Genomic DNA, 50,876 nt, shown 5'->3' with positions numbered 1-50,876 from the left:
ATGCCCTCCAGGGTATTTCGGTGCTCATATTTGTTATAGACTCTGCCACTCTCCTTTAGCAGTACTTTTAGGATTTCCCACGCATCATCTGTTAACATCGTTCTTGGCATAGCAACATTACGGTTAATTATTTTTGGCGAAACAATTATACCTCGTTGCTATGCCGGCTGCTTTTCATACAAAGATCAACAACCTCTAGGGGGATGAAAATTGAATGGCACTGCCCTGAGGTGATGGTGGGCCTCTCGGTGTCGGCGCTTGAATTGATCCTGGGAAACCTTTTATCAAATGCGGTGAAGTACGGCGAGGCGAAGAGCACTATTGACCTATCAGCTAAGACAACATGCCAGGATCAGTGCATTGTTACTGTGTTCAGCCAGGGCGTGCCTATTCCGGCATCGGCAGACGTGTTTGAACGATTTTACCGTTTACCTGAACACCGTACCGGAGTGGCTGGCAGCGGGCTGGGTTTAGCGCTGGTTAAACAAACGCTGGAAAATTATCAGGGGTCTGTGTGTTTTGCCGCTAGGGAGAATGGCAATGCGTTTACCGTGACACTGCCGGTGGTTAGTCCTCAGCAAACCTTAATTACCGAGCCTGGGCAGTCTGCAAAAGCCTACGACAGTGCGCTGGCACTGATGTCGGCCGACAAAGTGTTGCAGCTTGATAAAAACGAACAACAAGCCGCCAATGAACTGGTGATTGTCGAGGACGATCCGGACATGAGTTGGATCCTGGCGAATAAGCTTAGTGGTCACTTTTCGGTAAACACCGTTGATAGCGGTCAGGCGGCGATCGAACGGATAACCGAACATATCCCCGACATTGTTATCCTCGATTTTATGCTGCCGGATATTACCGGTTATCAGGTGCTCCAGGCTGTTCGTGGGAATGAACTTACCTGCCACATTCCGGTATTAATGCTAACGGCCAAACACGACCGCGATACCCGTTTACGTAGCAAGGAGGCGCTGGTCGATGCGTTTCTGACCAAGCCCTTTGACGACGAGGAGCTGGTATTAACCCTGTTTAACCTTCTGCAAATTCGCCAGCTTATCGGGCAAAAGGCGAATACGGCATTAACCGGTCAGCAACAAGAGCCGGTGTTTGATTCCCCTTCAGATCAACAGTTTTACAATAAACTTAATGCGGTACTTAATGAGTGTGCGGTTGACGCTGACTTTGGGCTGTCTCAGTTAGCCGATCAGTTATTTATCAGTGAGCGGCAGCTACAGCGCAAATGCAAATCGGTTTTTAACCTGACCCCCAACGCCTATATTCGCAATTACCGGCTGCAAAAGGCGCGTCAGTTACTGGAACAGGGCGAAAGGGTTTCCCTGGTTGTGGAACAATGCGGATTTTCATCCCATTCCTATTTTTCGCAGTGCTTTAAAGCGCTGTTTAATGTTACCCCCTCTGAGTTTATCGACCGACACCCGCGGCATTAGGTGTTATGGCTAAGTTGTCGCATTTCTGGCATTAAATGGCGGATCTTTGATAGCTCAGGCAACCTGTCTGGTTATAGGCTAACCATAGCGTATTTTATTGGTCAGTCTTTTGAGGTTTGTGATGGACGTTGTTGTGGTCGTCGTGTTCTTCATTCTCGCCCTTTTTGCCCTGGTTAAACGCTGGTCCGTGCCACCCCAGGAATTAGTTGATGACTACTATAAGGTAGCCAATGTGAAGGTCTGGCGACAGGAGCAGACTATCCAGTTTGGTGCACAAAAGATGCCAGTTGGTGACATTTCCCGATTGGCTATTGAAGGCCGCGGTAAGCCAAATAAATTCCCCACCCTGGTGCTGTATTTCGTGGATCCGAACGTAAAAGAGTGGGAAATCGCCCGCTTTCCGCCCACCCGGATAGATGAGGCAAATAGTGTACAAAGTCTGATTCGAGAGGCCGTTGAGAAGGCCGGTGGGCGCTCGTTAGTTTGCCTGGACTGCTTTAGTGATTAATTTGAGGACTGACCATAGATCTGTTCTGCACGGTTAAACAACACCCAGGACGTTAAAATGTATTTATGATCACTAACCGGTACCTGACCACGATGGGTGTGAGTAAAATAAGCTGGCGCTATTACCATACGGCCAGCCCTGGGTTGAATAGATTTATTTTGATAGTAAAAATCAGTACTGCCGCCTTCCTCAACGTCATTGAGGTAGAACATAAACAATAAAATACGATGCAGGGGCTCACAATGAGGGCCCTGAGGATATACTTCAGAGTGCCAGTAGGGATAACCCCCGTTGCCTTGCTCATACCGCTGGGCATTTATATCGCCGGTACGAAACAGATGGCGCATTAATCCCGGCAGCGCTGGGATACCAATGTCAGCAAAGTTATCGGCGGTAAGCTTAACCGGTTGACCGGTTTGCGGATCGGGCAGGGTAAGCCCCAGCGGACCAACAATCGCGAAATAGTATTTTTTCAGGTAATCGTGGATGGCATTGCCAACGGCTTGCATCACCTGAGCTCTCATCGGGGCAAACTCACTGGCCTGACTAAACGAGACATCCAGTGAACGCTTTTTATCGGTATCCACCCCTCCGCCAGTACGACCAGTTTGTAACTGCTTACTCTTATTGAAGGCATCTATTATCTGCTGGCATAGCGCCGGCGCTAACGCATCGTCGAGCACTTCAATAAAATCCGTCATGATTACTTTTCCTGATATAAGTGGCTGGCTAATTTGTCGCGTATGTCAGCAGGGATGGGTGACGCTTTGCCTGCCGCGTAATCAAAATGTACCATTGTGGTGGAGCCGGATGCACAGCACTGTTGATTTTGCCATGCCTCCTGGTAGGTTTCGAATGAACTATTACCAATGCGCTTTACCCAGGTTTTTATTGTTACCGGTTTGCCATAATAAAGTTGGGCGCGAAAATCGACCTGGTAACTGGCTAAAATCAAAGGCCAGCCGTCCACTTCCAGGGTTGGCATAAACATTTTAAATAACGGCGCACGGGCTTCTTCAAACCAGACCACCATAACCGTATTACCTACATGGCCTGCGCCATCGGTTTCGCTAAAGCGAACCGTTAAATCCGTTTCAAACATGCGTCACCTATTTCAGCATGGGTTTTAAGAATCGCCCGGTATGGGAAACATCGCTGTTGGCAATCTCTTCCGGCGTACCCTCAGCAATAATTTGTCCGCCTCCGGAGCCACCCTCCGGGCCAAGGTCAACAATATAGTCAGCGGTTTTAATCACATCAAGATTATGCTCAATCACCACCACGGTGTTACCGTGATCCCGCAGACGATGAAGTACTGCCAGTAACTGTTTGATGTCGTGGAAGTGCAGGCCGGTTGTCGGCTCATCCAGAATATACAGGGTTTGGCCAGTATCCCGTTTCGACAGTTCTTTGGCCAGTTTTACCCGCTGTGCCTCACCACCGGATAGCGTGGTAGCCGATTGGCCCAGACGCACATAGGATAACCCTACGTCCATTAGGGTTTGCAGTTTACGGGCGATGGCCGGAATAGCGTCGAAGAAATGCCGGGCATCCTCAATGGTCATTTCCAGCACTTCGTGGATATTTTTGTCTTTAAACTTAATTTCCAGGGTTTCGCGGTTATAGCGCTTGCCTTTACACACATCACAGGGCACGTATACGTCTGGCAGAAAGTGCATTTCTACCTTGATTACTCCGTCGCCCTGACAGGCTTCGCAACGTCCGCCTTTTACGTTAAAGCTAAAGCGGCCCGGCTTGTAACCCCGTGAGCGCGCTTCCTGGGTACCCGAGAAAATTTCCCGGATAGGTGTAAAAATACCGGCATAAGTGGCCGGATTAGAACGCGGCGTGCGGCCAATAGGGGACTGGTCGATATCAACCACTTTATCGAGCAGATCCAGACCTTTCATCGACTTATACGGCGCGGGTTCACTGGTTGTGGCTTTATTTAACTCACGTTGGGCAATCTTATAGAAAGTATCATTCACCAGAGTCGACTTGCCCGAACCGGATACCCCGGTTATGCAGGTCATAACGCCTGTTGGTACCCGCAGCGTGACGTCTTTAAGATTGTTGCCGGTAGCGCCAGCTAATTCCAGCCACTGCCCGTCCTTAGCTGGATTGCGCACGGCCGGAATCTCAATTTTCTCTTTGCCGGATAAATATTTACCGGTAAGCGACTGTTCGTTACTGACGATATCCTCAAGGCTGCCCTGGGCAATGATTTCACCACCATGGACGCCGGCGCCAGGGCCAATATCAATGATAAAGTCGGCATCACGAATGGCGTCCTCGTCGTGTTCAACTACCAGTACGGTATTGCCCAAATCGCGCAGGTGCGTAAGGGTTTTCAGCAGTCGCTCATTGTCGCGCTGATGCAGGCCAATTGACGGCTCATCTAACACGTACATCACGCCAACCAGGCCCGCCCCAATCTGGCTGGCCAAACGAATACGCTGCGCCTCGCCACCCGATAAGGTTTCTGCGCTGCGTGACAGACTCAGATAATTAAGTCCGACATTGACCAGAAAACGCAAACGGTCGAGAATTTCTTTCAGTATTTTATCGGCGATTTGTGCCCGCTGGCCGGAGAGTTCCAGGTTTTCGAAAAAATCAAACGCACCGGCAATCGACATATCGGCCACGGTCGGCAGGTTAGTCTGGCCGATAAATACATGACGGGCTTCGGTGCGTAAACGCGTTCCACCGCAGCTGTTACAGGGCTGTTGACTCAAAAATTTAGACAGCTCTTCGCGCACCGTATTTGACTCAGTTTCGCGATAACGGCGTTCCATGTTAGGGATAATCCCTTCAAAGGGGTGCTTACGCTCCATAATATCGCCGCGGTCGTTGATGTAGCGGAAATTTATCGACTTGCCTTTTGAGCCGTACAGCACAATGTCACGGAACTCTTTGCTCAGCTCGCCAAATGGCGCAGTGAGGCTGAATTCATAATGATCGGCAACGGCCTGGAGCATCTGAAAATAGTAATAGCTGCGTTTGTCCCATCCGCGAATGGCTCCCCCCGCCAGACTTAACTCATCATTAACCACCACTTTGAACGGGTCGAAGAATTGTTTAGTCCCTAAACCGTCGCAGGTACCACAGGCGCCCGCCGGGTTGTTGAACGAGAACATGCGAGGTTCCAGTTCACTGATACTGTAGCCACAGTGAGGGCAGGCGAAATTGGCCGAGAACACAATTTCCGGTTCGCTGGCGTCATCCATATAAGCCACTTTGGCGTTGCCGTTGGCCAGTTGTAAGGCGGTTTCAAACGACTCAGCCAGACGTAACTGCAAATCATCGCGCACTTTAAAACGGTCGATGACCACTTCGATGGTGTGTTTTTTATGTAAATCGAGCTCCGGCGGATCCGACAGATCACACACTTCACCATCAATCCGGGCGCGAATGTAACCCTGGGCAGCCAGTGACTGCAGAGTTTTTACGTGTTCGCCTTTACGATCCTGAACGATGGGCGCCAGCAGCATAAGCTTAGTGCCTTCCGGCATCGCCAATACCTTATCCACCATCTGGGAGATGGTCTGGGCATCCAGTGGCACATCGTGATCCGGGCAACGTGGGGTGCCCACCCGGGCAAACATTAAACGTAGGTAATCGTATATTTCGGTAATGGTCCCCACAGTTGAACGGGGGTTATGCGAGGTGGATTTCTGTTCGATCGAAATCGCCGGAGACAGGCCTTCAATATGATCCACATCGGGCTTTTCCATCATCGATAAAAACTGGCGGGCGTAGGCAGATAAGGATTCCACGTAACGACGCTGACCTTCAGCGTAGAGCGTGTCGAATGCCAGGGAAGACTTACCCGAACCCGATAAACCGGTGATAACTACCAGTTTGTCGCGGGGAATGGTGATATCGATGTTTTTGAGATTGTGCGTACGTGCACCGCGAACTTCTATTTTATCCATTCGAACCAGTTCAGAATACAAAAGAAACAGTATGCCATATACCCATGTCGCGGGTATAGGCTGTGGTGGTATGAATATGGTGCATCGGATGTTTAAGATCAGTTGCAAGCATACCATTCACCGTATTGGCTCAATTTCGTACAAAGACCAACAGGCTCTAGGGACAGGCATTTAAATTATGCTACAATTCGCGCCTTTTTTAACCCCCAGAACAGAGAAGAAAGTACCTTGAACGCCATTGAAGTCCGTGCCGCATTAACGCTTGCCGTTGTTTACGTACTGAGAATGCTAGGGTTATTTATGGTCATGCCGGTTTTGGCGGTGGCTGCAACTGAGTTTAAAGACTACTCGGTGATGCTGGTGGGCGTGGCTATTGGCGGGTATGGATTAACGCAGGCTGCGCTGCAAATTCCCATGGGCATGTTGTCGGATAAATGGGGGCGCAAACCGGTTATTTTGCTCGGGCTTTCGGTGTTCGCTCTGGGCAGTATTATCGCCGCCATGGCCGATTCAATGATGTGGCTTATTGTCGGGCGTATTCTGCAGGGCGCGGGCGCTATTGCCGGTGCTATTATGGCATTGGCTACCGACGTAACCCGCGAGCAGCAGCGGGCCAAAGTGATGGCCATTATTGGCATTGCTATTGGTTTTTCATTTTACATCGCGGTAGTGATCGGGCCGTTAATTGCCGAAGGCTGGGGTTTGGCCGGGGTATTCTGGGTCACCGGTATTCTGGCCTTGTGTTGTTTACCTTTGGTGAAGTGGGCGGTGCCTGACAGCCCCAAACAGCTTAATGCCGACACCCTGCCGCGCATGGATCAGGTATGGCAACTGTTTACTTCTCGTGATTTATGGCGTCTGAATGTGAGCGTTATGCTGCTGCACATGATGATCACACTGTTATTTGTGCAGATACCCGCCACCATGGTGAAGCTGGGTATGCCGCTGGATAATCACTGGACAATCTACCTACCGGTGTTACTGGTTTCGGTAATGTTGCTGGCTATGATGATGCGCAGCAGTCGCGGCCGTACGCCGCGTCCGATGTTACTGGCGGCGGTAATTATGCTTGGCAGTGCCTTTGTATTGTTGCCTTCGGCGGGGCAGAGTTGGTGGTTACTGGGCGCTGGCCTACTGATATTTTTTACCGGTTTTAACTATCTGGAAGCGAATTTTCCGGCGCTGCTGTCGACCATTGCACCGGCTGGTCAGAAGGGCACGGCCATGGGCATTTACGCCAGCTTTCAGTTTTTTGGTGCATTCCTGGGCGGCATTCTTTCCGGTGCCGTTACAGCGCAGGCTGGCCCCACTTCAGCCTATTACACCGGTGCCGTTATCGCCTTAGTTTGGTGTGTGATAGTGGCGGGTATTCGCGCCGGCGAAAAGCTCAAGCGCGTGGCCCTTACCGTGCCTAACAATACACAGCCTGAGGCTAGTCAGTTAGCCGAACTAAACGGCATAAAGGGCGTAGTGGAGTATGTTTTTGATGCCAGCCAGAATCAGTTATATCTGAAGGTTAACACTGAGTTTGACGAGCTCAACGCCCGGGCTGTCATCAGGCAGTGGGGTTAAACCACTGCCACGAAGATGGCCAGCTTGCTGCGACTATTTTGCGGCAGCCGGACGGACATGAAATATCCCCACCTCGGCATTGGTTACTTCTACCTCAGTACCGGCAGCGATTGGCTCATCACATTGGACTGACCAACTTATACCCGAGTATTTATGCGAACCAGGCGCTTCGGGTGCAATAGCCTCAGACAGGCGAAACCGTAAGCCGTTGAAATCACCTTTTACCGTTTTCTTTTCTACCTGTTGCTGCATTTGCTTAAGCGGCTTATACAGTACCAGTGCAATAATAGCAGTTAGTACAGCGCAACAGAAAAAGGCGTTGATGTAGGTGGCTTCAAGCACGCCGGTATAAAAAATGCCGGCGGTGATAAGCGCTGCCAAACCCACAAAAAACAGCACAAAGGTGGCAAAACCCAGTATCGCCACCTCAATGATTAACAATACTAAACCGGTAACTACCAGCACTGTGGTGACATTTGCGTATATCCAGTCCATAGGCGTTAGTCTTTGTTGTTCATTTTATTAATGATAGCCATGGCCTGCGTTACCAGGCTGGCCGCTTCAGTATTGCCGTCGGGTAGCAATACAATCGACGACTCTTTGGCAATCGCCTGTTTGGCTTCGATGGCTTTGGTAGCCAGGTCGAGCTGAATGGCTTTTTGACCTTCTTCGGTATCGGCCGCTTCACCCACCTTACGTAAAGCCTCAGCCTGGGCTTCGGCAACCGCCAGAATCGCCTTGGCTTCACCTTCGGCTTTGAGTACCTGTTCGGCTTTATCGGCCTCTGCAGCCAGTACCACTGATTGTTTAGCACCCTCAGCACGGTTAATTGCGGCCTGACGATCACCTTCTGACTCGAGGATTTGCGCGCGCTTGACTCGCTCGGCTTTCATCTGCGCTTCCATGGCTTCCATTACCGAGTTAGGCGGCACGATGTCTTTAATTTCGTAACGCAGTACCTGAATGCCCCAGGGGCCACTGGCATCGTTAATAGAAGTTACGATATTGGTATTGAGCTGGTCGCGCTCTTCAAAGGTTTTATCGAGTTCCATTTTGCCCAGCTCTGAACGCATGGTGGTTTGCGCCAGTTGGGTAACAGCAAACACGTAATCGTCGACGCCGTAGGTGGCTTTGTATGGATCAAGCACCCGGAAATACAGCACACCGTCGACATGCAGTGAAATATTGTCTTTGGTGATAGCGCTTTGTTCCGGTACGTCAACCGCCTGTTCTTTCAGTGAGCGGTCGGCGGCAATACGGTCGATAAAGGGCACAATAAAGTTCAGGCCAGCCTCTTTGGTTGACTGGTATTTACCAAAACGTTCAACTAAATAGGCCCGGTTTTGCGGCACAAACTTGATGGATGATTTAAGTAAAATCACCACAAATATCAGGATAAACAGTTGCGGAGTGAGAATATAGTCCAGTAATACTTCCATGATTTACAGCCTCTAACTATTTTGACTTATGGAGCTTAACCCAATCAGCGCATGGGGGATACTGGCTATTTGTATCAAGGCGTAACAACCGTGCTTTGGATCAGGCGTCTTTTACCTGCAGCAGGTCCCATTTGTTGCCGTACAAATCCTCAAAAATGGCTACGGTGCCGTAGTCTTCATCGCGTGGCGCTTCTATGAATTCCACGCCCTGGCTTTGCATATGTTGGTAGTCGCGCCAGAAGTCGTTGGTTTGCAAAACGAAGAGCACCTGATCGCCGGCCTGATTACCCACCGCAATCTTATCCATTTTCGAACGAGCCAGGTTGAGCATAATGCCGGTGGAGGATAATCCGGGAGGATGAAGCAATACCCAGCGTAAGCCGTTTTTATGTTTTTCGTTGGCGATGAGCGTAAAATGGAGCACCTCAGTAAAATATGTGATAGCTTCATCATAGTCGTCTACCAGAATGCCGACGGCATTCAGGCTTTGTATGCGATCTGTCATGGCAGTGTGCTCCGAAACGTTACATGCCTGATATAACGTGACAGATTTGCCGCAATATAACCAGACTTTGCCCTGAAAATGTGTTCATAAGCATGCATTTGTTAACGATTAGTGTATTGAGGCTTCTTTTTTTTAACTTATAGGTTGTGTTAGACCACCAGTTCAATTTATTATTTATAATATAATAGTAACAAAGGGTCTTTACACTCATGTCAGTATCAACTCAAGTCGCTGCTAACGCTATTCGTATGCTCGCAGTGGAAGCAATTCAAAAAGCCAAGTCGGGTCACCCTGGCGCACCCATGGGGATGGCAGACATTGCTACCGTATTGTGGCAGCAATTTTTACAGCACAATCCGGCCAATCCTAACTGGGCTAACCGTGACCGCTTCGTTTTGTCTAACGGCCATGCGTCTATGCTTCAGTATGCCTTGCTGCATCTGAGTGGCTACGACCTGCCAATTGAAGAACTTAAACAGTTCCGTCAGTTACATTCAAAAACCCCGGGTCACCCCGAGTACGGTTATACCGCGGGTGTTGAAACCACAACCGGGCCGTTGGGCGCTGGTATTGCCAATGCCGTAGGTATGGCGATCGCCGAGAAAACCCTGGCTGGTCAGTTTAACCGCGATGATTTCGATATTGTTGATCATTTCACCTATTGTTTCCTGGGTGACGGCTGTCTGATGGAAGGCATTTCTCATGAAGCCTGTTCACTGGCCGGTACGTTGAAGCTGGGCAAACTGATTGCATTCTGGGATGACAACGGCATTTCCATCGATGGTCATGTAGAAGGCTGGTTTACCGACAACACACCAATGCGTTTTGAATCTTACGGCTGGCACGTGATTAAAGGCGTGGACGGTCACGATGAAGCGGCCTTACAGGCAGCAATTAAAGAAGCGCAATCGGTTACTGACAAGCCTACCCTGATTTGCTGTAAAACCGTTATCGGTTTCGGCTCACCCAATAAATCGGGTAGTCACGACTGTCATGGCGCGCCGCTGGGCGACGATGAAATCGCTGAAGTGCGTAAACAACTTAACTGGTCGCACGGACCATTTGAAGTGCCAGAAGATATTTATGCAAAGTGGGATGCCAAAGAGAAAGGTAATAGCGCCGAGCAACAATGGGAAGCTAAGTTCGCTGAATATGCAGTAGCTTACCCACAACTGGCTGCCGAGTTTGAGCGTCGTGTGATCAAGCAGCAGATGCCTGCCGATCTGAACGAAAAGGCCGACACTTATATTCACCAGTGCCAGGCTGACATGAAAGACATGGCTACCCGTAAAGCCTCGCAAAACGCGATTGGTTTCTTTGCTGGTCAGCTACCTGAAATTATTGGCGGCAGTGCCGACCTGGCAGGTTCCAACCTTACCCTGTGGCCTGAAGCAAAAGGGATTCAGGACGATGCAGCCGGCAACTATGTGTTTTACGGGGTGCGTGAGTTTGGTATGAGCGCTATCATGAACGGTATTGCCCTGCACGGTGGTTTTGTGCCGTTTGGTGCTACTTTCCTGATGTTTATGGAATATGCTCGTAATGCTGTGCGCATGGCTTCACTGATGAAAGCGAAGTCGATTTTCGTTTATACCCACGACTCTATTGGTCAGGGTGAAGACGGCCCGACTCACCAGCCTATCGAACAGCTGGCTAACCTGCGTCTTACTCCGAATCTGACTACATGGCGCCCATGTGATGCAGTGGAAGCGGCCGAAGCCTGGCGTCAGGCGCTGGTCAAGGAAGCAGGCCCAAGTGCGCTGGTATTTACCCGTCAGGGCACCAGAACCATGGCGCGTAGTGAGAGTCAGTTAGCCGATATCGCCAAAGGCGGTTACGTGCTGAAAGACTGCGCAGGTACCCCGCAACTGGTACTGATTGGCACCGGTTCAGAAGTCGCTTTAGCTGTGGATGCAGCAGCTAAACTGGCCGATAACGGCGTAGCCGTACGCGTGGTGTCTATGCCAAGTACTGAGCAGTTTGATGCGCAGGATGCTGCTTACAAGCAGTCTCTGCTGCCAGCAGGAGTGCCAAAGCTGGCTATCGAAGCCGCTCATACTGACTTCTGGTACAAGTATGTGGGTATCGACGGCGATGTAGTAGGTATGCAAACCTTCGGTGAATCTGCACCGGGTGGCGTACTGCTAGAGCACTTCGGTTTCACAGTAGAAAACGTGGTAGCCAAAGCCACTGCATTGTTAAACTAACTATCCGCTGCTGCCAACAGGCCTGAGCCTGTTGGCATCCCGGTTTCGCTTCGCGAAGATCGGGACCTCCCAAACAGTCTTACTATTTTAAAAAAATCCAGTCATCCCGGCCTTCGAGCCGGGATCTCCCAGTAGCTCTGAATCAGCTTAGATAACCTTTTCAGGAGATCCCCGCTCAAAAGCTTGCGGGGATGACGGAAGAGTTGCCTGCGGGGATGACTGAGGAGGTGTGTGCGGGGGTGACGCAGGAGGTATGTGCGGGGGTGACGCAGGAGGTATGTGCGGGGGTGACGCAGGAGGTATGTGCGGGGGTGACGCAGGAGGTATGTGCGGGGGTGACGCAGGAGGTATGTGCGGGGGTGACGCAGGAGGTATGTGCGGGGGTGACGCAGGAGGTATGTGCGGGGATGACGGAGGAAGTGTGTACGGGGGTGACGCAGGAGGTATGTGCGAGGATGACATAGGACTTGTTTGCGGAGATGACGGGGGATGCGTATGCGAGGAAGACGAGCGAGGAAACTCCGGAATAACGGCCAATAGATAAGTCATACAAATGGGTGGTTATTTTTTAATCACATTCAACTGATGCATATCAATGTTAATTACCGTCAATGCCGCTACAGTTGTACCGCTGGCTTAACTTTGTTATACCTAAAAACGACCCTGCAACCAAAATAAAAACAATAAGTTCAGCGTTGCCTTTAGAAAAGTTTTCTAACTTAATTTTCAACCGTTCACGGAGGAAAAGGCAATGGCCATTTCTGTCGAAACCTTAGCGAAATACGGCATCAACGATGCCTCCGAAATTATATATAACCCCAGTTACGAGCAATTGTTTGCCGAGGAAACCCGTGATGATCTAACCGGTTATGAGCGTGGTGTGGTAACCGAGTCTGGTGCCGTGGCAGTGAGCACTGGTGTCTTTACCGGTCGTTCCCCCAAAGACAAATACATTGTTGAAGACGAAGTCAGTAAAGAACACATGTGGTGGGACAGCGATGCTGCCCGTAACGATAACAAACCCATAAGCCCCGAAGTCTGGGCCGACCTTAAGGCGTTGGTGGGAGAACAGTTATCCGGTAAACGTTTGTTTGTGGTTGATACTTTTTGTGGGGCCAATGAAAGCTCTCGTTTAAAAGTACGGTTTGTGATGGAAGTGGCCTGGCAGGCGCATTTCGTGAAAAACATGTTTATTCGCCCCACGGAAGAAGAGCTGGCCAATTTTGGCGAGCCGGACTTTGTTGTGCTTAATGGTTCTAAAACCAGCAACCCGAAATGGCAAGAGCACGGTATGAACTCAGAAGTGTTCACCGTATTTAACATGACCGAAAAAATGCAGGTCATTGGCGGCACCTGGTACGGCGGAGAAATGAAAAAAGGTATGTTCGCGATGATGAACTACTACCTGCCATTAAACAACATGGCTTCTATGCATTGCTCTGCCAATATGGGCGAGGATGGTGATGTGGCAATTTTCTTTGGTCTGTCTGGCACCGGTAAAACTACGCTGTCTACCGATCCTCATCGCCGTCTGATCGGTGACGATGAGCACGGCTGGGATGAAAACGGCGTGTTTAATTTTGAAGGTGGCTGTTACGCCAAAACCATTAACTTAGACCCGGCAAGCGAGCCAGATATTTATCATGCTATCCGCCGTGATGCATTGCTGGAAAACGTTACTGTTGATGACAATGGCGTAGTAGATTATGACGATAATTCGGTAACCGAAAACACCCGGGTGTCTTACCCTATTCAGCATATCGAAAATATCGTGAAGCCGGTCTCCAAAGGCGGCCATGCCAAGAAAGTGATTTTCTTAACCGCTGACGCGTTTGGTGTATTACCGCCCGTTTCGAAACTGGACCATGCGCAAACGCAATACCACTTCCTGTCTGGTTTTACCGCTAAACTGGCTGGTACTGAGCGTGGTATCACCGAGCCAACCCCGACTTTCTCTGCCTGTTTTGGTAAAGCCTTCTTAACCCTTCATCCTACTAAGTACGGTGAAGAGTTGGTCGCAAAGATGGACGCGGTTGGCGCCCAGGCTTACCTGGTGAACACCGGTTGGAACGGCACGGGTAAACGAATTTCAATTAAGGATACCCGCGCAATTATCGATCGCATTCTGGATGGTTCTATTGAAGAGGCAGAGTGCCATACCCTGCCAATTTTCAACCTGCAGGTACCGTCGTCGCTGCCAGGCGTCGATCCGGATATTCTGGATCCGCGTGATACTTATGACAATGCTGATGACTGGTATGAAAAAGCCACTCAGCTTGCTGAGTTATTTATTGATAACTTTGAGCAATTTGCGGTGAATGATAAAGGCAGGGCACTGGTCAGTGCCGGTCCTCAGCTTGAGCCGGTTGCCGAACAGGCATAACAACAGCCAGAAAGAAAAAAGGCCGCTATTTTTGAAGCGGCCTTTTTGTTTTTTAATACTGCCAGTTTACTGACAACATATAGTTACGGGGGGCACCGTAATAACCTTGTTCCCAATACAGCGACTTCAGATACTTTTCGTCGGTGACATTATTCACGTTAGCAATAATGGTAATACTATCGTTAACGGTGTAACTGGCCATCATGTTCACCAATGCGTAAGCATCCTGTTCAATCACGATGTCCTGACCGGCATTCGCATAAGCGGCAGGTACCTGGCCCACATTGCGCGAGGTGGCTTCCTGCCAGCGAATGGAGGTACCGACTTTCAGTGCCGGTAATGTCTGGAACTGATAGGTGGCATTTACGTTAACCAGTTTCTCAGGCGTGTAATCGGCAACAAGCTGGTCGCCATCGAGGTCAAAAAACGTCAGACCCAGACTGGTTTGCAGACCGGGCAGAATTTCACCGGCTAAGTCGACTTCCCAGCCTTTTGAGCTAATGCCGTCCGCTTCACGGTAAACCTGCTCTTCCACACCGGATACCGGGTTGGCTGCAAAGCCATCGTCTACAGCCACATTAACCTGATCAATATCGAAATAGGCCACGGTAAGCAGTGCATTGCCGTCCATCAGGGATGCTTTAACCCCTAACTCTTTCGCTTCACCGGTAATCGGATCGAGGCGGTTAAAATTGGCATCCCGTTCGGTTTGCGGGGTAAATACCTCGGTGTAGCTGAAGTAGGTGTTGATATCGTCATTAATGGCATAAACCAGACCACCGTATGGAACAAACGCGTTTTCATCGAGGGTTTCGTCGATGCCATAAGAGATCCCGGTAACTTCCACCTGGTTAAAACGGCCGCCGGCTAACAGCGACAGGCTGTCGGTTAACGCAAAGTTTCCGCCAAAATAAACGGCGGTTTGCTCTTCCTCTACATCACTGCCGGTAGCACCATCGGTAAATTCTGGCAGCGGCGTGTTACCAGTCCAGTCTTCCATGGCTGGCAGTAACGGAAAGCCGTTGCCGGTATGGAAGTCATAAAGAGACTGATCGGTGTAAGCGACTTTGGCATAACTCGCTCCCATCATTACCTGATGTGTCTGGCCAAAAGCATCGAAGTTACCGTTCAGGTAGATATCTGCGTAGTCGTGCTCATCATCCAGGGTGTACTCGCTGCCGTAGCCAATCAGGCCAAGGCCAGTTTCAGGATCCAACAGCGTAACACCGGTATCTGCATCGCGTGATACGTAAGTGTAAAACAACTGGGTGTCTTCGTCGGTCTCAATGTGCGTGTAGTCCGCTTTAAGTGACCAGCCTTCGGCCAGTTGTTGTTCCAGGAACACGAAATAGCGGGTGTCGGTGACATCCCATTGCGACCAGTCGGCCGAAGTGCTGGTGCTGGTGTCGAAGTTGGTTGGCGTACCATCGGCGTAATACAGGGTTAACGCGCCCCACATATTGCCCTTCGCATCGCTGGTTTGCTGGCTGGCACCTACGGTTAGCTGAGTGGTGTCGGTAAGAGCAGCACTAATGACGCCGTAAGCCACGGTTTTATCTAACTCGTAGCGATCGAGATAGGACTCTCTGTTTTCTTTTACCACCACCACTCGGGCGCCAACGGAGTCTGTTAATGGTGCTGATGCATCAATGTCGAGGCGCTTGGCATTCCAGCTACCCAGTTGGCCGCGGGCTGAGATTTGCGTGTTCTCGGTGGGCTTTTTGCGCACGTAGTTGATAGTAGCAGAAGGGCTGCCGGTGCCTGTCATCAGGCCATTAGCGCCGCGTAACACCTCAACCCTATCATAAATGGCGGTGTCGATATCACCATGCACGTTGCCGCTTAATACCGGTAATCCCAGACCGTCGACCTGAAAGTTGGTCACGTCGAAGCCGCGGGCAGTAAAGTAAGTACGGTCAGTTTCGACTTCCTCTACGTTGAGTCCGGTGACGGTATCGAGTACCGCATTGATGTTATTTAACGCGAAATCATCAATCATTTCCTCGCCAATTACACTGATCGACTGAGGTAGGTCCTTAATATCTAAATCCAGTCGCGACAGGCTATCGGCTTTTTCATACAGGTAATTATTTAAGCGCTCGCCGCTAACCGTGAGCTTTTCAATATCCTCATCGTCAGGCACCGCGTTTGCGTTGGCAACGCCGGCTGGCAGTGCAAGAGAAGTAAGCAGGGCAAGACTGATCGCGTTATATTTCATTAATAATCCCAATGTAAATGATAATGGTTCGCATTATTATATTCATGAAGTGGCATTATGCAACCATCTCGTTGAGAAAAGCGGGCAGAGGACGATGCTCATGGTTACGCGGCCTGGCTGAAATCAGGTGTTGAGAAAGAGTAATCCACTACATAAAAAAGTGTGGCACGGGTGTAAACGACTGAACTATTTGATGGGATATAAGTCTTAACCAGTGTTATTGATACTGCGGTTCCGCTTAACTGGCGCGTGGCTTGGTTACGCTTCGCCAGCGTGGACTGCTGACCTTAATTTTTCTCGTAACAAGGATACGTTATGAAGCATTCCCTTTTACCCCTAGCCCTTTGCGGTTTGTTTTTTTCTGGTTTTTCCGTAGCTGCACAAAATGAAATCTCTGTTGGCCTGGCCGATATAAAAAACTATGGCGACGACTTTATTGGTATTGAATACAAGCGCTATTTGTCTGATGTACCGGTGAGCGGACAGCCCTTTCTTATTTCGCCTTACCTGAATAAAACCAACAGTGTTTTTGTCCGTTATTTTGGTGACAGTGCCGTCGACCGCTATGAACTCGGCGGTGAGTGGTTCGTTGACGACAAATGGGTGATCAATTCAAAGTTACGCTATGGCGATTTTGACCGCAGCGTGTCTTTTCGTGAAAGGTACCTGTACGCCGACTTTGACGCTGGCTATTTTGTTACACCCGAATGGCAGGTGGGCGGCGGCGTTATCTATGAATATGCCGATGGCAGAATTTACGGTACTCACCGTTCGGCAAACGAGACCACGGCCCGGGTATTTGGGCGCTATACAAGCATAACCTCAGGCAGTGGCTGGGATATCAATATGGAGATGATGTTAAACGATTTGGCCAGGGTTGAGCTTGATGCCCGCTATTTCTTCAATCAGCGCTTTAGCGCAGGACTTTCCTACCTCGCTGAGATAGACAATGATAGTAACGCGTATCCACGGGACGATATTGCAGAACTAACCTTGGATTACTGGTTTACGCCAGGCTGGTCGATTCAGGCTGGTGCCGGTGCTTACACGTCGGGCGGGATGGCCAGCATAACGCTGGCGACCAGCGTGCGATTCTAGTTAAATAGTGCGTGCGCATTTGCCCAAACAGATGCGCATCGCTTACAACCGCTTATTGCAGGTTTTGTACATTTACCACGCGGTTGGGAAACAAAGAAGAAGCCATCACTAAAGACATGGCAAAGCCAGGCCCTTCATTGTCGAGTATGCCGGTTGGCAGATAGTAAAACTGCTGCCCTTCAGCTCCGTACAGTGCGGCATCAATAATCTGCCATTTACCCTTATACCAGACTTCAGTCCAGGCATGACCAAATGCATCGGCTGATTCAGCGTAAGCTGTGATCACTGTCCCTATGGTTAATCGGGCAGGCATGCCTAAACCTCTGGCTAAAGCGGTCGTCAGGGTGGCAAACTCAGTGCAGTCGCCGGAACGTTGCGTAGCTACCGTAGAGGCCAGATTGAACCCATGAATATAGGTCGGCTCATTAATGTACTCACTCACATAGGCGGTGATTGCTTCCAGCTCGTCGGTATCCGTGCGGGTTTTGGTAAACCCCTCGATAAATGCCCGGGTTGCCGGTTCCTCGGTATCAATAACAAAACTGGGCTGCGCATATTTACTCTGCACCGCGCCGGTAAACCGCGGCTGATGGGTTAAACCAACTGCCACGGTGTTTTTACTCAACTGTTCTGTGGTCACACCGCTGTAGTGGCTCAGATGTTTTACCAGCGAGGCGGCGTGGCGCGTTTCTACTTCCAGGTAAATAGTGTTCGTTAAAGCGCCGGACTGGCTGGTACTCATTATCAGCGGTATCTCAGCCAGTGAGGGTACTGTCTGGGCACTAACGTTTAATGAAAACGTTAGTGCCAGGGTGGTCAGGAGTTTGTTCATGGCATTACCGGCTGGCCTTTGCTGTACACTTTTTCAAGTTTCAGCTCGGCGCCGCCCTGAGCAATGGAGCCTTTTTCAAAGGAACCATTCTCTGTGGCCAGGTATTTAAGGGTAAGCGGACCAAGATCAAATTGTAAATTGGCGTCGGGCAGTTCGTCGATTTTGGTAAAGGTAACTGAAAAGGCTGAGGTTGGGTCGGCATCCGGAAGCCAGATGTGATAATCGGCTGAAGGTGCATCACTGGCCAGCAGTAGCGCCGTTTCTGTGTAATTACCGAAACTCGACAATAACCAGCTGTTGTATTCCAGAGTCGCGCTGACTTCTTTACCCTGCATTTGGCCTGTTACCTGCCAGGCATCTTCGGCAGAGCTAATAGCAAACTGTGAAGCCAGCTGGCCATTTTCAATGGTATATTCCTGAGCGTTAATAAGTGAGCCATCGGGGCGGCTCCATTCCAGTGTTTGCGAATCTGAGCGTGATACCGCTACCTGGTCGACCGGGGTAATCATGGCATCTCGCAAGACGGTTGCAATATCGCCGTCCTGATCAATGGTGTGTTTCTCCTGAGAGTAACCTACCGGAATACCATTAATGGTCATGCGGTAGGTGGCCTCATACAGTTCTGGCTGTTGATCGTTAGCCGTAAAAGCCTGGACAAAACTGGTGAATACGTCGTGGAAAGCCTGCTGATAGCCCATTTCATTATGCACACAAATTTGCAGGCTCTGGCTGGTCTGTGCTGATAACCCTTTTAATACGCCGGCAACCTTTTCGCTGCCTTCGCCTAAGTTATACAAAGTGTCTAATTGCAGGAAAGGCGTGTCGCCAATCATACCCATATCCAGACCCAGCGTGAAACGCCCGGATAAGGGTTTTCCGTTAATCTGCTCCGCGCCGCCAAGGCTGTGTTCCACAATGGCATGCAGGGAGTTGGCTGCGCCATCAAACTCTAAAAAGGCGTAACATTCCACCGGTGAGTCAGAGCCGATATCCATAGTGTAATACCATACGTCGGTGCTACCGCTGTCTTGTAACACGGGTTTGCCTTTTACCTGGGCGTCGACATTCAACCGTTCGATAACCATTTTTCCGCTGGTTTCGACACTGGTTTCTCTGGCCATGGATTGTTGGAACCAGTCAGGAAAATCGGCCAGGTTAATCAGGTATTCTGCATTGGCGTTCGCTGATATCGTGGTGGGTAACAGAAAAAGGGCGGCAGACTTTAATAACTTCATAAAGCTCATTCCTTGTTAATGGTGGGACATCCTAAAACGGGATTTAACATACTCATTTATTGATGGTTTGACCACATTATTTTTCATTCGGCTATACCGGATGTTCATCATCGGTTTGGGTGAGCTCGTCGTTTGTAGCCTGTATTGTGGTGAAATCGCTATATACTTAAATGGCAATAAATCTAAAAACAGGTGGAGCAACTATGCACTTTGGATTGGGGACTAAGTACTGGTTACTGGTAATTGGCTTGTTGATGACATCGGCACAGGCTGAGGATGAAAAACTCCCTGTCGAAGCACCGCAGGCGTTCATCACAAATCACAGTGGTAAGTTTAACGGTCAGAAAATTGCTTACAGGGCTACCGCGGGCGAAACCTATTTACGCGATTTAACAGGCGAACCTAAGGCCAGTATTTTTTCCTTTGCCTATACGCAGGATAAAGCCGAAACAGCCAAACGCCCGGTAACCTTCGTGTGGAATGGCGGGCCGGGATCGGCGTCGGTATGGTTACATATGAGTGGCCTCGGGCCGTTTTTTGCTGAAGTGCCTTCGGATGCATCCCATCCGGGGTTACCACCTTACTTACCAAAAAACTCAGGCAACTCCGTCATGGATGTCACGGATTTGGTCTTTATCGACCCGGTCGGTACCGGATATTCCCGGGCTGTGGGTGAGTACGAAGGTAAAGCGTTCTGGGGTCTTAAAGAAGATGCGCAGTCAATGGCTGAGTTTATCCGTACCTGGATGACTGAGAATAACCGCTGGGGCTCGCCGATTTTTATTCTTGGTGAAAGTTATGGCACCACCCGCGCGGCCTATGTGGCTAACATCCTGCAAAAAACCATGAAGATTAGTATTAACGGGCTGGTGTTTGTTTCACAGGCGCTGGACTATCAGGGCTCATCGCCGTATATCCCGGATAATATTATCTCCTATGTTACCTACGTGCCGACTATGGCTGCAGCCGCTTTATATCACGGTAAAGTCACCCCGGTACCGCAGGATAAACAGGCATTCCTGGAGCAGGCACGCCAGTTTGCCAGCAACGAATTGTTGCCCGGCTTGTTTGCCGGCAACCGTTTAAAGCCCGAACAAAAACGCCATTTGGTTGAGCGCCTGGCTTACTTTACCGGTTTAAGTCCGCAATACATTGAACGCGCTGATTTACGGATCAGTGCGCGCCGCTTTGCCAAAGAGTTATTGCGGGATGAAAGCAAAACCGTTGGCTTACTGGATGCCCGCTACTTAGGCGATGAACGCGACGATCTGGATGACAGTACCAAACGGGATGCGGCATCAGATACCATCTCGGCGGCCTTTAACAGCGCCCTGCAGGTATATCTGCGTAATTCTCTTGAGGTTGACTGGGACCGTCAGTACCTGTCGCCGGCAGACCCAGACCTCAGACGTTACTGGCGTTACCGTACGAGTAAAGACGGCAGTGCCTGGGAGCCAACTTACGTCACTACGGCAGGACAATTGTCTGAGGCATTGCGGATTAACCCTCAGTTAGATGTGTTGGTAGCATCAGGGTATTACGATCTGGTAACGCCGTTTTTTGATGCTGAATATACCCTTAATCGCCATGCAATAAACGCAGAGCAAATCTGGTATACCTATTATGAAGGGGGCCACATGATGTATGTGAACAGCGCGGCGAAGGTAGAATTGTTTAACGATGTTCGTCGCTTCATTGAGGCTCATATACCCACCAATAAATAATACATTTTTGCTGGGATTCGTATAATAAAAAGCGGCTGACAGGTATCTGTCAGCCGCTTTTTAGTTAATGAAGGTGACTGATTATTTTGCCAGATCAGTCAGCATCGTTTCCAGTGTTACCTGGTCTTTAGCAAACTGGCGAATACCCTGAGACAGTTTATCGGTTGCCATGGCATCTTCGTTCATATCCCAACGGAATGTTTGCTCGGTTAACGCCGCCGGTGCCGCTTTAGGCGAATCAACCGGCGTCAGTTTACGCGGCAGTTCTGCATCAGTGTTAGCCAGTTCATCCAGTAAGCCCGGGCTGATCGTCAGACGGTCACAGCCAGCGAGTTCCTGAATCTCACTGATATTACGGAAGCTGGCACCCATAACGATGGTGTCGTAGCCATGTTCCTTGAAGTAGTTGTAGATACGGGTAACCGATTGCACGCCCGGATCGTTCGCACCGCTAAAGTCAGCATCTGGCTGATCGGCTTTATACCAGTCAAGAATACGTCCAACAAAAGGTGAGATAAGGAAAGCGCCGGCTTCAGCAGATGCGCGGGCCTGGGCAAAAGAGAAAACCAGAGTGACATTGGTTTTAATGCCCTGGGCTTCCAGAATGCGCGCAGCCTGAATACCTTCCCAGGTGGCAGCAATTTTAATCAGTACGCGACTGGTATCGATGCCCTGATCCCGGTATAGCGCCAGCAAGTGATTGGCTTTTTCAACAGTGGCCATAGTATCGAAAGATAAACGCGCGTCTACTTCGGTAGAAACATAACCGGGTACCTGTTCCATTAGCTTAGCGCCAATAAGTACCGCCAGTTTGTCTGCTGCAACGGCAGCTACGTCATCGGTAGCGCCCTGATCTTTCGCCCATTTTACCGCTTCGATTGCCAGCGGACGGTACTTTTCAATTTGTACGGCTTTTAACAATAGCGATGGGTTGGTGGTTGCATCCTGGGGTTGATACAAAGCTATCGCTTCGAAATCACCGGTGTCAGCAACGACGGTTGTAATAGATTTAAGCTGTTCTAACTGGGTAGTCATAGTTCTTTCCACTCTTAATAAATTCAAAAGGTTACTAAGTTTTTCAGGCCTTGGCAGCTGCGCTTAACAGCAGTGAGTCGGCAACAGTACCAACTTCTGCGCTGGCTATTTATTCACCAGCTATACTGTTAATATTAATTTTATATTACCTTTACATTTGCCTATTATTGATATTATCATACAATTAAAATTTATTGGCTAATTTTGTTAGCAGTGAGTGGAATTAAAAAATATGTCTCGTTATACATTAGGGCTGGACTATGGCTCTGATTCGGTCAGAGCCTTATTGGTAGATGTAACAACCGGCGAAGAGCTGGCCAGCCATATGGTAAATTACCCGCGCTGGGCACAGGGTCGTTATTGCGAGCCCGCTAAGGATCAGTATCGTCAGCACCCTCAGGACTATGTGGATAGCCTGATCGAAGTGGTGAATGCGCTGTGGTCCAAGGTACCTGCCGGTACGGCTGATAAAGTTGTTGGCATGAGCTTCGACACTACCGGGTCTACACCTGTCGCAATCAATGCCGAAGGCGTGCCACTGGCATTAACCGAAGAATTCAAAGAAAACCCCAATGCGATGTTTGTATTGTGGAAAGATCACACGTCGTTGAAAGAAGCTGGTGAGATCACCAGGGCTGCCAACAACAATGAGGTGAACTACCTGGCCTATATGGGCGGTATCTATTCTTCTGAATGGTACTGGGCCAAAGCCTTGCACATTTTCCGTCAGGATCCGGCGGTAAAAGCCGCCACTTATAGCTGGGTGGAGCACTGTGACTGGATGACTGCATTAATGTGCGGCACAACTCATCCTTCACAACTGCAGATGGGCCGTTGTGCAACTGGCCATAAGTTAATGTGGAATGAAGCCTGGAACGGGTTCCCGCCAAATGACTTTTTCACCTCGGTTGATCCGCTGCTGGATGGCCTGGTTGATACCTTGAACCCGGCAACTCAAACCAGCGATCAGGTTGCCGGTGAGTTAACGGCCGAATGGTCTGAAAAACTGGGCCTGCCTGCGGGGGTTAAAGTGGGTTATGGCGCGTTCGACTGTCACATGGGCGCGGTGGCTGCCAATGTTCGCGAAGGCGTACTGACAAAAGTGATGGGGACTTCTACCTGTGACATTACGGTAACGTCTTACGAAACCATTGGCGAAACCTGTGTACGCGGTATCTGCGGACAGGTGGATGGTTCGGTGATTCCCGGGCTGGTAGGCCTGGAAGCCGGTCAGTCAGCCTTTGGCGATCTGTACGCCTGGTTTAAAAACCTGGTGCTGTGGCCAACTAACAATTTACTCCACGAGCTGGTGGAATCTGGTGCTGATGAACTGGTCGATAAGATTGAATCGCTGACCTTACAGCGCTTGTCTGCTGCTGCCGCTAATCTGCCAGTCAGTGCGAAAGATATTACCGCGCTGGACTGGGTTAACGGCCGCCGTACACCGGATGCCGACCAAACCGTGTCTATGGCGTTAACCGGTATCAAAATGGGTGCCGATGCCCCGCAATTATTTAAAGCGCTGGTAGAAGCCACTGCGTTTGGCGCGCGGGCGATTACCGAACGCTTCCGTGAGGAAGGCGTACCCATTAACTCGGTTGTAGTCATTGGCGGCATTTCGAAAAAATCTGACTACGTAATGCAAACCTGCGCCGATGTGTGGAATTGCCCTATCGACGTACTGGAAAGTGAACAGAGTTGTGCCCTGGGCGGAGCCATTATGGCTGCTGTAGCGGCTGGCGAATACCCAACCGTCGCCGAAGCTCAGCAGGTAATGGCGTCGCCTGTTTGCAAACAATATCTGCCGGATGCATCGAAAGTCGGTATATACGATGAGTTATACCAAAACTATCAAACGCTGGGCGACTATGTCAGTGGAGGTAAAGCATGAGCTACACCGAATTAAAACGGGAAGTGTACGAAGCCAATATGGAGCTTCAGCGCCGTAATCTGGTGATTTACACCTTTGGTAATGTGTCACAGGTTGATCGGGATAAGGGCGTGGTGGCTATAAAGCCCAGCGGCGTGTCTTACGATCAGATGAAGCCGGAAGACATTGTTATCGTGGATATGGAAAATAACATCGTGGAAGGCACCATGCGTCCTTCTTCTGATACCAAAACCCATACCCACCTTTACCGTGCATTTGACTCGATTGGTGGTGTAACACACACCCACTCAACCTATGCCACAGCGTGGGCACAGGCGCGCCAGAGCATTCCCTGCCTGGGCACCACTCATGCTGATTATGTACATGGTGAAATTACCTGTACCCGTGATCTAACCGATGAACAGGTAAACGGTGACTACGAAGAAGAAACCGGGGTTCAGATTACTGATGCCTATGTGGATCGCGACCCGGCCGCAGCACCGATGGTAATCGTTGCCGGCCATGCGCCATTCACCTGGGGTAAGGATGCAGCACAATCGGTATATCATGCCGCGCTGCTCGAAGAGATTGCCAAAATGGCTTATCTCACAAGGACTTTAGATCCCAATGCCGCTGTGCTCAAGCAAGCCGTATTGGACAAACATTATTTACGCAAGCACGGTAAAAACGCCTACTACGGCCAAGAGTAACTCTACCTGCAAGCCCTTTATTAATAGAGGACAGAATTATGACTACAGTACAAAAAGAAGTATGGTTTATTACCGGCTCTCAGCATCTGTATGGCCCGCGCGTACTTGAAGAAGTCGCAGGTAACAGCCAGGCGCTGGCCGCAGGCCTGAACGAAAACAACCTGCCGGTTAAAGTGGTTTACAAAGACACCGTAAAATCTGCAGCAGAAATCCATCAGGTTTGCCAGGCGGCAAACAGCGATTCAAACTGTGTTGGTTTGATCCTGTGGATGCACACTTTCTCGCCAGCCAAAATGTGGATTGCCGGCCTGAACGAACTGCAAAAGCCATGGTTACACCTGCATACTCAGTTTAATGCCGGTCTGCCGTGGAGCAGCATCGACATGAACTACATGAATACTCACCAGAGTGCCCACGGTGACCGTGAATTTGGTTTCATCGGCAGCCGTATGCGTAAAGAGCGCAAGGTTGTGGTTGGCCACTGGCAAAACCCTAAAACCATCGCGCAGATCGACGGCTGGTGCCGTGCTGCATTAGGTTGGGCCGAAAGCAAGTCGCTGAAAGTGGTTCGCTTTGGTGACAACATGCGTAACGTAGCGGTAACTGAGGGCGACAAAGTTGCAGCACAGATTACCTTTGGTTACGAAGTGCATGCTTACGGTCTGCAGGACTTAGCGGACGTAGTTAACAGCATTAGCGACGGCGACGTGGCAGCGCAACTGGACGCTTACTATCAGGAATACGACGTTAGCAAAGAACTGCTGACTGACGATTATCAGCGCGATCGCCTGATGAAAGAAGCTCGCCTGGAACTGGGCATGGAGAAATTCTTCATCGACGGTGGTTTTGGTGCTTTCACAAATTGCTTTGAAAACCTCGCTGGCCTGACTGGTCTGCCTGGTCTGGCAACTCAGCGCTTAATGGCCAAAGGCTATGGTTACGGCGGTGAGGGTGACTGGAAAACAGCGGCTATGGTACGCACCATGAAAGTGATGGCGCAGGGCCTTGAGGGTGGTTGTTCATTTATGGAAGACTACACCTATAACTTCACTGATTCAGTGGATCAGGTACTGGGTGCGCATATGCTGGAAATCTGCCCGTCAATTGCCGGTAAGAAGCCTCGTCTGGAACTGCACCGCCATACCATTGGCGTGAAGTGTGACGTGCCGCGTCTGCTGTTTGCGGCCAAAGCAGGTCCTTCTATTAACGTATCGCCAATCGATATGGGTAACCGTTTCCGTATTCTGATCAACGAAGTAGAAACCGTTGAACAACCAGAAACCACACCACACCTGCCGGTTGCTTCGGCGCTGTGGGAGCCTAAGCCAAATCTGGAAGTAGCTGCTGCTGCCTGGATCCATGCTGGTGGTGCGCACCACGCAGCTTACAGCCAGGCATTAAGCTCAGAAGTCATTGAAGACTTTGCCGACATGGCTGGTGTTGAAACTGTCGTTATCGACAGTGATACCAACCTGCGCAACTTCAAGTCAGAACTGCGCTACAACGCGGCTTACTATCAGCTTAAGCAAGGTATCTAATCGACCTGTTGGCTCATTGCAAAGATGAGCCAACATCATTGTCATACTAGTCATAGTAATATAATCGCAAGTAGCGCGTGTTACATTGCGATTTTATTTTATGACTTGTACAGATTGATTAGGAGTACTCATGGTCGACTTAAGCTCTTACCAGGGCATTGTGTTTGATATGGATGGCACGTTGGTAGATTCTATGCCAGCGCACATGGAAGCGTGGCGGGTGACCTGCGAAAACTTCGGTTATCCCTTTGATCTCGATTATATGTATTCACTGGGTGGCGTACCTACGCGACAAACCGTGGTGGTACTGAATGACAAATTCAGTATGGACCATGACCCGTCTGAAGTTGCCCGCTATAAGCGCGAAAGCTGGGAAGCGATGAACCTTGAGCCGGTCATTATCGAATCGACCATGGCAGTGTTTAATCACTATCGCCCGCATATGGCAATTGGTATCGGTACCGGCGCCGAGCGCCCCCATGCCGAGCATCTGCTCACGTCCCATGGCCTTCTTGAGCGCATCGATTCGTTGGTTACGGCTACTGATGTGACCCATGGTAAACCGCATCCGGAAACCTTTCTCACCGTTGCCAGACAAATGGGTATTGAGCCGTCTAAATGCGTGGTGTTCGAAGATACCGAGATTGGTCGTCAGGCGGCCAGGGATGCCGGATTATAAACTCGGCTTACTGGAATTAACCGGTAACGATCCGATGAATCCTGAACACTGGACCAAATCGCCTGAACCTGTTTTCAGCCGCACCGAAACGGTATTCGGTCCTGGTCATAACGGCTTCTTCACCTCACCAGATGGTAGTGAAGACTGGCTGGTATATCACGGCAATGACTCTGTAGAGCATGGCTGTAGTGCAACCCGTTCATTACGCGCACAGAAATTTACCTGGTCAGAGACCGGCGAGCCGGAATTTGGTGAGCCATTAACGCCGGGCGTGGAAGTAGCGCCACCATCAGGTGAGAACGGCCCATTAGTAACCCGTGTACAGGGTCAGCGTTATCAGCTGGTTAATGCAACCAGTGAGCTGTGTCTGGATATTTCTGCCGATCCGGAAGCCAACCGTGCAGTGCAGCGTCAGTGCGCCGGGACTAACGGCCAGTGGGTGCTGGACTCGACCACCGACGGTTTCATTCGTCTGGCTAACCGCGAAGACAGTAAATTCCTGGAGGTGGCCAATTGCGCTACGAGCGACAATGCCCGTGTGCAATCGGCGGCCTGGCGTAACAACTACTGCCAGCAATGGAAAGTGGAAGCCGGTATCGATGGCAATGTTACGCTGAGTAACCGTTATTCGGGTAAACCTCTGGCAGTTGCCGGGTGCTCTGCATCGGCCAATCAGGCTGTGCTGCAGCACAATACCGACAGTGCCTGTAATCAATGGCAGCTGCGCCCCATGGGTGAAGTGGCCCTGATGAGCCAGCAAAGTGGTAAGGCGCTTGCCGTGAATGGCGATAATATCGAACAGCAGGCCTTTGATTACCAGGCAGAGCAAAGCTGGTTATTTGTGCCAACCGATACGGGCTATCTGTCGCTGAAGCAAGACGCTGATAGTGAGTTATGTGTGGGTGTGGATGCCAACCAGGTTGTGCCGGGTGCCAACATCAGTATGGTGAACTGCGAAGAGAAAACGGCGCAGTGGCGTTTAACGCCGAAAGACGGCGGTGGCATGATGCTGTTTAACCGCTATACGCGTTTGCCACTGGGCTTAACCGACTGTGGTCTGGCTGAAGGAACCAATATTGCGCAACAGCCGGACTTAGCCACACGCTGTCAGATTTTCCATCTGCGCGAACCACAGTAAGTCATTACTTTTTAAGTACCTTGTTGTTCAAAGGGGGAGTACCGAGTAGGGCGGTGCTCTCCCTTCTTTCTTTGCAACTCCTCAAACCACGAAGCAAATGCATGACCCTGCATGATTTTTTACGGTTTTACTGGTACGCTTAAAGCAGTTAAGAGTTATCCAGGGAAAGGCATGCGCCGTTTTATCAAAGCCTCCATCATTACCGTCATCGCAGTGGTTATTACCGGTTGTGTGATCAACGTCACACCGGGCAATCTTATTTATCAGTCCACTGAAACCGAAAAACTCAATCTTACTCGCTTTCAGGAGCAGGCCTTTAAGGATGATATGTCGGTGGCACTTAAAGCCGTAAGTCTGAAAAGCGAGCAGGGGCATGCTCTACGCGGTATTCAGGCTCTTTATCATGGCGCGAAAGCCAACATTCTGTTGTTTGGTGGCAACGGCATGACCATCAATGAGTCAGCCAATATTGTGCACCGATTTGGCGCCATTCCGGCCAACGTGATTTGGTTTGATTACCCCGGCGCGGGGATCAGTGATAAACCAGCTAAACTTGACCCCGAAGCCATGATGGCTGATGCGCTGGCAATATATGACTTTGCGGCTGATAAACTGCGTAACGATAAACCTTTTATTGTTCACGGCATTGAGCTGGGGAGCGCCGTGGCTGCCAATATTGCATTGCAGCGCAGCCCGGATGCGCTGGTGTTAGAAAAACCCATTGTTAACCTCTCTCAGCTTATCAATGACAATTCACCGGGCTGGTCTGGCTGGTTTACGCGGATCAAACTATCTCCCAAACTGGCGGCGGTGGATAACGCCTATCAGGTGGGTAGCTACGAGGGTCCCTTGTTGATTTTAGTTGGCGAAAAAGACCTTACCACCCCCCCTAAATATAGTCAGATACTGTACCGGGTTTCCCCATCAGACAATAAAAACCTGGTAGTAGTAGAGGGCGTTGGTCATGACAAGCTTATGCGAAGTCCTATTGCTGTTGATGCCTACAAAGCCTTTGTTGCCGGTTTATAACTATTTAGGCGGATTAACACTGCGGGTGAAAACCTATCGGGGAACATGGATAACACCCAATAGTGGTCGCACAGCCATACATTAGCTGATAATCTAACCGCCAGGTAAGTAATTAGCGCCGGTCTGCAAAAACCGGGGCGCGCGTTGGAATATGGAAATAACACATGGCATTTAATGGCAAAGTCGAAGTGACGCCATCACAATTTGTCACAGGTAACGCAGATATGCGTTCAGAGGAAGAAGCCAAAAAGCTGCAAAAGCAAAAGTGGTTAGTGTTAAGCTTAACCTTTCTGGTGGTATTTGCTGCCGCGCTGGCGTGGATTTGGTCTCGGCCAGAAATTTATCAGAGTCAGGCCATCGTCCATTTTAGTTATGCTCAGCAGCATAACACCGAGCAAAGCACCGTGCCGGTTGAGCAAATCACCCTCAACAACCAGCGCCTTACCAGTAATCGTGTGTTTAATGATTTGAGTGCCCGCTTACTGGCCTATGATTCACTGTCTCTTTCCCCCGAGCAACTGGCTGGTATGCTGAGCACTGAAGCCAATACCAGCAGCCGTATAATCAGCCTGTATGCCAACGGAGAAGATAAAACCCTGTTAAAACCGGTTCTCGAGCAATGGTTAAGCCTGTACCTTGAACAACTGTCGGCTGAAACCATCGCTAACACCGAAGAAACCATCAGTGTCGAACAGGAAAAACTCCTCGCGCTGGAAGAAAAGATTAATGCACAACGGGCAGTCGTGCAGGCCTTTGGTGAAGAAAATAATATTGTTTCGCTGGAGCGTGATGAAAACCGGGTGCTGGCGAAAATTAAAAGCAAAGGTGCGGCCCTGGATGAGGCCGAGTCTATGCAGGCTGAAGCCGAGGCGGAGCTGGCCACTGTGCGCCAGAGTATTGCCAGCGGCGAAATGGTGTTTCACCCTAATGATAAAGCACGCATGGATAGCCTCTATGCCGTAATTGCCGAAGTGGAAGCCGAACTGGCTGAACTGGCCGAAAATTTTACCCCCACTTACATGAATATGGACCCTGAGATCGTTGGCAAAAAGCGTAAGCTGGAGGAACTCAGGGGGAACTATGATAAGACGGTAGCAGAAAGCCAGCAGCGCTATCTGGAAGAGCTCAAACGAACAGTGACTTCTTCCCAGCAGAAACAACAGCAGTTGGAAAACGAACTTAACCAACTGTCGCTTGATGCCCAGGCCTTTAATCAGAAACTCGAGGAATACGCCCGTCTCGACGGCGCTCTGGAACAGTTACAACTACAATCGCAGACACTGCGGGATCAACTGGTACAGGCAGAGGTGCAAAAGCCTATGCAGCCCACCATTAATATTCTGGAGCACCCCTTTGAACCGGACTTCCCCATAGCGCCACATTACTGGCGGGACTCTGCCATAGCGCTGGTGGTAGCGATTATTCTTGGTTTGCTGGCATTGCAGCTGTTTAGCTCGATTCATCGCCAGCAAGCTCCTGCGCCGACCTTTACCAGTTATAACGTGGTGCCTAATCAGGGACTGACCCTGGAGCAGCAAATGGCTGCTCATCAGGCGCTTGAACAACAAAAGGTCTCTCAGTTAGGACATCAGCAGGCACCCATGCAACTTGGTCATGAGGCGCCGGCGAGTAATGCCCGGTTGCTGAGTGAAAAAGACTGTCAGGGGCTCTACAAAGCCGCTAATCGTGACGGCAAACTGGTTATCGCACTGTTGCTCAGCGGGGTAGCACCAGAGGAATTACCGGAAGTACGTTATCAGGATGTGTTGGTGGAAAAGGGCGCGCTTAAAATTCACGATGATTTTGCCCGAACTCTGGACCTAACCAATGAATGCGTAGGCTTATTGTGCGAGTCAGAAAGCGACCCTGAAGCTACGGTATTGAGTAGCCGCCTGGATGCCAGCCAGCTAGATCAGATGATCATAAACGTGGCCCATGACGCCGGGCTGCCATACCCGGATCAGTTTTCAGTGGCAGCGCTGAGGCACACTTATCTGACATTCCTGGTGGCTCAGGGGGCACGCCTCAACGATATTGAACAGGCAGCGGGTTTTGTTCCACCGGCTGAGCTGGGCCTTTACCGGCAGGTAAACCGCAACGGTAATGTGGTGGATATCGACAGTCTGGAAACCCGCTACCCGCTGGCCTAACCCGTAAGCCATGCTTACTGCTGGCAGCTGCTGCTAAAATACCCACCAAGCAGTGCTGGTAGTGTCGGGCAGGGCTCATATACAATGTAGTCCTGTTCGTTTTATTCCGGCAATGCTTTGCATAATTCTGTTTTAGCTCTGCGCCAGCGAGAGCTGGTTCATTCAACCCGTCCGTTTCTGGCCCGAGGGGGCAAGGTCGTACGCTGTGACGACTGTTTGCTTCCAACCGCCAATTGTATTTGTGAGTATGTGCCAGAGCCGCAGGCTAACAGTGCTTTTGTGTTCCTGATGTACAAAGGCGAATGCTACAAACCAACTAATACCGGGCGACTGATTGCCGATGTGGCAAAGGTGAATCACGCCTTTACCTGGCATCGCACCGAACCATCCCCGGAGTTTTTGGCGTTGCTAAACAACCCGGTCTATCAGCCGTTTATCATCTTTCCCCACGAATATGCTGAGCCTGAGCGACGCACTCACGCTGTAGCGGATAACGGTAAAGTGCCCTTGTTTATTATGCTTGATGGGACCTGGCGTGAGGCGCGAAAAATGTTTCGTAAAAGTGAGTACCTTCAGCACCTGCCAGTGTTGGGGATAAAGCCGCAAGTCAACTCTGAGTATAAATTACGCGAGGCCGCTCATGCTCATCAGTTATGTACCGCAGAAGTTGGCGTGGAAGTATTAAAACTGGCCGGGGAAGCGAGTGCAGCTCAAACGCTGGCGCATTACTTCAACGTTTTCCGCCACTTTTATGTGAAGGGTAAGCCCCATCTGACCGACCACTTAAGTGCCTGTGAACTGGGCCTGAGTGAATAAAAAAACGCGGCCACTTAGGACCGCGCTTTTATCCTCTGCGAAGCCGCTTATTTCAGCTCTGCAACAACAATCGACTTGGCTGGCAATACCAGTTCGTCGAGATCACTGCTGAATGACGCAGGTTTTACAACCTCCTTGGCGTCAAAGGTATTTTTGGCAGTAATGGCATCTGCAGTAAGGATCTGACCAACCAGAGAGGAATAATCACCGTTGTCAAAATCCAGTGTCACCTCTGCCTTCCTTCGGGCCTGCTGTATCGCATTATTGAAGACGCTGATGGCGCCCAGCCTTTGATGCAGGACCGGGTTAAGGTGCATCAACGGATCAAGCTTGGCGACGGCAGTGTTATCGATGATACCTACAAAAAAGGGCTGCCTGAGGAGTATACGGTAAGTGAAGCCATCGAAGGTTTACAGGAAGGCTTTCAGCTAATGCACGTGGGCGCTCGTTATGAGTTTGTCATTCCCCCGGAGCTGGCCTGGGGAAAGCGCGGCAATAGTGGTGCAATCGGACCGAACGCGGTGATGATTGTGGATGCGAGAATCATTGGTATCGAGTAGCCAGAGGTTGGACAGGCACATATTTAGCTGCGATTAGCAAATTTATCCAGCAGCAAGAATCTGACCGTTACTCCCTATTTTTTATCTTTTCATATGTCAGTGTGTGGATTTGAAGCAAGAGGCCTGTAAGGCGCCTTTACGCTGGAGAAGTGAATGTAACCATTCTTTATTCAGTGCTTAGCGGTAAGAAATGAAACTAATTTTTAGATTCTTAGATTTAGCCCTGCAGACAAGGCGAGTCTTAACCACAGCCTGCATATTTCCGGCGTCACCGTGATAGTTGTTGGCGATGGCCTGCAAATCGATTCAGGCCGTTTCACTATTGGTAATTCAGTACCAGAAACAGAAATCACCGCCGATGACACGATTTCACCGGTGTGCTTAATTTAAGCCGCCCGTATAAAGTGGTAATGGATATTGCGTCGGTAAACGATACCGAGGGTAACAACAACTTCCGTATCGAATATATCGATTAATCAGCCTACGGGGAAACCCGTGATTAATTAAAGCAATCCGCAGTGCTGTTCCAGCCTGCGGATTTTTTGTATCCGGATTATTAGCCGTAAAAAAAGATTGAGAAGCCGCCTCGTCAGACGTTTGGAATATGGCCCGAAGTGATTCGATATAAATGTTTATTTTTCAATTGCATAAGTTTTATTTAGGCGTGCTGAAGAAGAGCTCTAAAATCGACGCAAAAACAAAATAGTATACGATTTTAAAATTGTACTGGCAATTATTACAGTATTGTCATATAGTTAATAGGGCAACATAAAATGGAGGATGTCATATGAAAGCTTTTAAACGATTCTTCAAGCGCTCACATCCATACACTGTTGCCTGGTATTTAGGCCGGAAGAATACCCAGAAAATCTTCAATTGTAAGATTAAGAAAAAGTCTGAACTACTCGACGAACAGCATGGATAATGCTTGAAGGCATAAAGGCTCCCGTACAGGAGCCTTTTTTGCGGATAAAAGCAGGCTTTCTCAGCACTGCTTTTTAGTTAGAACACCCTTATTCAGCACAAACTTTAGCGCCGTGACCGGATGTCCATTTCAGGGCATCTTTGATCAGGGTGATATTTTCCGGCACGTCATACATTTCTTCGCGGTGACCAATCCCGGTATACATCGCGCGGCCTTCATTTACGCAATGTTTCCAGGCGATAGGATGAACGCCGCCCATGGCCAGATCGCCCGGTGCATAGCTGTCTTCATCGATGGTTATCACGTATTCAACACCCTCTAAATCGGGCTCAGCCGCAAACGAGTACCACTCGTCTTTAATTGACCAGGTGTCTGGCAGTGACTCAGCAATATGCGCCGAATTCTCGTGGGTGGTGAGTTCGGCTAACTGGAACTGCGGATCCATAGGGTGGCCAATAAACTGTACACCAAGCAGGGCATCGCGATACCAGTCCCAGAAATAAATGGAGTCGCCGCCTGAGGCATGAACGCCAAGGAAACCGCCACCGTTATTCATATAGTCTTCGAATGCAGCACGTTGCGACAAGGTAAGCGTGTCACCGCTCACGTTGTTCCATACCACCACATCAAACTGAGACAGGTTTTTCGCATTGAACGCGCCGCCGTTAGCGGTAACGGTAACGCCATAGCCCATTTCTTTTGACATACGCGTGAGCGCTTCGGTAGCGGCAGTCACGGAACGACCGTGGTCGTAGCCGTTGATCTTTTGGTAAACCAGTACCTGAACCGGGGCATCATCAACGCTGAAATACTGCGGCTCGGCATCAAAACGAGCACAACGAGCAGCTTTAACGGCTTCGGTTACCGGTAACGCGCGAAGCTCGGCATCCAGTTCAGCCAGGCGCGGCTTAGCCGGATCGGCTCTGGCGATAAGTTGCTCCAGTGTCAGTATGGTGGCAAAAGAAGGCATCTTTTCGCTGAGTAACCAGGCTGGCAGAGTTTCAAACAGTCCCGGGTAGTATTTTTCGGCAATAGCCCGCGCTTCCGGGCGGGTCATTACATCATAAGCAGGCAGTTGCACGCTAAATGCCGTATCGCGTAACACACAGTCTGCGACGGCGGTTTCTGCCATGGTGACATTCGCATTAAGCAAACCGGCAGTCAGCACGGCGGCTCTGGTTAGCGGATGTTTGATAAGCTTGTTTAATTTCATTGTGGTTTACCAGGGCCAGGGTGTTGTCCAGGCTTTATCGCCTTCGTTATAAGGAATGTCGTAATAGCCGCCGGGCACATCTGAGTGGCGCAGTACCTGGGTACCGCCCACTTTGGATGAGAAGAAGCCAAAAATAACCAGTTGTTTCATCAGCGTGAAGTAGTGTGGCTGCTCTGTAAAACCAGCGCCACCCCATTGAGTTTCTTCGCCTTTGTTAAACGCCATGGCTTCAACATCAATGGCCGTGATCAAATCGGACTTTTGCACTGCTGTCAGGGTCGCAAAGGGTTTGCCGTATAGCGTTTTACTGCGTGATTCAATGTCGGCAAAGCCTGCTTCAAACAGTTTTTGTTGCTGCTCGTCGTAGCACTCGCGCACCATGCCAATGAAAAATGGCGGTACGCCGGCGTCTTTAGCTCCGGGGGTGTCGGTGCGCGGAATAACCACTTCACACAGCTCGGTAATGAGCGCCACCGTGGCGTCATCAAAGCCAGCTTTGCTTACCGGTAGCAGGTCGGGTTGTTCTTCCCAGACTGCCAGTGCCGGAGCATTAATCAGGCCGGCGCCGGTTGAGGCGGCAATCAGCTTTAACAGCGTGCGGCGGTCCATGGTTGATGATGAGTTTGCCATTACAGGTTCCCCCGTTTTAATTCTTCAACGGCAAAGTCTGCTGCCCGGGCGGTTAACGCCATGTAAGTCAGCGACGGGTTGACGCAGGATGATGATGTCATACAGGCACCATCGGTGACGAACACGTTCGGTGCGTCCCATACCTGATTGTGTTTATTCAGTACTGAGGTTTTTGGATCCCGGCCCATACGAGCGGTACCCATTTCATGGATCCCTTTACCCATATGGTAGGTACTTTCCCACGCCTGTGCGTTTTCCAAACCGATGCTATCAAACATTTCTACAATGTCTTCTTTCATGGCTTTACGCATTTTGATTTCGTTATCACGGATTTTGGCATCCATTTCCAGTACTGGCAGGCCCCAGGCATCAGTGACTGTCTTACTCAGGCTAACCTTGTTGCGGTGATCCGGCAGTATTTCGCCGAATCCCACGGTGCTCATCGTCCACTTACCCGGCTCGCTCAGCGTCTGTTTCAGTGTTGCGCCAATGCCAAGGCCATCGGCGTCACGGTTAAAGCTTTGACGTACAGCGTTACCCTGGAAGCCAAAGCCGCGCAGGAAGTCGCGCTTGTCATTGCCCCAGTTAGCGAAACGAGGAATGTAAATACCGGTAGGACGGCGACCATAAACATATTTGTCGAGGTGGCCCGGGATATCAGCGGTGCCACCTAACATATAATGGTGATCCATCACGTTGTGGCCAAGCTCACCAGAGCTTGAACCCAGACCGTTGTCCCACACGTCACGGGCGGAATTCATCAGAACCCACGCAGAGTTAAGTGTCGACGCATTCAGGAAAACAATCTTGCTCTTATAAACAATGGTTTCTTTGGTTTCCGCATCGATAATTTCTACACCGGTGACGCGTTTTTTGTCTTTGTCGTAGATGAGCTCTTTTACGATCGACATTGGACGCAGAGTGAGGTTACCGGTTTTCAGTGCCGCCGGCAGGGTAGCCGACTGAGTACTGAAGTAGCCGCCCCAGGGACAACCTGTCCAGCATTTATCCCGGTTCTGGCACTTACCGCGGCCCTGTTCCGGGCGATGCTCGGTAATGTGGGCAGTACGGCCCATGATCATATGACGCTCGCCTTTGTATTGCTTTTTCAGGCGCGCTGCCAGGTCTTTCTCTACGGCGTTCATTTCAAACGCGGGCAGGAAGTCACCGTCGGGCAAAACGTCCAGACCGTCTTTGTTACCAGAGATACCGGCAAACTTTTCTACGTAGCTGTACCAGGGAGCAATGTCGTCGTAACGGATTGGCCAGTCAATGGCTACGCCTTCTTTGGCGTTGGCTTCAAAGTCCTCCGGGTTAAGGCGGTAGGACTGACGCCCCCATAACAATGAACGACCACCTACCTGGTAAGCGCGGAACCACTGGAAAGGCTCTTTTTCAACGTAAGGCGAAGTTTTATGATCCGCCCAGGCGCCCATAGTCACTTCGTTAAAAGGATAGCCCTTACCGCGAGCCATCACCGGTTGAGACGCCAGTGCTTCCTGACTTGGGCGACCATGGTGAGGGTAATCCCACAGGTTTTTATGGGTATTGGTGTAGTCCTTTACGTGCTCAACGTTTTCGCCACGCTCCAGCATTAATACCTTCAGACCTTTCTCGGTGAGCTCTTTGGCGGCCCAACCGCCGCTTATTCCGGAGCCAACAACGATGGCATCATAAGTGTTATTAACCATTACTACCTCAGTGCTTATAACAGCGAAGTGAGGTTCGCTGTTAATTGTTAGGGGGCTTAACTAATTAGCTAAAGATACTCCTGCTGTGACCAAATTTGAAGCATAAAAAGACAAACTTTAACATTTATTTAGCTTTTGATAGTCTGCAGGGCAAGTATAGTCTGGTCTGCGCCACTGCGCAGACCATAAGTAGCGATTCGTTAACATCCGGTGTTAATGAATCGCTACCAGGGGAAAAAGAAGGGAATAAGGAAATAACAGCATACAAATACCCAGACCAGCATAGGGCTGCCCAGTTTGATAAAATCGAAAAAGCGGTACTTGCCGGGCTCCACAATCAACGTAATGATAGGTGAGGCGATAGGGGTCATAAAGGCCGCTGATGCAGCAAACAGAACGGTCATTGCCAGTGGGTAGGGCGATACGCCCAGCTGGTGGGCCACGCTGATGGCGATAGGCGCCATGAGGACTGCTGAGGCAGTATTGGATAAAATATTGGTTAGCAAAGCAGTAATCGCGAACAGCAGCACCAGCAGGGTTTGCGGGGATGCGTCACCTGCCGAGCCTATCATACTACCCACAATCATATCGGTGCCGCCGGTTTGTTGCAGGGCGTCAGCCAGGGGTAACATACCGGCCAGTAATACCAGGCTTTGCCAGTGAATGGCCCGGTAAGCGTCGGCTGCGGTAAGACAACGGGTGATGACTGCCGCGATGACTGAGATTAACACGGCTGCCACCAGCGGCATCCAGTTGAAAACCGAACTGAGTACCATAAAGGTCGTGATGGCCAGAGCTACCGGCATGCGCCGGAATGCTGGTACCACATCGGCAGCTTCGGCGGGCGTTTCCAGCACCACAAAATCGTGGTTTTGCTGTTGAAGTTGCATAATCTTAGCCCAGGGGCCGGTTACCAGTAAGCAATCAGATGCTTGCAGTTTTTGATTCTGATAGTCATCCAGGGACTGGCGGTTACGCCTTACACCAAATACATCCAGGCCGTAGTGATCGCGGAATTTAGCCTCCCGCACCGACTTACCAATAAGCTTTGATTCCGGGTGAACCAGCACGCTTTCAGCGCCGAACTCCCAGCTGCGATACTGGGTTTCCAGTTGCGAGGGGTGAAATGGCATCAGCATTACCTGGCTTTCCACCGGTGCCAGTTGCTCAGGCGGAATAGCGACATGCAGCACATCCCCGGCATGCAGTACGATATCGGGCGAAACGCCGGCTTTTAATTCCCGCCAGCCCCGAACACGCTGGGACAGATCAAGAATGCGCAAGCCGTAATTGTCGTACAAGCCGCTCTGGGCGATGGTTTTGCCGTGCAGAGGCGACTCCTCGTCGATACGCAGGTAAACCAGTTCACGGTTCACACGGTAGTCGTCCCACAGGGCTTTAATCGACCGCTGGGCAGATTGATGTTCTGCTTTACCGTTGTTTGGTAGCCACTTACGGCCAACCAGCAACATGTAAAGCATCAGGCCACCAAGCACGACCAGCCCCGGTAACGTGAACGTGAAAAACCGCAGAGGCTCATAACCCTGAGCGCTCAGCTCGCCGCTTATCACCAGGTTAGGCGGCGTTGCAATGAGGGTCAGCATACCGCTCACCAGTGCAGCGTAAGACATGGGTAACAGTAATTGACTGGCACTGTTACCGGTTTGCTTGGCGATACGCATAACGATGGGAATAAAAATGGCCACGACCGCCGTTGAACTCATTACGGCACTTAAAATAGCGCTGGCCAGCATAAGCATAATTAACAACTTATTGGTGGAGCTATGACTGTGCCGACCAATCCAGTCACCCACAAAGCGGGCAAAACCGGTGCGGTCGAGCATTTCGCCAACAATCAACAGGGCGCCAATGAGCACTACCACCGGATTACCAAAGCCGGCCAGTGACGCCTGCACCGACAACACGCCGCCCAACATCAGGGCCAACACTACCGATATAGCAATCATGTCATAGCGCACGCGATTACTGGCCATTAATAGCGCGGCCAGACCAATAACCAGAAATACATAATGAGCATGCCAGGCATGCGGAATAGAAAGCATGGGAACTCCCGCAACACAAACCCTGTGAAACCGAGAACAGAGAAGAAAATTTGTACCATCAGGATACTGAAATAACGTATGGAAAAACAGTGGGCTGGATCAATACAGTAAGAAAAACTCCCGTGCGCGTGGGTCTGTCGTATCCATCGACAACGCACGGGAAGCTGAAGAAAGGTTATTTTTTCAGAAGTTCAGTGGTGCGCTTGTTGAGATCAGCCGGGTCAACCACTGGCCAGTCATTATCCCAACTCATTGGCAGAATACGCAGCTTTTGCAACGCGTTATCGGCTGTTTCATAGGCGTGCAATACCAGGTAATCCTTACCATCAAAGGTGTACGCCGCATTGTGCCCCAGTGCTACCCAGTCGTCGTTACCTTCTATCACCATGGTGCCGCCGCCTGCCATTAACGACTTGCCATCACGGTCGAGGTACGGACCGGTAACTGATTTGCTACGTCCTACGCGTACGTTGTAAGTGCTGTCCATCCCGCGACAACATTTATCAAATGACACAAACAAATAATAATAACCGTTTTGCTTAAAAATATAGGGCGCCTCGATAGCCCCTTCGCCTGGATCAGCACTGTCGGCAACATTGGAACCTGGTCGGCTGGCAATGGAATACCATTCCTGCGGCTCTGCCAGACGCACTAAGTCATCATCGAGCTTAACCAGTTTCAGGCCATCCCAGAACGAGCCAAAGCTCATCCATGCATTGCCGTCGTCGTCTTCAACAATGGCCGGGTCGATGGCATTCCAGTGATCACGATGCGGCACCGATTCCACCACAATCCCGTAGTCTATCCATTTGTAGTCTGGTGATTGCGGATCGAGACTTTCATTAACGGTTACGCCAATGGCAGAAGTGTTCTTACCAAATGCCGAAACCGAGTAATACAAATAAAATTTACCGTTTTTCTGGTAAATGTCTGGTGCCCACAAGTGGCCGTCAAAACTTGGCGAGATACGCTTGGCCCAGCTAGGCTCGTCGGGAAACACGCGCCCGGTCAGGGTCCAGTTTTGCATATCCTTGGATTCGTAATAGGTGATCCCCGGCCCGGTACTGAACACATAGTAAGTATCACCGGCTTTGGTCATAACCGGATCATGCACCTCCACCTGTTTTGCCTGGGCACCACAGCCCATTAAAAAGGCACCGCTGAGTAAGCTTGTTAAGACTAAGCGCAATCTGGTTGCACTGGTTTTCCGTTTACGGCTTTGAATCATTTTTACCTCTGAAAGCACCTGTAAAAGAACTTGCTAAGTGTAGCAATAATCATGTTAAATATGTAATACAATATTAATAATTGATTAGCAACTGCGCAACCGCAATTGCCCGTTCATTTTTAAACCAAGGACTCGCTATGTTGTTTGATTTTAAAACCATGCTGCGCACCAGCCTGACCATCGCCTGTACCGCCTTTGCAACGTTAAGCGCCGCACCGGCATTGTCTGTAGCGCTTGAGCCTATTGATAATCCTATCGTGGTCCAGCGGGCTGATCCCTGGATTGTACAGCACGAGGACGGTTGTTATACCTTTATCGGTACGTCTCCAAAGTTTGATGAGATAGAGCTGCGCGCGGCCTGCCGGCTCAATGATTTGAAAATTGCCGAGCCGAAAGTTATCTGGCGCAAGAACGACAAGGGGCCGATGAGCGTTAATATCTGGGCCCCGGAGTTACACGAGGTGGACGGCGACTGGTATATCTATTTTGCCGCCGGAGATGTGGATGCGCCCTGGAGTATCAGAATGTATGCGCTGAAAAATACCGCAGCGAACCCTATGGACGGAGAATGGACCGAAGCCGGTCGCATTCAGACGCCGGTTGACTCTTTCTCGCTGGATGCCACAACCTTTGAACATGGCGGCAAACGGTATCTGGTTTGGGCCCAGCAGGATGCCAGGCGCAGTTATAATTCGGCGCTGTGGATAGCCGAGATGGACTCGCCTACCTCAATTAAGTTCGACACAGTTACCTTGTTGAGTGAGCCTACTCTGGATTGGGAAGTCGCCGGTTACAAGGTTAACGAAGGGGCCGCAGTGCTTATTCGCCACGGCCGGGTGCTCGTGACCTATTCGGCCAGTGCCACCGATCACCGCTATGCCATGGGGTTGCTGTGGGCCGATGAAGACGCGGATCTACTTGATCCTGCCAGCTGGCATAAAAAAGCAGAGCCGGTGTTTACTACCAATGCAGCGGTGGGCCGCTATGGTCCAGGCCACAATAGTTTTGTAAAAGCCGAGGATGGTGAAACCGACCTGATGATTTACCACAGCCGTGATTACAAAACCCTGCGCGGGACGCCACTTACTGATCCTAACCGTCACGCCAGAGCCCGGGTGATTTACTGGGATGCTAAAGGGTTTCCGGTATTTTTCAGCGATAAAACTGACTAGTCGAGCACAAAGAATAGCGCCACCGGCACCACTACCAGACTGGCAATATTGCCGAGTAAAACAATCGACGCCACCGTGTGTGGCGCCTGTTTGTAGCGCTCTGCCAGCATAAAATTGAGCACAGCTGGTGGCAGGACTGAAAACAGTACGAAATACGCCGTATGTTCGCCAGATAGCCGCGCCAGCAGAGCAAACGGGTAAGCGACTATAAAGCCGGTTAAAGGCCCGTATAACCCCCAGAACAGGCCGGAACGCCAGTCGGCAAAGTCCACATCGGTCATGCGAACTCCCAGCGCAAACAACATCAGCGGGATGGAAATCTGCCCCAGCATGTCGATAGGTGTGCTGACCCATACCGGTAATGTCCAGCCGGATAAACTCCATACCAGCCCGGCTGCGGTAGCCATTACCATTGGATTGGTTGCCAGCGTTCTTAGCTGAGCTTTGTCATGCAGGATGTAAACGCCCAGCGAGAAATGCAGCAACGTACTGACCAGGAACATGGCGATAGCCGCACTTAACCCTGCTTCACCAAAGGCCAGTAGGGCCAGGGGCAGGCCCAGGTTACCGCAGTTGTTAAACATGGTGGGTGGGGCGAAAATTTTGGGCGAGAGGCCCAGCCATTTACACACCGGCAGTGCCAGTAAGCCGGAGCCGATAACCATCAGCAAAGTCCCCAACATTAAGTCGAGATAACTGAACAAATCAAAGGACTTGGACGCCATTACAGAGAAGATTAACGCGGGCACAAAAATGTCGATGTTGATGCGGTTGGCAACGCCCATGTCGGAGTCGGTTTTGCGGGCATAAAGAAATCCCACCATCACCATGGCAAATAACGGAAAAACGGTGGCAAAGATGCGCTCAATAATGGGCAGTAAAGCAAAGCTGTCTGACATGACAATCCTGTCTGAAAATAGCGAGACTAACCGCAAGCAAAAATACGGCAGTTCAGCGTAACCTAATACCCGGTGGATACCAACAGATTGCGGCAGATACCGAGGGATAGTTGTTAGCTCCCCGAAAACGCCCGGCGTCGTAAGCAATACGTCGACCGACCTGTATGGATGGATTGCGAAAAGCGAGCGCACTGCACCAAAAAGTTCCATTGGCTAAGAGTAATGGGCAATTTTTGTCGCTTTTTTTTACAGCTTCCCCCGGCCTGAATTTTAACTATATGAAATTTCTTATGTAAAAAACTGGCCCTTTCCTTGCTGTGTAAAAAATGTACAGCAAAAATAACTTTTCTATTTTTCCGGTTTAGTCCACATAAACCGCCATTAAAAGGAATTAATGATGAAATTAAACTCCTCACTGCTCTGCGTAAGTGCATTATTTCTCAGTGTTGTTCATAGTGGCCTGGCGGAAGACCTGCCATCCCCGGTGGTTGATTCGGATTACCATTATAATGGCGCGCCGGATGAAGAACTGGTTGAGCTGGGTCGCATGTTATTTTTCGATAAAATCATGAGTGGCAATCAGAATATTTCCTGTGCAACCTGCCACAACCCCCTGACATTCAGTGCTGATGGTTTGTCACTTGGCGTAGGTGAGGGAGGTAAAGGGCTGGGGCGTTATCGCGATACCGGTGAGGGAGATGATGCGGTTGAGGGGCGAATTGGCCGTCATGCGCCACATCTATACAACCTTGGCGCTAAAGAGTTTACTCATATGAACTGGAATGGCATTCACTTTGAAGAGAATGGGGTGGTGAATACCGCTGCCAATCGCGATACGCCACCAGACTTGCATAACGTGCTGGCGGGCCAGGCATTGTTTCCTATTCTTAATCAAAACGAAATGCTTGGCGACCCGATTGAGAATGAAATCGTCGCCCGTTTGATTCTCTCCCGTAACAATAGTTTCCCACCGCTTTGGAATGCTTATATGGAGCGGCTGCGGGTCAATCCGGATTATGTTCGTTTATTTGATGCGGCTTTCGATGATGTCCGTCGTCCGGCAGATATCAAGATTCAGCACTATGCGAATGCGGTGGCCGCGTTTCAGACCGTCGCTTTCAGAAGTGATAACAGCCCCTTTGATGCTTACCTGCGCGGTGATTCTGAGGCAATGACCGCTCAGCAGGTGCGTGGTATGGATTTATTTTACGGTGCAGCTAACTGCAGCAGTTGCCATAGCGGTAAATTTCAGACTGACCACCAGTTTTACGGTATTGCTATTCCACAGGTAGGGCCGGGCGGTGAGGGGCGCACGCCTCATCAGGACCGTGGCCGAGCAGAAGCAACCCGAATGGATGAAGACTGGGGTAAATTCAGAACGCCGTCGCTGCGTAATGTGGCCTTAACTGCGCCCTATGGTCATACCGGAGCTTATGCCACGCTGCGTGGGATAGTAATGCATCATCTTGATCCACTCACAGCACTGGAAAACTATGATCCCAGTCAGTTGGTAAAACCTTCCCGTGAAGATCTGGATGAAGGTGATTTGATTGGCCACGATGACCTCAGTCTACGTCAGATAGTGATTGATGCTAACGACTTGCAACCGGTCTCGCTCACCGCAGCCGAAGTTGATGATTTACTGGCATTTCTTGAAGCATTAACTGACTTAAGTGTTATGGAAGATCTTGAGTTGATTCCACAAAGTGTTCCCAGTGGATTGCCGGTGAAAGACTAGATCTTCGATTTCTTCAGCTACTCAGAGGAGCGAGTGGCACACTGACTCTCCAGTTGTGCTACTCGTTCAGCAAATTGGCGCCCTAATGTCAGGTAATCCGCGGATGTGTAGTGCCAGCCATCATCAAGATGGGTAAAGCTTTCAGTGACGGTAACCAGGGCTGCGCAGCTATCCTGCTCAACAAAGTCTAGCTGTGCCTGCTGAACCAGACTGCCCCAGTTCATTCGCAAACCGTCTTCGGGATCCAGTCCTGAATCAGTAATTTTGCCTAATACCACCGGTAAATCCGGGTTGCGAAGAGCGGCTCTGAACAGCGCCATCATCGTTTTCAGATTTTCCAGATAGCGATTGGCGGTTATTTCGCTGTCATAAGCATCAGACTCACCCTGCATCCAGATAATACCAGCGGGTACCAGGGTGTCAGGTTCTCCGTCGCCATCAATATCCCGCGTAGCGACAGCCTTTCTGATTGCGGTTAAAAAATTATCGTACTGGTTAATACCATTGCCACGGCGATAGTCAGGATACCAGTTGTTACCCACCCCATAACCGAGGGCAGACCCGCCCAGTGCGTATTTAATCAAAGCCACGTTTTGCCCGGGATGCAGTTTGGCAATCTGATGGCCAAAACTCAGTTCCGGGCCGAAATAGTCTGAATGCTGATTGGTTTTGCCGTCGGAATAAAACTGTCGGCCGAAGCCCGGTTGCAGTGTATCCCAGAGGCCAAGGCCGCCACCAGGTTTAAAGTCGGCTACCGGATTGCCCTGGAAAACGGGCACTGATTTAAGTGGTGCCCGATAATTGGCTGGCAAATCGACATTTTCACCAAAGCCTTCCATGTTTGATTGGCCGCCAAGGTAGTAAACCTTATACGTGGTTGCTGTAGCAGGAAATGTTACCAGTAACATTAAGGTGAGTATCTTCAGCATGGCGTCAGTCCGGGGAGTTTTTGCTAGTTTGGTGTAGATAAAGAAAAGCCGGTGACGATGGCACCGGCTTGGTCGTTTACCAGAAGCGGATATAAATAAAAGCTGTGATACCCAATATACCCACGGTATGGATGTAATCCCACTTATCCAGACCATCGACCACTTCTTTCATGGTACCTTTGCCCAGTGTTCTGAACGTAAGGCCCTGCAGTTTCTCTTCACTGGCCGCTTTGGTGAACATACTCACCACAATCATGATGACAGTCACCAGGACGAACAACAGGATACAGTAGTACAGCCAGTTCATCTCCACAATCCAGGCAAAGCTGGTGTTGGCCAGGCTGTCTTTGAATGGCAGCATGACCAGTCTGATCATACCCAGTACAAAGCCCGAAACCAGGCCGGCATAACCAGCGGCCGGCGTAATACGACGGCTTACCAGGCCAAGCAGGAACACTGCTGCAATCCCTGGGGCAATAAGCGACTGTACGCTCTGCAGATACTCATACAACACATCGGCGATTAAGCTCATCACCGGGATCCACAGGATACCCAGAATAACAATTACGATAGTGGCGAGACGGCCCACTTGAAGCAGGTGGTTTTCGCTGGATTCAGGTTTGAACTTCTTATAGAAATCGATGGTAAACAGCGTAGCAGAAGAGTTGAACAGTGATGCCAGTGAACTCATCAGCGCGGCAACCAGACCGCCGATAACAATCCCTTTAACGCCTGAAGGCAGCAGTTCAGCAACCAGTGTCGGGAATGCCTGGTCGGCGCTGGCGTAATTGATAATGCCTTTTTCCTTAAGGGCCACAGCAATCATGCCCGGGAACAGGAAAATAAACACGGGTAATAACTTCAGGTAACCGGCAAACATGGTACCGCGACGGGCTTCCTTAATGCCTTTAGCAGATAGTACACGCTGTACGATGTATTGGTCGGTACACCAGTACCAGAAACCAATGATGAATGAGCCGAAAATGATGCCAGGCCATGGGAAGTCAACATCGCTGGCTGAGCGAATCAGATGCAGATTAGCGTCGTTAATACGTTCTACTTCAGACCAGCCGCCAACCTGATCGAGGCCAACGACCAGGATTACCACCGAACCGATGATCAGTACCGGTGTTTGTAATACCGAGGTCCACATGATGGCTTTCATGCCACCGAGTACGGTGTAAATACCGGTAATGATGACCAGGCCCAGCGCCGATATCCAGAAGAAGTCGATTCCCCAGATACTGTCAATGCCAAGGATAGTTTTAAACGCAATACCGCCGGCATAAACCGTTACTGCAACCTTGGTTAACACGTAACTGACCAGTGAAATCACCGACAGGAAGGTACGTGAAGCAGAGTTGTAGCGGCGTTCCAGGAACTCCGGCATGGTGTAAACTTTACTGCTCCAGTAGAAGGGCACAAAAACCCAACCAAGCAGCAGGATGATCCACGACTGCAATTCCCAGTGAGCGAGCGCCATCCCCGACTGGGCACCGGAACCAGACAGGCCAACCAAATGCTCAGAGCCAATATTTGAGGCAAAGATTGAGGCACCAATCACCAGCCAGCTTGCATTACGACCGGCAAGAAAATAATCAGCCGTATCTTCTTCTTTTTGCCGCATGGACATCCCGACCACGCCAAGTAACAAAATAAAAAAACCAGCCAGAACCAGCCAGTCGAGTGTACTTAATTCAACCATGTAATAACCCTGATACCATGATGTCAGCTCAAAATAATTAAAAAAATATTATATTACAATATGGGTAATGAAAAGCTTTTTGTTAAAACAGCGTTAAATTCCATAATGGCGTTAGTAGATTGTTTTTAGTGCTGGATCAATTTTAAACGCTTGCACGTTGGGGGCTTACAACTCTATGATGTGAACAACTATATTAACAATAAAGCCAACAGGTACCACCGATAAATATGATATTATCCGTGGTTATGGCCGTAAGCAGAAAGATTATAATCCATGGCGCGAATTGAGAATTTAAACCTGTCGCAACGCGTTACCAATGAATTGGGTAAAGCGATTATTGCAGGAGTCTATGGCGAGGGCTCAGGCCTTCCAACTGAAGCTCAGCTTTGTACCGAGTATGGCATCAGTCGTACTGCAGTGCGCGAAGCAGTGAAAATGCTGGCAGCGAAGGGGCTAATATCCTCCCGGCCGCGCCAGGGGATTCGGGTTGAACCGCCGGAAAACTGGAACTTATATGATACCAGCGTACTGGGGTGGATGTTTGAGAGCAGCCCTTCATTGCTGGTATTGAAAGAGTTTTTGCAAATGCGTCTGGCCATTGAGCCACAGGCGGCAGCACTGGCAGCCAAACACGGGTCACCGGAAGCCATTGCGCAAATCGAGGTGGCGTTAAATGCCATGGATAACGCGGCACAAACCGATGGCTCTATCCATCAGCCCGATGTAGAGTTTCATACGGCCATATTACTAGCCAGTGGCAATCGTTTTTTCTACCAGCTACGGGATTTCATCAGCACCGCTTTAAATGTAAGCTTCCAGTATACGACTAATGCCAAGGACAGCCTGCAAACCATTGCCGACGAACATCGCAAGATTTATCAGGCGATCAAAAACGGTGAAGCAGAGCGAGCCAAAAACATGATGGCGTATCTGATAGATGAAGCAATGGCTTATATTGAATTGAAAATTGCTGAATCTGAACTGTCAGCGTAACGAATTTTTATTTAACAACGAAAGTTGGTGTTTACTGAGCCATCATCTATGGTGATTTTTTTATGACCCAGTCGTCTGATACTTCGGCCTGTTATCCAAGCCTGAACAACCGCAGCGTATTTATTACCGGCGGTGGAACAGGTATTGGCGAGGTTATGGTGGAACGATTTTGTGCACAGGGAGCCCGGGTGTGTTTTGTTGATGTCAATGTAGACAAAAGCCAGGCATTGGTAGAACGAATAGCGCAAGCCGGAAAAGGCCAGGCCACTTTTATAGAGTGCGACTTGCGCGACCTCAAAGCCCTTAAAGGGGCTATCAGTGAGGCCGCAAGACTGCATGGCGACATTAGCGTGCTGATTAACAATGCGGCCGATGATACCCGTCACGAATTTGAAGAGGTGGACGAGGAATACTGGAATGATCGCATTAACGTAAACCTGCGTCCGAGCTTTTTTGCTGCCCAGGCGGTTGTCGAGCAAATGCGCCGCTGCGGTGGTGGCAGTATTGTCAATATGGGGTCGGTAAGCTGGCGCCAGAAGCAAACCTGCATGCCCGTTTACACGACGGCTAAAGCAGCAATTGATGGCCTGACCCGTACCCTGGCTGCCAAGCTAGGACCTGAGCATATTCGGGTGAACACGCTGGTACCGGGCTGGGTAATGACCGAGAGACAGATGACCCGTTGGGCTGGTCCTGAAATTGTACAGGAAGTACAACAGGCGCAGTGTATTCATGAAACCCTGTTACCCATCGATATTGCCAACGCAGCATTATTTCTCGCCGCTGACGATAGCAAAATGATGACAGCGCAAACGCTGATTATCGATGCGGGCTGGGTATAACGCTATTCTAACGCCTGCCGGCACTGCGCCGGCATGCCTAATCCGCTGAATTTTTCCTTTTCTCTGGACTGGTCTGCAGCCCCTGCTGCGGCTGCAAACAACTATTCCGACTAATTGTTATGTTGCAAAAATGTTTACATTCTGGCACTGTGCACAAATCATATGTAATATAATATGTAAATTGCATGTTACGCATAACAGTTAAGTTTTAGTTGAAGGATTGTTTGTTTGACCGACTATATCCTGGTGTACCTGGTCCTGATCATCGGTTCATGCTTGCAGAGTGTTATAGGCTTTGGGCTTGGCTTGTTGGGTGCACCGCTTATCTTTTTGATCATGCCCGAACTGGTGCCTGGTCCCATGATCCTCAATGCTTTACTGTTAACCACGCTGTTGGCAGTTAAACATCAGTACGATATCGACTTGAAACAAACCGGCTTCTCAATTCTTGGCGGCACGGCCGGTGTGCTGGTGGCCGGTAGTGTGCTGCTTTACATAGACGCCCATCAGTACCAGATGTTGTTAGGCGTGTGTATTATTGCCGCAGTAATATTGTCTATGGTGGGCGTTACGCCGCGGATCAGCGTCATTTCCAATTTAATCGCGGCCATGATTTCGGGCTTTATGGGTACCACAACATCGGCAGGCGGAGCGCCTATGGGCTTGCTTTATCAGGCGGAAGATAAAGATAAAATCAAAGCCAATCTGAGCGTCTTTTTTGTTTATATCAACATGTTTGGCATCGCGGTATTGTGGTTTACCGACGCAGCGGGGCATGATGATCTTGAGCTTTTCTTAAAATGTATTCCGGCTATTCTGATTGGCTGGTTTGCGTCGTTTTTCATTAACCGGCGTATCAACGAAATACTGGTGAGAAAACTGATCCTGGTGGTAGCAGCGTTTGCCGGTACCGTGCTGATTGTTGCCAGTTAAACTGTATTTTCTCTCTCCCTAAGCTTTCATAAACTATCCCATACCTGTCCGTTTGGACCGCTGATTTCGTGAACCTTTACATTTAAATTTAGCTTTCTTCTGCAAAGGTTATTGCGGGAGGGGGTCTCGGCAAACCGGTATATACCCGAGACAAAAGTGTTTTCAGGTAATCAGCTGAAAATTAAACCCATGTGAAGGAACAATCTATGTATGAATTAAATAGCAAGCATATCGAGCTGGTTAGCGGTGGCGGTGATATTATCGATGCCGCAGAAGGTGCTACAACTGGTGCAGGTGCAGGCGCTACCGTGGTCGGTATTGCCGTTGCGGTAGGGGCTACTGTTACCGCTCCGGTTGTGATTGGTGTGGTAGCCGCCGGAGCTTTGATAGGAGCAGCTTATGAATATTTCTCAGACTAAGGAGAGCAATATGAGATGTTTGGAGCCAGGCGAGTGTATGGTAGTTACAGGCGGGTCGGTAAGCGGTACTGAAGCTCTCGAAGCTGCGGGCTCAGGTGCGCTTTCCGGAGCAGCTACGGGGGCTACTGTAGGAGCTGCCATGGGGGGCATCATTGGTGCTGCCGCAGGTGCAGTGGCTGGCAGTATCGTAGGCGCAGTGGTCTCCGGTGTTGATAGCATAGTTGATCAAATCCAGGACGATGGTGGCAGTGTTTTCTAACGCTTGAGCGGTTCGTTATGAACCGCTTTTTTCCTTTATGAATCGTAAACTTCTATTCGGAGAAAATGCATGGAACGTATTTATATTTACTCAAGCCTGGTACTGATGACTGTTGCGGTTTATCACGGCTTTAGCGAAGGATACATCTGGTTACCCGTTATCCTGACGCCCATTGCGCTTGTCGTTGCGGCAAAACTTTATGCGCACACACAAGGGAAACAACTAAGTCAGTGGCAACAAGATTTACCGGTGCTGAAATTCATGGCCTGTGTTTTAAGAGACCAGCGATTGCGCCAGCAACAAAACAGTCAGTCACTGTTTGCTTTACTGTTTTTTGGTAGCTTTTTCCTTGGCGCTGATATCTCAATGGTTTTATTCTTAAATGACATTCACTACTCGATTCTGTTTGCAGGTTGTGTAAGCTTTGCCTTTCTCTATTCGGCTTTGATGGTGAATTATCGAGCGGCTAACTGACGAAAGCAGTTGGTGAGGGCAGGGTTCACCTGTGGGGCTTTTTAACAGTGTAAGGATGTAATGCCGGTTAAAATTTTAAATGTAAGTCGTCACAGGTGCAGCCTCGGCGAGGGCATCTATTACAGTGCCCGGTA

Annotated in this window: 44 protein-coding genes and 1 pseudogene (1 of these 45 only partly in view); 25 read left to right on the top strand and 20 right to left on the bottom strand. The window is 50.0% G+C overall.

From position 1 onward, the window contains the following. Positions 1-110 (bottom strand): annotated as a pseudogene (locus tag C6Y40_RS25140) (IS5 family transposase); the annotation flags it as partial. Positions 111-203: 93 nt separating this feature from the next. Here C6Y40_RS25140 and C6Y40_RS05785 point away from each other — a divergent pair. Continuing rightward, the gene (locus C6Y40_RS05785; protein ID WP_105933769.1) at positions 204-1,448 is read left to right on the top strand and encodes a hybrid sensor histidine kinase/response regulator transcription factor; all 1,245 of its coding nucleotides are present in this window, start codon (positions 204-206) and stop codon (positions 1,446-1,448) included. A 133-nt stretch (positions 1,449-1,581) separates the two neighbouring features. Further along, on the top strand, positions 1,582-1,956 hold the full coding sequence (locus tag C6Y40_RS05780) for a hypothetical protein (RefSeq protein ID WP_205664748.1): 375 nt from the start codon (positions 1,582-1,584) through the stop codon (positions 1,954-1,956). Here the strand turns inward: C6Y40_RS05780 and C6Y40_RS05775 are convergent. The 3 genes from C6Y40_RS05775 to uvrA are packed head-to-tail and all read right to left on the bottom strand — an operon-like array spanning position 1,953 to position 5,891. Then, positions 1,953-2,657, bottom strand: coding sequence for a 2OG-Fe(II) oxygenase (locus C6Y40_RS05775; RefSeq protein WP_105933767.1), 705 nt, complete (start codon positions 2,655-2,657; stop codon positions 1,953-1,955). The genes C6Y40_RS05780 and C6Y40_RS05775 overlap by 4 nt on opposite strands. 2 nt (positions 2,658-2,659) lie before the next feature. Further along, positions 2,660-3,058 carry an acyl-CoA thioesterase gene (locus C6Y40_RS05770; protein ID WP_105933766.1) on the bottom strand — a complete coding sequence of 133 codons (399 nt, stop codon included), beginning with the start codon at positions 3,056-3,058 and terminating at the stop codon, positions 2,660-2,662. A gap of 7 nt (positions 3,059-3,065) precedes the next feature. Further along, positions 3,066-5,891 (bottom strand): excinuclease ABC subunit UvrA, encoded by a 2,826-nt coding sequence (gene uvrA, locus C6Y40_RS05765; RefSeq protein ID WP_105933765.1) that lies wholly within the window; start codon positions 5,889-5,891, stop codon positions 3,066-3,068. 228 nt (positions 5,892-6,119) lie between these two features. Here uvrA and C6Y40_RS05760 point away from each other — a divergent pair, with 228 nt between their 5' ends. Then, complete coding sequence (locus tag C6Y40_RS05760; protein WP_105933764.1) at positions 6,120-7,463, top strand: MFS transporter; 1,344 nt, start codon at positions 6,120-6,122, stop codon at positions 7,461-7,463. A gap of 33 nt (positions 7,464-7,496) precedes the next feature. On the opposite strand, the gene C6Y40_RS05755 is transcribed toward C6Y40_RS05760, so the two are convergent. From C6Y40_RS05755 to C6Y40_RS05745, 3 genes are all read right to left on the bottom strand, one after another. Continuing rightward, positions 7,497-7,958 carry an NfeD family protein gene (locus tag C6Y40_RS05755; protein WP_105933763.1) on the bottom strand — a complete coding sequence of 154 codons (462 nt, stop codon included), beginning with the start codon at positions 7,956-7,958 and terminating at the stop codon, positions 7,497-7,499. A gap of 5 nt (positions 7,959-7,963) precedes the next feature. Next, on the bottom strand, positions 7,964-8,902 hold the full coding sequence (locus tag C6Y40_RS05750; protein WP_105933762.1) for an SPFH domain-containing protein: 939 nt from the start codon (positions 8,900-8,902) through the stop codon (positions 7,964-7,966). Positions 8,903-9,002: 100 nt separating this feature from the next. Continuing rightward, a complete protein-coding gene (locus C6Y40_RS05745; protein ID WP_105933761.1) occupies positions 9,003-9,407 on the bottom strand; it encodes a VOC family protein in 405 nt (134 codons plus the stop codon). 209 nt (positions 9,408-9,616) lie between these two features. Between C6Y40_RS05745 and tkt the strand changes: the two genes are divergently transcribed. Continuing rightward, on the top strand, positions 9,617-11,614 hold the full coding sequence (gene tkt, locus C6Y40_RS05740; protein ID WP_105933760.1) for a transketolase: 1,998 nt from the start codon (positions 9,617-9,619) through the stop codon (positions 11,612-11,614). Positions 11,615-12,365: 751 nt separating this feature from the next. Then, the gene (gene pckA, locus C6Y40_RS05730; RefSeq protein WP_105933759.1) at positions 12,366-13,997 is read left to right on the top strand and encodes a phosphoenolpyruvate carboxykinase (ATP); all 1,632 of its coding nucleotides are present in this window, start codon (positions 12,366-12,368) and stop codon (positions 13,995-13,997) included. Positions 13,998-14,049: 52 nt separating this feature from the next. Here pckA and C6Y40_RS05725 read toward each other — a convergent pair whose 3' ends face one another. Then, complete coding sequence (locus C6Y40_RS05725; RefSeq protein WP_105933758.1) at positions 14,050-16,215, bottom strand: TonB-dependent siderophore receptor; 2,166 nt, start codon at positions 16,213-16,215, stop codon at positions 14,050-14,052. Positions 16,216-16,530: 315 nt separating this feature from the next. On the opposite strand from C6Y40_RS05725, the gene C6Y40_RS05720 reads away from it, so the two are divergent. Beyond that, complete coding sequence (locus C6Y40_RS05720) at positions 16,531-17,313, top strand: porin family protein (protein ID WP_105933757.1); 783 nt, start codon at positions 16,531-16,533, stop codon at positions 17,311-17,313. Positions 17,314-17,365: 52 nt separating this feature from the next. On the opposite strand, the gene C6Y40_RS05715 is transcribed toward C6Y40_RS05720, so the two are convergent. Together C6Y40_RS05715 and C6Y40_RS05710 are read right to left on the bottom strand one after the other, a co-directional pair. Beyond that, positions 17,366-18,145 carry a transglutaminase-like domain-containing protein gene (locus C6Y40_RS05715; protein ID WP_105933756.1) on the bottom strand — a complete coding sequence of 260 codons (780 nt, stop codon included), beginning with the start codon at positions 18,143-18,145 and terminating at the stop codon, positions 17,366-17,368. After that, entirely contained in the window at positions 18,142-19,380 is a 1,239-nt protein-coding gene (locus C6Y40_RS05710) for a hypothetical protein (protein ID WP_105933755.1), read from the bottom strand. Before C6Y40_RS05710 ends, C6Y40_RS05715 begins: the two co-directional genes overlap by 4 nt. 203 nt (positions 19,381-19,583) lie before the next feature. On the opposite strand from C6Y40_RS05710, the gene C6Y40_RS05705 reads away from it, so the two are divergent. Beyond that, positions 19,584-21,104: a S10 family peptidase gene (locus tag C6Y40_RS05705; protein ID WP_240621858.1), complete on the top strand. Its 1,521-nt coding sequence runs from the start codon at positions 19,584-19,586 to the stop codon at positions 21,102-21,104. A gap of 81 nt (positions 21,105-21,185) precedes the next feature. Here the strand turns inward: C6Y40_RS05705 and tal are convergent, their stop codons facing one another. After that, positions 21,186-22,139, bottom strand: coding sequence for a transaldolase (tal, locus tag C6Y40_RS05700; RefSeq protein WP_105933754.1), 954 nt, complete (start codon positions 22,137-22,139; stop codon positions 21,186-21,188). A 232-nt stretch (positions 22,140-22,371) separates the two neighbouring features. On the opposite strand from tal, the gene C6Y40_RS05695 reads away from it, so the two are divergent. The 8 genes from C6Y40_RS05695 to C6Y40_RS05660 all read left to right on the top strand — a co-directional run bounded on the left by C6Y40_RS05695 (position 22,372) and on the right by C6Y40_RS05660 (position 32,069). Further along, positions 22,372-24,030: a ribulokinase gene (locus tag C6Y40_RS05695; protein WP_105933753.1), complete on the top strand. Its 1,659-nt coding sequence runs from the start codon at positions 22,372-22,374 to the stop codon at positions 24,028-24,030. Further along, positions 24,027-24,719, top strand: coding sequence for an L-ribulose-5-phosphate 4-epimerase (locus tag C6Y40_RS05690; protein WP_105933752.1), 693 nt, complete (start codon positions 24,027-24,029; stop codon positions 24,717-24,719). The genes C6Y40_RS05695 and C6Y40_RS05690 overlap by 4 nt, the downstream gene beginning before the upstream one ends. A gap of 38 nt (positions 24,720-24,757) precedes the next feature. Next, positions 24,758-26,257 (top strand): L-arabinose isomerase, encoded by a 1,500-nt coding sequence (gene araA, locus C6Y40_RS05685; protein ID WP_105933751.1) that lies wholly within the window; start codon positions 24,758-24,760, stop codon positions 26,255-26,257. Positions 26,258-26,387: 130 nt separating this feature from the next. Further along, a complete protein-coding gene (locus tag C6Y40_RS05680) occupies positions 26,388-26,936 on the top strand; it encodes an HAD family hydrolase (RefSeq protein WP_105933750.1) in 549 nt (182 codons plus the stop codon). Next, complete coding sequence (locus C6Y40_RS05675; protein WP_105933749.1) at positions 26,923-28,074, top strand: RICIN domain-containing protein; 1,152 nt, start codon at positions 26,923-26,925, stop codon at positions 28,072-28,074. The genes C6Y40_RS05680 and C6Y40_RS05675 overlap by 14 nt, the downstream gene beginning before the upstream one ends. Positions 28,075-28,245: 171 nt before the next feature. Next, the gene (locus tag C6Y40_RS05670) at positions 28,246-29,103 is read left to right on the top strand and encodes an alpha/beta hydrolase (protein ID WP_170308418.1); all 858 of its coding nucleotides are present in this window, start codon (positions 28,246-28,248) and stop codon (positions 29,101-29,103) included. A gap of 164 nt (positions 29,104-29,267) precedes the next feature. Then, positions 29,268-31,253 carry a hypothetical protein gene (locus tag C6Y40_RS05665; protein WP_105933747.1) on the top strand — a complete coding sequence of 662 codons (1,986 nt, stop codon included), beginning with the start codon at positions 29,268-29,270 and terminating at the stop codon, positions 31,251-31,253. A 117-nt stretch (positions 31,254-31,370) separates the two neighbouring features. Next, positions 31,371-32,069 carry a tRNA-uridine aminocarboxypropyltransferase gene (locus C6Y40_RS05660; RefSeq protein WP_105933746.1) on the top strand — a complete coding sequence of 233 codons (699 nt, stop codon included), beginning with the start codon at positions 31,371-31,373 and terminating at the stop codon, positions 32,067-32,069. Positions 32,070-32,116: 47 nt separating this feature from the next. Here C6Y40_RS05660 and C6Y40_RS05655 read toward each other — a convergent pair whose 3' ends face one another. Further along, the gene (locus C6Y40_RS05655; protein ID WP_105933745.1) at positions 32,117-32,299 is read right to left on the bottom strand and encodes a hypothetical protein; all 183 of its coding nucleotides are present in this window, start codon (positions 32,297-32,299) and stop codon (positions 32,117-32,119) included. 63 nt (positions 32,300-32,362) lie between these two features. Here C6Y40_RS05655 and C6Y40_RS05650 point away from each other — a divergent pair, with 63 nt between their 5' ends. After that, positions 32,363-32,629 carry an FKBP-type peptidyl-prolyl cis-trans isomerase gene (locus C6Y40_RS05650; protein WP_105933744.1) on the top strand — a complete coding sequence of 89 codons (267 nt, stop codon included), beginning with the start codon at positions 32,363-32,365 and terminating at the stop codon, positions 32,627-32,629. 1,013 nt (positions 32,630-33,642) lie between these two features. On the opposite strand, the gene C6Y40_RS05645 is transcribed toward C6Y40_RS05650, so the two are convergent. The 5 genes from C6Y40_RS05645 to C6Y40_RS05625 all read right to left on the bottom strand — a co-directional run bounded on the left by C6Y40_RS05645 (position 33,643) and on the right by C6Y40_RS05625 (position 40,298). Beyond that, positions 33,643-34,767, bottom strand: coding sequence for a ThuA domain-containing protein (locus C6Y40_RS05645; protein WP_105933743.1), 1,125 nt, complete (start codon positions 34,765-34,767; stop codon positions 33,643-33,645). Between the two features lie 6 nt (positions 34,768-34,773). Next, positions 34,774-35,397: a gluconate 2-dehydrogenase subunit 3 family protein gene (locus C6Y40_RS05640; protein ID WP_105933742.1), complete on the bottom strand. Its 624-nt coding sequence runs from the start codon at positions 35,395-35,397 to the stop codon at positions 34,774-34,776. Then, on the bottom strand, positions 35,397-37,088 hold the full coding sequence (locus C6Y40_RS05635) for a GMC oxidoreductase (protein WP_105933741.1): 1,692 nt from the start codon (positions 37,086-37,088) through the stop codon (positions 35,397-35,399). Before C6Y40_RS05635 ends, C6Y40_RS05640 begins: the two co-directional genes overlap by 1 nt. A 224-nt stretch (positions 37,089-37,312) precedes the next feature. Then, positions 37,313-39,151 carry an SLC13 family permease gene (locus tag C6Y40_RS05630; protein ID WP_105933740.1) on the bottom strand — a complete coding sequence of 613 codons (1,839 nt, stop codon included), beginning with the start codon at positions 39,149-39,151 and terminating at the stop codon, positions 37,313-37,315. A 175-nt stretch (positions 39,152-39,326) separates the two neighbouring features. Next, positions 39,327-40,298, bottom strand: coding sequence for an arabinan endo-1,5-alpha-L-arabinosidase (locus tag C6Y40_RS05625; RefSeq protein WP_205664747.1), 972 nt, complete (start codon positions 40,296-40,298; stop codon positions 39,327-39,329). Positions 40,299-40,516: 218 nt separating this feature from the next. Between C6Y40_RS05625 and C6Y40_RS05620 the strand changes: the two genes are divergently transcribed. Beyond that, positions 40,517-41,551 (top strand): glycoside hydrolase family 43 protein, encoded by a 1,035-nt coding sequence (locus tag C6Y40_RS05620; RefSeq protein WP_240621856.1) that lies wholly within the window; start codon positions 40,517-40,519, stop codon positions 41,549-41,551. Here C6Y40_RS05620 and C6Y40_RS05615 read toward each other — a convergent pair. Beyond that, on the bottom strand, positions 41,548-42,450 hold the full coding sequence (locus tag C6Y40_RS05615; protein WP_105933738.1) for an AEC family transporter: 903 nt from the start codon (positions 42,448-42,450) through the stop codon (positions 41,548-41,550). The genes C6Y40_RS05620 and C6Y40_RS05615 overlap by 4 nt on opposite strands. Positions 42,451-42,844: 394 nt before the next feature. On the opposite strand from C6Y40_RS05615, the gene C6Y40_RS05610 reads away from it, so the two are divergent. Beyond that, positions 42,845-44,188: a cytochrome-c peroxidase gene (locus C6Y40_RS05610; RefSeq protein WP_105933737.1), complete on the top strand. Its 1,344-nt coding sequence runs from the start codon at positions 42,845-42,847 to the stop codon at positions 44,186-44,188. 17 nt (positions 44,189-44,205) lie between these two features. Here the strand turns inward: C6Y40_RS05610 and C6Y40_RS05605 are convergent, their stop codons facing one another. Next, positions 44,206-45,117 (bottom strand): sialate O-acetylesterase, encoded by a 912-nt coding sequence (locus tag C6Y40_RS05605; protein ID WP_170308416.1) that lies wholly within the window; start codon positions 45,115-45,117, stop codon positions 44,206-44,208. Between the two features lie 76 nt (positions 45,118-45,193). Continuing rightward, positions 45,194-46,822 (bottom strand): sodium:solute symporter, encoded by a 1,629-nt coding sequence (locus tag C6Y40_RS05600; RefSeq protein WP_105933735.1) that lies wholly within the window; start codon positions 46,820-46,822, stop codon positions 45,194-45,196. A gap of 273 nt (positions 46,823-47,095) precedes the next feature. Here C6Y40_RS05600 and C6Y40_RS05595 point away from each other — a divergent pair, with 273 nt between their 5' ends. The 7 genes from C6Y40_RS05595 to C6Y40_RS05565 form a co-directional block, all read left to right on the top strand. Next, positions 47,096-47,815 carry a FadR/GntR family transcriptional regulator gene (locus tag C6Y40_RS05595; RefSeq protein WP_105933734.1) on the top strand — a complete coding sequence of 240 codons (720 nt, stop codon included), beginning with the start codon at positions 47,096-47,098 and terminating at the stop codon, positions 47,813-47,815. Between the two features lie 62 nt (positions 47,816-47,877). Beyond that, positions 47,878-48,657 (top strand): SDR family NAD(P)-dependent oxidoreductase, encoded by a 780-nt coding sequence (locus C6Y40_RS05590; protein ID WP_105933733.1) that lies wholly within the window; start codon positions 47,878-47,880, stop codon positions 48,655-48,657. Between the two features lie 228 nt (positions 48,658-48,885). Further along, complete coding sequence (locus C6Y40_RS05585) at positions 48,886-49,590, top strand: sulfite exporter TauE/SafE family protein (RefSeq protein WP_105933732.1); 705 nt, start codon at positions 48,886-48,888, stop codon at positions 49,588-49,590. 206 nt (positions 49,591-49,796) lie between these two features. After that, entirely contained in the window at positions 49,797-50,009 is a 213-nt protein-coding gene (locus C6Y40_RS05580) for a hypothetical protein (protein WP_105933731.1), read from the top strand. A 37-nt stretch (positions 50,010-50,046) separates the two neighbouring features. Continuing rightward, positions 50,047-50,268, top strand: a complete 222-nt coding sequence (locus C6Y40_RS05575) for a hypothetical protein (protein ID WP_205664746.1) — start codon at positions 50,047-50,049, stop codon at positions 50,266-50,268. A 69-nt stretch (positions 50,269-50,337) separates the two neighbouring features. Further along, positions 50,338-50,742, top strand: coding sequence for a hypothetical protein (locus tag C6Y40_RS05570; protein WP_105933729.1), 405 nt, complete (start codon positions 50,338-50,340; stop codon positions 50,740-50,742). 60 nt (positions 50,743-50,802) lie between these two features. Next, positions 50,803-50,876: the beginning of an SMP-30/gluconolactonase/LRE family protein gene (locus tag C6Y40_RS05565; protein ID WP_105933728.1), read on the top strand. The gene runs 811 nt beyond the window's last position; the window shows 74 of its 885 coding nt (coding positions 1-74); its start codon is at positions 50,803-50,805; its stop codon lies off the right edge, out of view.

The organism is Marisediminitalea alba (assembly GCF_002993365.1).
In the GTDB taxonomy this organism is placed as follows: Bacteria; Pseudomonadota; Gammaproteobacteria; order Enterobacterales; family Alteromonadaceae; genus Alteromonas; species Alteromonas alba.
The sequence above is the reverse complement of the archived record's forward strand: the minus strand, read 5'-3'. Positions and strand labels throughout refer to the sequence as shown.

Bases quoted from the DNA above. Each gene is read 5' to 3' on its own strand.
- C6Y40_RS05705 (WP_240621858.1), top strand. From the start codon at position 19,584: ATGCACTTTGGATTGGGGACTAAGTACTGGTTACTGGTAATTGGCTTG.
- C6Y40_RS05745 (WP_105933761.1), bottom strand. From the start codon at position 9,407: ATGACAGATCGCATACAAAGCCTGAATGCCGTCGGCATTCTGGTAGAC.
- C6Y40_RS05665 (WP_105933747.1), top strand. From the start codon at position 29,268: ATGGCATTTAATGGCAAAGTCGAAGTGACGCCATCACAATTTGTCACA.
- C6Y40_RS05785 (WP_105933769.1), top strand. From the start codon at position 204: ATGAAAATTGAATGGCACTGCCCTGAGGTGATGGTGGGCCTCTCGGTG.
- C6Y40_RS05620 (WP_240621856.1), top strand. From the start codon at position 40,517: ATGTTGTTTGATTTTAAAACCATGCTGCGCACCAGCCTGACCATCGCC.
- C6Y40_RS05725 (WP_105933758.1), bottom strand. From the start codon at position 16,215: ATGAAATATAACGCGATCAGTCTTGCCCTGCTTACTTCTCTTGCACTG.
- C6Y40_RS05755 (WP_105933763.1), bottom strand. From the start codon at position 7,958: ATGGACTGGATATACGCAAATGTCACCACAGTGCTGGTAGTTACCGGT.
- C6Y40_RS05570 (WP_105933729.1), top strand. From the start codon at position 50,338: ATGGAACGTATTTATATTTACTCAAGCCTGGTACTGATGACTGTTGCG.
- C6Y40_RS05575 (WP_205664746.1), top strand. From the start codon at position 50,047: ATGGTAGTTACAGGCGGGTCGGTAAGCGGTACTGAAGCTCTCGAAGCT.
- C6Y40_RS05675 (WP_105933749.1), top strand. From the start codon at position 26,923: ATGCCGGATTATAAACTCGGCTTACTGGAATTAACCGGTAACGATCCG.
- C6Y40_RS05630 (WP_105933740.1), bottom strand. From the start codon at position 39,151: ATGCTTTCTATTCCGCATGCCTGGCATGCTCATTATGTATTTCTGGTT.
- C6Y40_RS05670 (WP_170308418.1), top strand. From the start codon at position 28,246: ATGCGCCGTTTTATCAAAGCCTCCATCATTACCGTCATCGCAGTGGTT.
- C6Y40_RS05695 (WP_105933753.1), top strand. From the start codon at position 22,372: ATGTCTCGTTATACATTAGGGCTGGACTATGGCTCTGATTCGGTCAGA.
- C6Y40_RS05590 (WP_105933733.1), top strand. From the start codon at position 47,878: ATGACCCAGTCGTCTGATACTTCGGCCTGTTATCCAAGCCTGAACAAC.
- C6Y40_RS05600 (WP_105933735.1), bottom strand. From the start codon at position 46,822: ATGGTTGAATTAAGTACACTCGACTGGCTGGTTCTGGCTGGTTTTTTT.
- C6Y40_RS05615 (WP_105933738.1), bottom strand. From the start codon at position 42,450: ATGTCAGACAGCTTTGCTTTACTGCCCATTATTGAGCGCATCTTTGCC.
- C6Y40_RS05625 (WP_205664747.1), bottom strand. From the start codon at position 40,298: ATGGGCTGTGGTGCCCAGGCAAAACAGGTGGAGGTGCATGATCCGGTT.
- C6Y40_RS05720 (WP_105933757.1), top strand. From the start codon at position 16,531: ATGAAGCATTCCCTTTTACCCCTAGCCCTTTGCGGTTTGTTTTTTTCT.
- C6Y40_RS05595 (WP_105933734.1), top strand. From the start codon at position 47,096: ATGGCGCGAATTGAGAATTTAAACCTGTCGCAACGCGTTACCAATGAA.
- C6Y40_RS05645 (WP_105933743.1), bottom strand. From the start codon at position 34,767: ATGAAATTAAACAAGCTTATCAAACATCCGCTAACCAGAGCCGCCGTG.
- tkt (WP_105933760.1), top strand. From the start codon at position 9,617: ATGTCAGTATCAACTCAAGTCGCTGCTAACGCTATTCGTATGCTCGCA.
- C6Y40_RS05710 (WP_105933755.1), bottom strand. From the start codon at position 19,380: ATGAAGTTATTAAAGTCTGCCGCCCTTTTTCTGTTACCCACCACGATA.
- C6Y40_RS05770 (WP_105933766.1), bottom strand. From the start codon at position 3,058: ATGTTTGAAACGGATTTAACGGTTCGCTTTAGCGAAACCGATGGCGCA.
- C6Y40_RS05650 (WP_105933744.1), top strand. From the start codon at position 32,363: ATGCAGGACCGGGTTAAGGTGCATCAACGGATCAAGCTTGGCGACGGC.
- C6Y40_RS05775 (WP_105933767.1), bottom strand. From the start codon at position 2,657: ATGACGGATTTTATTGAAGTGCTCGACGATGCGTTAGCGCCGGCGCTA.
- C6Y40_RS05715 (WP_105933756.1), bottom strand. From the start codon at position 18,145: ATGAACAAACTCCTGACCACCCTGGCACTAACGTTTTCATTAAACGTT.
- C6Y40_RS05690 (WP_105933752.1), top strand. From the start codon at position 24,027: ATGAGCTACACCGAATTAAAACGGGAAGTGTACGAAGCCAATATGGAG.
- tal (WP_105933754.1), bottom strand. From the start codon at position 22,139: ATGACTACCCAGTTAGAACAGCTTAAATCTATTACAACCGTCGTTGCT.
- C6Y40_RS05635 (WP_105933741.1), bottom strand. From the start codon at position 37,088: ATGGTTAATAACACTTATGATGCCATCGTTGTTGGCTCCGGAATAAGC.
- C6Y40_RS05610 (WP_105933737.1), top strand. From the start codon at position 42,845: ATGATGAAATTAAACTCCTCACTGCTCTGCGTAAGTGCATTATTTCTC.
- C6Y40_RS05605 (WP_170308416.1), bottom strand. From the start codon at position 45,117: ATGCTGAAGATACTCACCTTAATGTTACTGGTAACATTTCCTGCTACA.
- araA (WP_105933751.1), top strand. From the start codon at position 24,758: ATGACTACAGTACAAAAAGAAGTATGGTTTATTACCGGCTCTCAGCAT.
- uvrA (WP_105933765.1), bottom strand. From the start codon at position 5,891: ATGGATAAAATAGAAGTTCGCGGTGCACGTACGCACAATCTCAAAAAC.
- pckA (WP_105933759.1), top strand. From the start codon at position 12,366: ATGGCCATTTCTGTCGAAACCTTAGCGAAATACGGCATCAACGATGCC.
- C6Y40_RS05580 (WP_105933731.1), top strand. From the start codon at position 49,797: ATGTATGAATTAAATAGCAAGCATATCGAGCTGGTTAGCGGTGGCGGT.
- C6Y40_RS05640 (WP_105933742.1), bottom strand. From the start codon at position 35,397: ATGGCAAACTCATCATCAACCATGGACCGCCGCACGCTGTTAAAGCTG.
- C6Y40_RS05750 (WP_105933762.1), bottom strand. From the start codon at position 8,902: ATGGAAGTATTACTGGACTATATTCTCACTCCGCAACTGTTTATCCTG.
- C6Y40_RS05680 (WP_105933750.1), top strand. From the start codon at position 26,388: ATGGTCGACTTAAGCTCTTACCAGGGCATTGTGTTTGATATGGATGGC.